At 57.5% G+C, this 57,671-nt stretch carries 51 protein-coding genes and 1 pseudogene (2 of these 52 running past the window's edge); 12 read left to right on the top strand and 40 right to left on the bottom strand.

Annotation, left to right across the window (positions count from 1 at the left end; translation table 11 throughout):
• The 5 genes from FW764_RS11565 to kdpF all read right to left on the bottom strand — a co-directional run.
• Positions 1 to 1,278, bottom strand: partial view of a DUF4118 domain-containing protein gene (locus FW764_RS11565; RefSeq protein ID WP_446434044.1) — the beginning only. 1,374 nt of this gene lie to the left of the window's left edge; only the first 1,278 of its 2,652 coding nucleotides appear in the window; the start codon lies at positions 1,276 to 1,278; its stop codon lies beyond the left edge, outside the window.
• A 76-nt stretch (positions 1,279 to 1,354) separates the two neighbouring features.
• Positions 1,355 to 1,900 (bottom strand): potassium-transporting ATPase subunit KdpC, encoded by a 546-nt coding sequence (gene kdpC / locus FW764_RS11560; RefSeq protein WP_446434043.1) that lies wholly within the window; start codon positions 1,898 to 1,900, stop codon positions 1,355 to 1,357.
• 75 nt (positions 1,901 to 1,975) lie between these two features.
• Positions 1,976 to 4,027 carry a potassium-transporting ATPase subunit KdpB gene (gene kdpB / locus FW764_RS11555; protein ID WP_446434182.1) on the bottom strand — a complete coding sequence of 684 codons (2,052 nt, stop codon included), beginning with the start codon at positions 4,025 to 4,027 and terminating at the stop codon, positions 1,976 to 1,978.
• Positions 4,028 to 4,048: 21 nt separating this feature from the next.
• Positions 4,049 to 5,743 (bottom strand): potassium-transporting ATPase subunit KdpA, encoded by a 1,695-nt coding sequence (gene kdpA / locus FW764_RS11550; RefSeq protein WP_446434042.1) that lies wholly within the window; start codon positions 5,741 to 5,743, stop codon positions 4,049 to 4,051.
• A gap of 9 nt (positions 5,744 to 5,752) precedes the next feature.
• A complete protein-coding gene (gene kdpF, locus FW764_RS11545; protein WP_003218754.1) occupies positions 5,753 to 5,842 on the bottom strand; it encodes a K(+)-transporting ATPase subunit F in 90 nt (29 codons plus the stop codon).
• Positions 5,843 to 6,253: 411 nt separating this feature from the next.
• Here kdpF and eat point away from each other — a divergent pair, with 411 nt between their 5' ends.
• Positions 6,254 to 7,618, top strand: coding sequence for an ethanolamine permease (gene eat, locus FW764_RS11540; RefSeq protein WP_446434041.1), 1,365 nt, complete (start codon positions 6,254 to 6,256; stop codon positions 7,616 to 7,618).
• Between the two features lie 110 nt (positions 7,619 to 7,728).
• Positions 7,729 to 7,896: a DUF2897 family protein gene (locus tag FW764_RS11535; protein ID WP_083359476.1), complete on the top strand. Its 168-nt coding sequence runs from the start codon at positions 7,729 to 7,731 to the stop codon at positions 7,894 to 7,896.
• Positions 7,897 to 7,904: 8 nt separating this feature from the next.
• Here the strand turns inward: FW764_RS11535 and FW764_RS11530 are convergent, their stop codons facing one another.
• Both FW764_RS11530 and FW764_RS11525 read right to left on the bottom strand, forming a co-directional pair.
• A complete protein-coding gene (locus FW764_RS11530; RefSeq protein WP_446434040.1) occupies positions 7,905 to 8,753 on the bottom strand; it encodes an urea carboxylase-associated family protein in 849 nt (282 codons plus the stop codon).
• A 21-nt stretch (positions 8,754 to 8,774) separates the two neighbouring features.
• Positions 8,775 to 9,413 (bottom strand): GntR family transcriptional regulator, encoded by a 639-nt coding sequence (locus FW764_RS11525; protein ID WP_446434039.1) that lies wholly within the window; start codon positions 9,411 to 9,413, stop codon positions 8,775 to 8,777.
• 132 nt (positions 9,414 to 9,545) lie between these two features.
• Between FW764_RS11525 and FW764_RS11520 the strand changes: the two are divergent.
• Positions 9,546 to 10,122: pseudogene (locus tag FW764_RS11520) on the top strand (TetR/AcrR family transcriptional regulator).
• Positions 10,123 to 10,149: 27 nt separating this feature from the next.
• On the opposite strand, the gene FW764_RS11515 reads toward FW764_RS11520, so the two are convergent.
• The 23 genes from FW764_RS11515 to mtnA form a co-directional block, all read right to left on the bottom strand.
• Positions 10,150 to 10,482 carry a ComEA family DNA-binding protein gene (locus tag FW764_RS11515; RefSeq protein ID WP_446434038.1) on the bottom strand — a complete coding sequence of 111 codons (333 nt, stop codon included), beginning with the start codon at positions 10,480 to 10,482 and terminating at the stop codon, positions 10,150 to 10,152.
• 111 nt (positions 10,483 to 10,593) lie between these two features.
• The gene (locus tag FW764_RS11510) at positions 10,594 to 12,588 is read right to left on the bottom strand and encodes a polysaccharide biosynthesis protein (protein ID WP_446434037.1); all 1,995 of its coding nucleotides are present in this window, start codon (positions 12,586 to 12,588) and stop codon (positions 10,594 to 10,596) included.
• Positions 12,589 to 12,682: 94 nt separating this feature from the next.
• The gene (locus tag FW764_RS11505; protein WP_446434036.1) at positions 12,683 to 13,699 is read right to left on the bottom strand and encodes an MraY family glycosyltransferase; all 1,017 of its coding nucleotides are present in this window, start codon (positions 13,697 to 13,699) and stop codon (positions 12,683 to 12,685) included.
• Entirely contained in the window at positions 13,696 to 14,655 is a 960-nt protein-coding gene (locus FW764_RS11500) for a UDP-glucose 4-epimerase family protein (protein ID WP_446434035.1), read from the bottom strand. The genes FW764_RS11505 and FW764_RS11500 overlap by 4 nt, the downstream gene beginning before the upstream one ends.
• Before the next feature lie 14 nt (positions 14,656 to 14,669).
• A complete protein-coding gene (gene wecB, locus FW764_RS11495; RefSeq protein WP_446434034.1) occupies positions 14,670 to 15,797 on the bottom strand; it encodes a non-hydrolyzing UDP-N-acetylglucosamine 2-epimerase in 1,128 nt (375 codons plus the stop codon).
• Positions 15,790 to 16,800: a polysaccharide biosynthesis protein gene (locus FW764_RS11490; RefSeq protein WP_446434033.1), complete on the bottom strand. Its 1,011-nt coding sequence runs from the start codon at positions 16,798 to 16,800 to the stop codon at positions 15,790 to 15,792. Before FW764_RS11490 ends, wecB begins: the two co-directional genes overlap by 8 nt.
• Positions 16,801 to 16,813: 13 nt before the next feature.
• Positions 16,814 to 17,671, bottom strand: coding sequence for a dTDP-4-dehydrorhamnose reductase family protein (locus FW764_RS11485; protein WP_446434032.1), 858 nt, complete (start codon positions 17,669 to 17,671; stop codon positions 16,814 to 16,816).
• 9 nt (positions 17,672 to 17,680) lie between these two features.
• Positions 17,681 to 18,916, bottom strand: a complete 1,236-nt coding sequence (locus FW764_RS11480; protein ID WP_446434031.1) for a glycosyltransferase family 4 protein — start codon at positions 18,914 to 18,916, stop codon at positions 17,681 to 17,683.
• A 1-nt stretch (position 18,917) separates the two neighbouring features.
• Entirely contained in the window at positions 18,918 to 20,129 is a 1,212-nt protein-coding gene (locus FW764_RS11475; RefSeq protein ID WP_446434030.1) for a glycosyltransferase family 4 protein, read from the bottom strand.
• Between the two features lie 17 nt (positions 20,130 to 20,146).
• Positions 20,147 to 21,277, bottom strand: a complete 1,131-nt coding sequence (locus tag FW764_RS11470) for an EpsG family protein (protein WP_446434029.1) — start codon at positions 21,275 to 21,277, stop codon at positions 20,147 to 20,149.
• Positions 21,262 to 22,542 carry an O-antigen translocase gene (locus tag FW764_RS11465; RefSeq protein ID WP_446434028.1) on the bottom strand — a complete coding sequence of 427 codons (1,281 nt, stop codon included), beginning with the start codon at positions 22,540 to 22,542 and terminating at the stop codon, positions 21,262 to 21,264. The genes FW764_RS11470 and FW764_RS11465 overlap by 16 nt, the downstream gene beginning before the upstream one ends.
• On the bottom strand, positions 22,526 to 23,671 hold the full coding sequence (gene rffA, locus FW764_RS11460) for a dTDP-4-amino-4,6-dideoxygalactose transaminase (RefSeq protein ID WP_446434027.1): 1,146 nt from the start codon (positions 23,669 to 23,671) through the stop codon (positions 22,526 to 22,528). The genes FW764_RS11465 and rffA overlap by 17 nt, the downstream gene beginning before the upstream one ends.
• 900 nt (positions 23,672 to 24,571) lie before the next feature.
• A complete protein-coding gene (locus tag FW764_RS11455) occupies positions 24,572 to 24,805 on the bottom strand; it encodes a lipopolysaccharide assembly protein LapA domain-containing protein (RefSeq protein WP_446434026.1) in 234 nt (77 codons plus the stop codon).
• A 24-nt stretch (positions 24,806 to 24,829) separates the two neighbouring features.
• Complete coding sequence (gene ihfB / locus FW764_RS11450; RefSeq protein WP_003218804.1) at positions 24,830 to 25,126, bottom strand: integration host factor subunit beta; 297 nt, start codon at positions 25,124 to 25,126, stop codon at positions 24,830 to 24,832.
• Between the two features lie 130 nt (positions 25,127 to 25,256).
• Positions 25,257 to 25,538: a hypothetical protein gene (locus FW764_RS11445; RefSeq protein WP_083359491.1), complete on the bottom strand. Its 282-nt coding sequence runs from the start codon at positions 25,536 to 25,538 to the stop codon at positions 25,257 to 25,259.
• Positions 25,539 to 25,697: 159 nt separating this feature from the next.
• A complete protein-coding gene (rpsA, locus tag FW764_RS11440; protein WP_094952931.1) occupies positions 25,698 to 27,392 on the bottom strand; it encodes a 30S ribosomal protein S1 in 1,695 nt (564 codons plus the stop codon).
• Between the two features lie 119 nt (positions 27,393 to 27,511).
• Positions 27,512 to 28,201, bottom strand: coding sequence for a (d)CMP kinase (gene cmk, locus FW764_RS11435; protein WP_003172653.1), 690 nt, complete (start codon positions 28,199 to 28,201; stop codon positions 27,512 to 27,514).
• On the bottom strand, positions 28,198 to 30,408 hold the full coding sequence (locus FW764_RS11430; protein WP_446434181.1) for a bifunctional prephenate dehydrogenase/3-phosphoshikimate 1-carboxyvinyltransferase: 2,211 nt from the start codon (positions 30,406 to 30,408) through the stop codon (positions 28,198 to 28,200). The genes cmk and FW764_RS11430 overlap by 4 nt, the downstream gene beginning before the upstream one ends.
• A 28-nt stretch (positions 30,409 to 30,436) precedes the next feature.
• The gene (gene hisC, locus FW764_RS11425; RefSeq protein ID WP_446434025.1) at positions 30,437 to 31,549 is read right to left on the bottom strand and encodes a histidinol-phosphate transaminase; all 1,113 of its coding nucleotides are present in this window, start codon (positions 31,547 to 31,549) and stop codon (positions 30,437 to 30,439) included.
• 9 nt (positions 31,550 to 31,558) lie between these two features.
• Positions 31,559 to 32,653, bottom strand: a complete 1,095-nt coding sequence (gene pheA / locus FW764_RS11420) for a prephenate dehydratase (RefSeq protein ID WP_094952927.1) — start codon at positions 32,651 to 32,653, stop codon at positions 31,559 to 31,561.
• Positions 32,653 to 33,738, bottom strand: coding sequence for a 3-phosphoserine/phosphohydroxythreonine transaminase (gene serC / locus FW764_RS11415; RefSeq protein WP_446434024.1), 1,086 nt, complete (start codon positions 33,736 to 33,738; stop codon positions 32,653 to 32,655). Before serC ends, pheA begins: the two co-directional genes overlap by 1 nt.
• A 112-nt stretch (positions 33,739 to 33,850) precedes the next feature.
• Positions 33,851 to 36,508, bottom strand: a complete 2,658-nt coding sequence (gyrA, locus tag FW764_RS11410) for a DNA gyrase subunit A (RefSeq protein WP_446434023.1) — start codon at positions 36,506 to 36,508, stop codon at positions 33,851 to 33,853.
• Positions 36,509 to 36,929: 421 nt separating this feature from the next.
• Complete coding sequence (gene mtnA / locus FW764_RS11405) at positions 36,930 to 38,000, bottom strand: S-methyl-5-thioribose-1-phosphate isomerase (RefSeq protein ID WP_446434022.1); 1,071 nt, start codon at positions 37,998 to 38,000, stop codon at positions 36,930 to 36,932.
• Positions 38,001 to 38,109: 109 nt separating this feature from the next.
• On the opposite strand from mtnA, the gene FW764_RS11400 reads away from it, so the two are divergent.
• From FW764_RS11400 to FW764_RS11385, 4 genes are all read left to right on the top strand, one after another.
• Positions 38,110 to 39,441 (top strand): TRZ/ATZ family hydrolase, encoded by a 1,332-nt coding sequence (locus tag FW764_RS11400; protein ID WP_446434021.1) that lies wholly within the window; start codon positions 38,110 to 38,112, stop codon positions 39,439 to 39,441.
• Between the two features lie 61 nt (positions 39,442 to 39,502).
• Entirely contained in the window at positions 39,503 to 40,201 is a 699-nt protein-coding gene (ubiG, locus tag FW764_RS11395; protein WP_446434020.1) for a bifunctional 2-polyprenyl-6-hydroxyphenol methylase/3-demethylubiquinol 3-O-methyltransferase UbiG, read from the top strand.
• Positions 40,202 to 40,205: 4 nt separating this feature from the next.
• Entirely contained in the window at positions 40,206 to 40,877 is a 672-nt protein-coding gene (mupP, locus tag FW764_RS11390) for an N-acetylmuramic acid 6-phosphate phosphatase MupP (RefSeq protein ID WP_446434019.1), read from the top strand.
• A gap of 189 nt (positions 40,878 to 41,066) precedes the next feature.
• Positions 41,067 to 41,807: a YciK family oxidoreductase gene (locus FW764_RS11385; protein ID WP_446434018.1), complete on the top strand. Its 741-nt coding sequence runs from the start codon at positions 41,067 to 41,069 to the stop codon at positions 41,805 to 41,807.
• A 76-nt stretch (positions 41,808 to 41,883) separates the two neighbouring features.
• Here the strand turns inward: FW764_RS11385 and FW764_RS11380 are convergent, their stop codons facing one another.
• The 6 genes from FW764_RS11380 to FW764_RS11355 are packed head-to-tail and all read right to left on the bottom strand — an operon-like array spanning position 41,884 to position 48,044.
• Positions 41,884 to 43,398, bottom strand: a complete 1,515-nt coding sequence (locus tag FW764_RS11380) for an ABC transporter substrate-binding protein (RefSeq protein WP_446434017.1) — start codon at positions 43,396 to 43,398, stop codon at positions 41,884 to 41,886.
• 32 nt (positions 43,399 to 43,430) lie between these two features.
• The gene (locus tag FW764_RS11375; RefSeq protein ID WP_446434016.1) at positions 43,431 to 44,402 is read right to left on the bottom strand and encodes an ABC transporter ATP-binding protein; all 972 of its coding nucleotides are present in this window, start codon (positions 44,400 to 44,402) and stop codon (positions 43,431 to 43,433) included.
• Positions 44,399 to 45,355, bottom strand: coding sequence for an ABC transporter ATP-binding protein (locus FW764_RS11370; protein WP_446434015.1), 957 nt, complete (start codon positions 45,353 to 45,355; stop codon positions 44,399 to 44,401). The genes FW764_RS11375 and FW764_RS11370 overlap by 4 nt, the downstream gene beginning before the upstream one ends.
• The gene (locus FW764_RS11365) at positions 45,352 to 46,209 is read right to left on the bottom strand and encodes an ABC transporter permease (protein ID WP_446434014.1); all 858 of its coding nucleotides are present in this window, start codon (positions 46,207 to 46,209) and stop codon (positions 45,352 to 45,354) included. The genes FW764_RS11370 and FW764_RS11365 overlap by 4 nt, the downstream gene beginning before the upstream one ends.
• Positions 46,206 to 47,153, bottom strand: coding sequence for an ABC transporter permease (locus tag FW764_RS11360; RefSeq protein WP_446434013.1), 948 nt, complete (start codon positions 47,151 to 47,153; stop codon positions 46,206 to 46,208). The genes FW764_RS11365 and FW764_RS11360 overlap by 4 nt, the downstream gene beginning before the upstream one ends.
• 3 nt (positions 47,154 to 47,156) lie before the next feature.
• Positions 47,157 to 48,044 (bottom strand): proline iminopeptidase-family hydrolase, encoded by an 888-nt coding sequence (locus FW764_RS11355; protein WP_446434012.1) that lies wholly within the window; start codon positions 48,042 to 48,044, stop codon positions 47,157 to 47,159.
• 183 nt (positions 48,045 to 48,227) lie between these two features.
• On the opposite strand from FW764_RS11355, the gene FW764_RS11350 reads away from it, so the two are divergent.
• Positions 48,228 to 48,992, top strand: a complete 765-nt coding sequence (locus FW764_RS11350; protein ID WP_446434011.1) for a LuxR family transcriptional regulator — start codon at positions 48,228 to 48,230, stop codon at positions 48,990 to 48,992.
• Between the two features lie 92 nt (positions 48,993 to 49,084).
• Complete coding sequence (locus FW764_RS11345; RefSeq protein WP_446434010.1) at positions 49,085 to 50,017, top strand: proline iminopeptidase-family hydrolase; 933 nt, start codon at positions 49,085 to 49,087, stop codon at positions 50,015 to 50,017.
• A 101-nt stretch (positions 50,018 to 50,118) separates the two neighbouring features.
• Here the strand turns inward: FW764_RS11345 and FW764_RS11340 are convergent, their stop codons facing one another.
• Positions 50,119 to 51,621: a nucleobase:cation symporter-2 family protein gene (locus FW764_RS11340; protein WP_446434009.1), complete on the bottom strand. Its 1,503-nt coding sequence runs from the start codon at positions 51,619 to 51,621 to the stop codon at positions 50,119 to 50,121.
• Positions 51,622 to 51,778: 157 nt separating this feature from the next.
• Here FW764_RS11340 and FW764_RS11335 point away from each other — a divergent pair, with 157 nt between their 5' ends.
• Positions 51,779 to 52,612: a nucleoside-binding protein gene (locus tag FW764_RS11335; RefSeq protein WP_446434008.1), complete on the top strand. Its 834-nt coding sequence runs from the start codon at positions 51,779 to 51,781 to the stop codon at positions 52,610 to 52,612.
• A gap of 71 nt (positions 52,613 to 52,683) precedes the next feature.
• On the opposite strand, the gene punC is transcribed toward FW764_RS11335, so the two are convergent.
• Entirely contained in the window at positions 52,684 to 53,868 is a 1,185-nt protein-coding gene (punC, locus tag FW764_RS11330; protein WP_446434007.1) for a purine nucleoside transporter PunC, read from the bottom strand.
• Positions 53,869 to 53,990: 122 nt separating this feature from the next.
• On the opposite strand from punC, the gene punR reads away from it, so the two are divergent.
• Positions 53,991 to 54,905 carry a DNA-binding transcriptional activator PunR gene (gene punR / locus FW764_RS11325; protein WP_446434006.1) on the top strand — a complete coding sequence of 305 codons (915 nt, stop codon included), beginning with the start codon at positions 53,991 to 53,993 and terminating at the stop codon, positions 54,903 to 54,905.
• A gap of 31 nt (positions 54,906 to 54,936) precedes the next feature.
• Here punR and FW764_RS11320 read toward each other — a convergent pair whose 3' ends face one another.
• Positions 54,937 to 56,106: an acetylornithine/succinylornithine family transaminase gene (locus FW764_RS11320; RefSeq protein WP_446434005.1), complete on the bottom strand. Its 1,170-nt coding sequence runs from the start codon at positions 56,104 to 56,106 to the stop codon at positions 54,937 to 54,939.
• 103 nt (positions 56,107 to 56,209) lie between these two features.
• Here FW764_RS11320 and FW764_RS11315 point away from each other — a divergent pair, with 103 nt between their 5' ends.
• The gene (locus FW764_RS11315) at positions 56,210 to 57,115 is read left to right on the top strand and encodes a LysR family transcriptional regulator (protein WP_446434004.1); all 906 of its coding nucleotides are present in this window, start codon (positions 56,210 to 56,212) and stop codon (positions 57,113 to 57,115) included.
• On the opposite strand, the gene FW764_RS11310 is transcribed toward FW764_RS11315, so the two are convergent.
• Positions 57,112 to 57,671: the 3' portion of an HAD family hydrolase gene (locus FW764_RS11310; RefSeq protein ID WP_446434003.1), read on the bottom strand. 64 nt of this gene lie beyond the right edge of the window; the window shows 560 of its 624 coding nt (coding positions 65-624); the start codon falls outside the window, past its right edge; its stop codon occupies positions 57,112 to 57,114. The genes FW764_RS11315 and FW764_RS11310 overlap by 4 nt on opposite strands.

Raw genomic sequence — 57,671 nt, 5'->3', positions numbered from 1 at the left:
CAGCAATACCGCCGCGAGAAACACCAGGGAGATATTCGGCAACGGCAATACGCTGGCCACTGCCCAGGCCAGCGCCGCCGCCACGACGGTCGCAACCACTGCCAGGCCATAGTCGAACCACACCAAGCCGCATACATCCGGCAGTCGCGGCGGCGCGGGCATGTCGTCGCTATCGAGGACGTTGATTTCCAAGCCACGGGCATTACGCAGCAAGCGCGCGGCCAGCCCACCACCAAACAGCCGACGCCGCCAGCGCATGCGCGACTGCCCTACCAGCAACAGGCTGGCGCGGCGTTCGGCGGCATGCTGGATCAGCGTCTTCGCCACCTCACCCGCCCGCAGCAGCACCACTTCGCCGCCAAGCCGCTCGGCGAGTTGCTGGGCGTTTTGCAGACGCAGTCGCGATTGCTCATCGCGCGCGCGGCCGTTATCGACATGCACCAAGCTCCAGGGCAAATGCCGACGCTGGGCCACGCGGCAGGCATGACGCACCAGGCGCTCGGCTTGCGCATCGCCATCCACGCCCACCAGCAAGCGCCCGCGTACCGCTGGCGCGGCCTGGCCGAGTTGGCGATAGCCTTGCGCCAAGTCGTCATCCACGTGGGCAGCGGCGGTCTGCATCGCCAGCTCGCGCAGGGCCGTCAGGTTGGTCTGGGTGAAAAACGCGTCGATGGCGGCGCGGGCCTGTTCCGGCACATACACCTTGCCGTCGCGCAAACGCTCGAGCAGCTCGCGCGATGGCAGATCGATCAGCAGCAGTTCGTCAGCCTCTTGCAGCACCCAGTCCGGCAAGGTTTCGCGCACTTGCACGCCGGTGATACCGCGCACTTGGTCGTTGAGGCTTTCCAGGTGCTGGACGTTGACAGTGGTGAACACGTTAATGCCAGCGGCGAGCAGTTCCTGAATGTCTTGCCAGCGTTTTTCATGTCGGCTGCCAGGGGCGTTGCTGTGGGCCAACTCGTCGACCAATACCAGCTTGGGCTTAGCAGCGAGCAAGCCGTCGAGGTCCATTTCTTCGAGCATCACACCGCGGTATTCGGTACGCACCAACGGCTGTTGCGGCAAGCCGCTGAGCAAGCCTTCGGTCTCGGCGCGGCCATGGGTTTCGACCACCCCGGCGACCAGCCGCACACCTTGGCGCAGCTGCGTGTGAGCAGCCTGAAGCATGGCGTAGGTCTTGCCCACACCCGGCGCGGCGCCGAGGAAGACTTTGAGCCGGCCACGGCCGTCCCGTGGCAGTTCGGCTAACAGGGCATCGGCGCGGCCGGAGTCGCTCATGCTTTGCGGTTCCTTCAGGTATTCAGGTCACTGAAGATCCAATGGGGGAGCGGGCTTGCTCGCTCCCACAAGGTACTCAGCGTTTTTCCAGCGCCATGTTCAGCGCCAGCACATTCACTACAGGCGGCCCCACCAGCGGGCTTTCAATGTGCTCATCCAGCAAGCGCTGCAGTGTAGACACCGGCACATTCCGTGCTGCCGCCACACGCGCCAGTTGATAGGCAATCGCCTGGGGTGGCAAGTGTGGATCAAGACCGCTGCCGGAGGTAGTCAGTGATGCCAAAGGCACGGCCCCCTGGCTTGGCACCAACTGCTTGTGGGCCTCATCAAAGATACGCGTGGCCAGCGCCGGGTTGCTTGGGGACAGGTTACTCGCGCTGCTGGAAACCGTCGCAAACGCGCCGGCCGATGGGCGCGGATGGAACCAGCTGTCGCCGGTAAATTCCTGGGCGATCAGGCTGGAGCCGCGCACGTTGCCGTCGGCATCACGCACTAGGCTGCCGTTGGCCTGGTCAGGGAAGGCGACTTGCGCGATGCCGGTCACGACCAGTGGGTAAGCGACGCCGGTGATCAGGGTCATAAGGACCAGCAGGCTCAGGGCCGGGCGGATCACGTTTTTCATCTTCAAATCCTCAATAAATCGAGAAACCCATGTGGCGAGGGAGCAAGCTCCCTCGCCACAAAAAGTGCGGGGCGGTTACACCAGGTGCAACGCAGTCAGCAGCATGTCGATCGCCTTGATGCCTACGAACGGCACCAGGATCCCGCCCAGTCCATAGATCAGCAGGTTGCGACGCAGCAACGCCGCCGCACTCGCCGCCTGTACGCGCACACCGCGCAGCGCCAGGGGAATCAGCACCACAATGATCAACGCGTTAAACACAATGGCCGAGAGAATCGCACTCTGCGGGCTCTGCAGGTGCATCACGTTGAGCACACCCAGTTGCGGGTAGATCGAGGCGAACAGCGCGGGCAGGATCGCAAAGTATTTGGCCACGTCGTTGGCGATGGAAAACGTGGTCAGCGCACCGCGCGTCACCAGCAATTCCTTGCCGATCTGTACCACGTCCAGCAGCTTGGTCGGGTCGCTGTCGAGGTCGACCATGTTCGCCGCTTCGCGAGCAGCCTGGGTGCCGTCATTCATCGCCATGCCGACGTCAGCCTGGGCCAGTGCCGGGGCGTCGTTAGCGCCGTCGCCGCACATCGCAACCAGGCGACCGTCGTTCTGTTCGTGGCGAATGCGCGCGAGTTTTTTCTCCGGAGTGGCTTCGGCCAACACGTCATCCACGCCGGCTTCAGCAGCAATCGCAGCAGCTGTCAGTGGGTTATCGCCCGTCACCATCACGGTGCGAATCCCCAGTTTGCGCAGCTCGGCGAAACGTTCGCGGATGCCAGGCTTGACCACGTCTTTGAGGTGGATCGCCCCCAGCAGTTTGCCATCGGCGCACACCAGCAACGGTGTGCCGCCGCTTTGGGCGATCTTGTCGATTTCCCGCGAGAGTGCCGGCTGCAGGTCGCGACGTTGTTGGCCGATAAACGCCAGCAGCGAGTCGACCGCGCCTTTGCGAAACACACGGCCTTGGTAGTCGACACCCGACAAGCGCGTTTCAGCACTGAAGGGCACCGAGGTCAGTTGATCCAGGCTCGGCTCTGCCTGAGGGTGCAAGCCCCGCAGGTATTCGACGATGGATTTACCTTCCGCCGTGTCATCCGCCAGCGATGCCAGCAACGCGCCTTCAGCCAGGTCACCACCGCTGACGCCAGGCGCGGCAATCACCGCGGCGCAGCGACGGTTGCCGAAGGTGATGGTGCCGGTTTTATCCAGCAGCAACACATGCACGTCCCCCGCCGCTTCCACCGCGCGACCGGACTTGGCGATCACGTTGAGGCGCACCAGGCGGTCCATACCGGCGATACCGATGGCCGACAACAGGCCGCCGATGGTGGTCGGGATCAGCGTCACCAGCAGTGCGACCAGGAACACCAACGGCAGGCTGCCATTGGCGAAGTGAGCGAACGGCTGCAGGGTGACCACCACCAGCAGGAAGATCAGGGTCAGGCCGATCAGCAGGATATCCAGCGCGACTTCGTTGGGGGTTTTCTGGCGCTTGGCACCTTCCACCAGGGCGATCATCCGGTCCAGCGTGGACTCGCCCGGGTTGACGGTGATGCGGATCAGCAGCCAGTCCGACACCAAGCGTGTGTTGCCGGTGACGGCCGAACGGTCGCCGCCAGACTCGCGGATCACCGGCGCGGATTCGCCGGTAATCGCCGCTTCGTTGACCGCCGCGATGCCTTCGATGACCTCGCCATCACCGGGGATCATTTCCCCGGCGGCGACGCGTACCACATCGCCTTTGCGCAGGCTGGTAGCCGGCACGACCTTGAAGCTGCCGTCGGCCTCTTTGCGGCGTGCGCTGAGGCCTTCGCTGCCGGCTTTAAGGCTGTCGGCGCGGGCCTTGCCGCGACCTTCAGCCAAGGCTTCAGCGAAGTTGGCGAACAGCACGGTGAACCACAGCCACACGGCGATCTGCACGGCGACAAACGTCGGTACGGTGGTGTCGGGCACGAAGCACAACACCGTGGTGAGGATCGCGGTCAGCTCGACCACCAGCATCACCGGCGAGCGTTGCAGTTGGCGCGGATCCAACTTGACGAAAGCCTGGATCAGCGCCGGGCGCCACAGGGCGGACATGGCGGTCTTTGGCGACTCCTGAGTGTTCACGGGAGCGACGTTTTTTGCAAGCATATTCATTTTCATATCCCCTTTTTAGAAGCCCATGCTCAAGTGTTCAGCAATGGGGCCTAACGCCAGCGTTGGCAGGAAAGTCAGGCCGCCCACCAGCAAAATGGTCACGGTCAACAGGGTCACGAACAGCGGGCCATGGGTCGGGAAGCTGTTCTGGCCAATCGGTGCGGTCTTTTTCATCGCCAGGCTGCCGGCCAGGGCCAGTACCGGGAGGATGTAGCCGAAGCGGCCGATCAACATGCCCAGGCCCATCATCAGGTTGTGGAACGCTGTATTGCCACCGAAGCCGCCGAACGCCGATCCATTGTTGGCACTGGCCGAGGTGTAGGCGTACAGCAACTGGCTGAACCCGTGGGGGCCAGGGTTACTGATGGCACCTGCCGGGCCCGGCAGGCTGGCAGCGATGGAACTCAGCACCAGCACACCGACCGGCATCACCAGCAAGGTCACCACCAGCAATTGCACTTCCTTAGCCTGTAGCTTCTTGCCCAGGTATTCCGGGGTACGGCCGATCATCAGGCCGGCGAGGAACACCGCGATCAACACGTTGAGCAACATGCCGTACATACCAGCGCCGACGCCGCCGAAGATCACTTCGCCAACCATCATGTTGACCAGTGCCACCATGCCACTCAGGGGGCTAAGGCTGTCCTGCATGCCGTTGACCGACCCGTTGGAAGCCGCAGTGGTGGTCACCGACCACAACACAGTGGCGGTGGTACCGAAGCGCACTTCTTTACCTTCAAGCGGCGCGGTTTGCTCCACGGCCGGGTTGTTCAGGGTCGGATTGGGCTGGTATTCAGACCACAGCGAAGTCGCACCGCCGATCAGGAACAACGCCAGCATGCACCCGAGGATGGCGCGGCTCTGACGCAGGTCCTTGACGTAATGGCCGAAGGTAAACACCAACGCCACCGGGATCAGGATGATCGAGGCCACTTCGAACAGGTTGGCCCAGGCAGTCGGGTTCTCAAACGGATGCGCCGAGTTGACGCCAAAGAAGCCGCCGCCGTTGGTGCCCAGTTGCTTGATTGCAATCTGGCTCGCAGCCGGGCCCAGTGGGATCACTTGGTCGACGCCCTGCAGGGTCACGGCGTTCACATAGTGAGCGAAGGTTTGCGGTACGCCTTGCCACACCAGGAACAGCGCAAACACCAGGCACAACGGCAGCAGGCCGTAGAGGGTAGCGCGGGTCATGTCGACCCAGAAGTTACCCAAGGTCTTGGTGGATTTACGACCGATACCGCGGCAAAGGGCGACCAGCACGGCCAGGCCGGTGGCGGCACTGACGAAGTTCTGCACGGTCAGGCCGACCATCTGGCTGAGGTAGCTCAGGGACGCCTCACCGCTGTAGTTCTGCCAGTTGGTGTTGGTCATGAAACTGACCGCAGTGTTGAAGGCCAGCGTCCATTCCTGGCCTGGCAATTTCTGCGGGTTCAGTGGGAGATGGTCCTGGAACAGCAGGATCGCGAACAGCAACACAAAACCCGCCAGGTTGAACGCCAGCAACGCCAGCATGTACTTCTGCCAGCTCTGTTCCTGATGTTCATCCACGCCCGACAAGCGATAACACGCGCGCTCGACGGGGCCGAGCACTGGCGTGAGCCAAGTGCGCTGACCTTCCATCACCTTGTAGTAGAACCGCCCCAGGAACGGTGCCGGCACCAGCACCACGGCAAAGAAGGCGATGATCAGCCAATAGTCATAACTGTGCATAGCCTGCTCCTAGTTCCGATCCGCGCGTAACAGCGCAACCAGCAGATAAATGAACAGCGCCACGGCCAATAGCAGTGACACTCCGTCCAGAACGCTCATGGAAGTCTCTCCGTTTTGCGGCGATTGCCGCGTGTGAAGCAATTGTCCGCAGAAGTGGCGTAAAGGAACGAGAGCGAGGGTATGAGTGGGGCGTAAAGACGGCGTAAAGAGTCGGTTTATGCGGGGTTTACAGGATGATTTATGGCGCCTTTGCGGGCCTCTTCGCGAGCAAGCCCGCTTCCACACTCGACCGAGTACATTCTTTGGAACACGGTCAAAATGTGGGGGCGGGCTTGCTCGCGAAAGCGCCAGGCCTGGCACAGCCGCTCCAACCTGGTGCACCTTGAGTAGATTTCAAACGCCAAACCATCTCGTCGGCGACAGTTCGGCGACTTTACGACACCGCATCGCGCAATGGCATGGCCGCTGCACAGCCTGAATCATTCCAAACCGTTCAGGGAGTGCAACACGATGAACACACAACTCAAACCCACCTTGGGCACCCTGCATTTATGGGGTATTGCCGTGGGGCTGGTAATTTCCGGCGAATACTTCGGCTGGAGCTATGGCTGGGGCGTGGCCGGCACGCTGGGCTTTCTGGTGACCTCGTTGATGGTTGCCGCCATGTACACCTGCTTTATATTCAGTTTTACCGAGCTCACTACTGCGATTCCTCACGCCGGAGGGCCGTTTGCCTACAGCCGGCGCGCGTTTGGAGAGAAAGGCGGCTTGATCGCTGGCCTCGCGACGTTGATCGAATTCGTCTTCGCACCGCCCGCTATTGCCCTGGCTATCGGGGCGTATCTGAATGTGCAGTTTCCGGCCCTGGACCCCAAACACGCGGCCGTGGGTGCCTACATCGTGTTCATGGGCCTGAATATTCTGGGCGTGAAGCTCGCGGCCACCTTCGAGCTGGTGGTGTGTGTGCTCGCCGTCGCCGAGTTGCTGGTGTTCATGGGTGTGGTGGCGCCAGCGTTCAGCTTCAGCAACTTTGCCCTGAATGGGTGGGCCGGCTCCGACACCTTTGGCGCGCCTGCCGTTGCCGGGATGTTTGCCGCGATTCCCTTTGCCATCTGGTTCTTCCTCGCTATCGAAGGCGCGGCCATGGCCGCCGAGGAAGCCAAAGACCCCAAGCGCACCATTCCAAAAGCCTACATCAGCGGCATCCTGACATTGGTGATCCTGGCCATGGGCGTGATGTTCTTCGCCGGCGGCGTGGGCGATTGGCGCACCCTGTCGAACATCAATGACCCGTTGCCGCAAGCGATGAAAACGGTGGTGGGCGACAGCTCCGGCTGGCTGCACATGTTGGTGTGGATCGGGTTGTTTGGCCTGGTGGCGAGCTTCCACGGCATCATTCTTGGCTACTCGCGCCAGTTCTTCGCCCTCGCCCGCGCCGGCTACCTGCCGTCTTTTCTCGCCAAACTGTCGCGCTTTCAGACTCCGCACCGGGCAATCATCGCCGGTGGCGTAGTCGGCGTCGCGGCCATCTACAGCGACGGCCTGATCAACCTGGGCGGCATGACGTTGACCGCAGCCATGATCACCATGGCGGTATTCGGGGCCATCGTGATGTACATCATGAGCATGCTCAGCTTGTTCAAACTGCGTAAGACCGAACCGCTGCTGGAGCGTACCTTTCGCGCCCCAGGCTACCCGATCGTGCCGGGCATCGCCTTGGCACTGGCGGTGGTGTGCCTGGTGGCCATGGCCTGGTTCAACGCGCTAATCGGGATGATTTTCCTGGGCTTTATGCTGGTGGGTTTTGTGTACTTCCAACTGACCGCGCAAGACCGGGCCGATGCACCGGCAGATGCGATGCTGACGGGCCTTTAAGGCTACTGGGGCAGAACGGGCCTACAATGAACTACTAAGATAGCCCGTTACTCAAAGCAGCAACTACCGTGGGAAACTTTCCCACGGTTTGCTGCCTCAAGGAGAACCCTATGCCGTGGTATGCCTGGTTGATTTTAGTGGTCGCGATCGGTTCGATCGTCGGTGGTTTGTTGATGCTGCGAGACAGCGCCAACAAGGTAGAACTCACCGATGAACAACGTAAGCGCGTGGCCGAACGCAACGCACAAGCGGACTCAAAAGACGCACAAGACCGCTGAACTTGCCACTACTCCCAATCCGCCTTGGCGATATGCAACCCGTGCTGGCCTTTATAGGCCGCACGTTCGGGTTGGCTCCAGCCATTGAGCAACTCGCTCTCCAACCGATAAATCTCCACACCCAGCGGGCGACACACCGTCAAAGGGTCTTGGGCGTCCGGCCCCCACATCGGCAACGACAGATCCCCGCCCGGGCACGTTGATAGTGCGCAGAGCACGTCAATCTCGGCAAAAAACTCCAGGTAGTCGCCCTTCTGTGCCGGACAGGCTTTCATGAAGTACATGTCGTCATGGTTGAGCCCAGTGCATTGGAAAATATTCAGCACGTCATGCACATCAAACTCGGTCAAGCCGTGGGGGAGCACGGCGCGTGTCAGGTTTGAATGGCAATGGTGATGAAAGTCTTCGCCAGTGAGCATACGGTTCACATACGGATCGCAACGCGTGCCCAACAAATCATGCAGCCGCCCGCCATGCTCATCGATGCCGTAGCTTGCCAGGCTGTCATCGGTGATGGTCACCAACGGCCGCAGGAACGGCAGGTTGGACCACAACCGGTCATGAGTGCTGACATGCGCGCCTTGCAACTGCCGCGTGCGGGCCGCCCACAAGCGTTCGCGCGGGTCGTTGGCGTTCCACAGATTGAAGTCGCCGACCTGCGGCCCTACCGGCGTGGTGACACGAAACACGTGCCCGGCCGGCACCTTCCATGCCCTGCCCGAGCGAATCGGCACTTCGAAGTGCTCGATCAACGTGCGTTTATCCGCCTGGTCACGAATGCGTTCGTAGAACGCCGTGTCCACCTGCAGCGCCGAACCCTTACTGACCTGGTAAGCGGCGGGATAGTCTTTGTACATGGTGAAGATCCTCGATCAGGGTTAGGTAAACAGGGCCAATGTCAGGCGTTCCGAATCATTCAGGTACACGCTCATCGCTTGGCCTGCCGCCGGTTTATCCGCTTGGGCCAATAATTCGTAAATTTCGCGATCGCGCTCCAGCCAAGGCGACTGGAAACGTTGCTCATCGGGTGCCGCGCAAAACACCAGCCGCAGTTGGGCAATGACTTGGGCGAAAAACTCATCAAACAATGGGCTGCGCATCAGCCCAACAACCTGCTGGTGGAACACCAGGCTGTGCGTCGCCACGGCGCGCCAATCGTCACGCTCCCGGGCCAGGGTGGTGGCCTCAATGGCGTTTTGCATGCGCTCGGCCTGATCAAAGGTCAACGCTGCGCTCTGGGCGATGGCCTGCAATTCAAGGGTTCGGCGCACGACGAACAGATCACGCACTTCGTCGCGCTCCAGCCGCCGCACCATCACACCTTTGTTGCGCACGTAGCGAGTGAGCCCCTCCTGCCCCAGACGATGCAGCGCCTCGCGGATCGTATTGCGCGAGGCGTTGTAGACCTTGACCAGATCAACCTCGACCAGCGCCATCCCTGGTAACAGCCGCCCAGCAATGATGTCGGCACGCAGTTCCAGGGCAATCTGATCGGCTAAAGACAAACTGAGCGTCATGACCACCTCATGATTGTTGAACAATCTCTGCTGAAGGCATAAACACTTTTCATGCCAAGATCGCCGAGGGTTGCTTGGATGTGTAAAACGGTTTACCCCGTTAAAATGCACACTGGTTCACGAGGCAGTCCTATGCGTTATTCAGCAGACCATAAGCCCAGCCCCATCAACGCATCATCAAGGAAGCCTCCGTGCGCTTTCGCCGCGCCGGCGGTGCCGCCACCGGCCTGCAGCCGCTGATGAAAGCACTGAAGCTGACGCATGGTGGGTTTTACGCTCATTTCGAATCCAAAGATGATCTGGTGGAAAAGGCCCTGCAGGCTGCGGCTACCGAACTGGATACGCATTGCGAAATGCTGTTCAGCCAGGAGCAGCCGTTGGAAGCGTTCATCGACAGTTACCTGTCTGAATGGCACCAGACCTCGCCGGATCAAGGCGGCCCACTACTGACCATCTCTCCTTAACTGGGCCACGGAGGCCAGCATAGTCCGACCACGGATGCGGCACTTGGGGCTCGGCTGAAGCAGGTCGAAGCCGCTCTAGAAAACGCAAATGCTGATGAACAAAGCCTGGTGATGATGTCGACGCTGGTTGGTGCGCGGTACTGGCCAGGAGCGCCGAGAGTGCGCAGTTGGCGACGCACATCATCGAAGTGGTACGCGCCAGTTTGAAAGCGCAGGTTTCAGAACATGAAAAAGCCGGTCATTGACCGGCCTCCTTGCAAACGTTCATATCCTCAATTGATCACCAGCCTATCGCGGTTCTTCTCCAGCAGCGCCTTGCCGATGCCCTTTACCTCCAATAACTCATCCACTGCTGTGAATGGGCCGTTGCTTTCGCGGTAGGCGATGATCGCCTTTGCCTTGGCAGCGCCGATGCCAAAGAGCTCGCGACGCAGGGTTTCGGCGTCGGCTCCATTCAGGTTGACCTTGGCGGATTGCTCGACCTTGGTCATCTGGGCGGTAATAGGGGCAGGGGCTTCGGGTTTGATAGAGGGGGCTGCGTTGGCGGCAACCGAGAACGAGGTAAGGAAAGCGAAGATAAGGGAAGAGATGTAGGTGTTTTGCATTGGTGACGCTCCATGACATCGGTAGAAGAAAAGCAGCTTTCCGAAGCTGCTTCTTCTAACGTAGGTGATGTTTGGAGGGAGTCAAAAACGCAGGGGTTACAGAGTGTGAGCTTAGGGCTCCAGACGGCGTTGCTGGAAAATGAGATCCACGATTTCGCCATCGGGCGAGTAGCCACTTACCGTATCGCGCAGCAGCTGTCGAACGCGTGAGTAATCGTCCTGATCTAAGGCCACCAGTAGCTCGCTCAGCTTGCCCTTAAGAAGATCCCAGCCCAAGTGGTCTTCGTTAGCACTCATGATCATCGGATGCTGGGTGGCAACGACGTTGTCGCCAATAAGTAACTCTTCGTAAAGCTTTTCACCGGGCCGTAGTCCTGAAAACTCTACGGTAATATCGCCATGCGGGTTTCTATCAGAACGCACACTCAAGCCCGACAAGTGAATCATTTTCTCCGCGAGTTCGACAATCTTCACTGGCTCGCCCATATCCAGCACGAATACGTCACCGCCCAGGCCCATTGAGCCGGCCTGAATCACCAACTGCGCAGCTTCCGGAATGGTCATGAAGTAACGGGTGATTTTCGGATGGGTGACAGTCACCGGACCACCCGACTTGATTTGCTTGTGAAACAGCGGAATTACCGAACCTGAGGAGCCGAGTACATTGCCGAAACGCACCATGGTGAATCGGGTCTTGTTCACTCGCGAGACGTTTGATTTGTCGCCAAACAATACGGGGGCTATCTCACGGCTAAGTGCTTGCAACGTCAGCTCGGCGAGGCGCTTCGTACTGCCCATGACATTGGTCGGACGGACCGCCTTGTCGGTAGAGATCAGCACGAAATTGGCCACCCCTGCCTGCAACGCTGCCTGCGCCGTGTTTAGTGTGCCAATCACATTATTCAACACGCCTTCAGCGATATTGTGCTCTACCATCGGCACGTGCTTGTACGCCGCAGCGTGGTAAACCGTACTAACGCGCCAGGCTTTCATGACATCAAGCAACTTGGATGGGTTACGGACAGAACCCAGGATTGGCAAAACCTTGACCGGTAGAGACTCTCGATTAATACGCTCCTCCAGTTCGCAAAGGATGCTGTAGAGATTGAACTCGCTGTGCTCGAACAACAGTAACGATGTGGGGCCTAGTGTAAGAATCTGCCGGCACAGCTCTGAACCAATTGAGCCCCCTGCCCCGGTTACCATTACGTTTTGCCCTTTGATACAGCGTTCCAGCAGTTCGTGCTGGGCAGGCACAGTGTCCCGCCCCAATAGGTCTGCAATATCGACTTCCTGGATATCGTCGACCTTCACCCTGCCACTGGCCAGGTCCATAAATCCTGGAACACTGCGTACATGCAGAGGAAACCCCTCAAGAAACCCGAGGATTTCACGGCGGCGACCGCGATTGGAGGACGGAATGGCCAGCAGGATTTCCTGGGCACCCGTCGTATCGATCATGCGTTGAATATGTTTGGGCTTATACACTTGTAGCCCGGAAATCACACGGTCGGAAATACTTGAATCATCGTCAATAAATGCAACCGGCCGCATGACGCGCCCCATTCGCAACGCCGCTACTAGTTGATTACCAGCAGCGCCCGCGCCGTAAATGGCGACACGCGGCAATCCATCTTCGCGGTTGGTAAACGGCACATGCTGCGCAGCGGAAAACCAGTCACCTAAGAAGTATTGGCGCATGCCAAGTCGCAAGCCGCCCACCATGATCAGGCTGAGCCACCAGTAGTTGAAGATAATGGAGCGCGGAACCACATTCTGATGGTTGCTGTACCAGTAAACCACCACGCCAAGGATGAGGGAGGACAAACTGACCGCCTTGATAATGGCGATCAATGCATCGTTGCCAAAGTAGCGCATCACTGCGCGGTACATGCCGAAGCGAATGAATAGCGGTATTGCAACCACTGGAGCAGCAATGAATAACCAAAAGTGAAGACGAACCGGGTTAACCAATTCATCGATGCCCAGGCGTACAACGAACGCGAGCCATAAGGCCGCCCAAACGACAAACACATCCGTACAAACCTGAATCAGCCGTTTTTTTCGTCTAGGCAGAGCGACCAAATAGGCGCGTAACTTATCCATAGCGTTTTCAGACACCTCTTAACTTCCTAATGCTTTGCCTTTGCAAAGCTATCCATGCGCCCTTCGAAGGCTTTCAGGCCAGTTACCCGCCAACTTATGACCGCTCAAGCTCGCCAGCGTGAAACTTGATGGCCAAAAGGATCAACGGCACATAAGCAAGAACCAGAGCCCAAGCTCCATCCCATCCATATAGAACAACACCCAACGCAATCGGCAATAGCCAAACGAGGTTGATGGCCGCCACTGCCAACGTCACCGGCAGATGTTTACCGCATTTGCGTGAAGCAAACTGATAGGCATGACTGCGGTGCGCTTCGTAGACCTTGTCACCCCTTAGCAGGCGGCGCACAAGCGTGAACGTTGCGTCGACCACGAATACGCCCAGCAAGATCAACCAGGCCCAAAAAAAAGAAGATTGGACCCAGGCAGCCTGAATAGAGAAACAGCCCAGGACAACGCCTAAAAATCCACTCCCGGCATCCCCCATAAAGATTTTTGCAGGGGGGAAATTCCACAGCAGAAATGCCCCCACTGCTACGGCCAACAGCAGCGGCAGCCAAATCATATCCTGATGACCACTCAGCGCATAAAGCAGGCAGCCGCCAAGGCAGACGCAGATCGCCTCTACACTGGCAATACCATCAATTCCATCCATGAAATTGTAGAGATTGAGCATCCAGACCAGATAAACAGCCGCCAGGACATTCCCAATCAGACCGAGATGCAGGTCCCAGCCAAATACGGTCAGCGGTGCAAGTCCTTTCATCCAGAACAACGCCCATGCCGCTGCCGCAAAATGGCCTGCCAGACGCCAGCGGGCAGCAATATGACCATGATCGTCCATAAAGCCCAGGACGGCCACCAACACACCTGCCCCGCCGACCGCGATTAACATGCCTGTAGATACCAGACCCAGCCACCCCAAAAAAGGGATCACCACAAGAAACGCCAAAACAATCGCGACACCACCGCCTCGCGGAGTAGGCACCGAATGCGAACTGCGTGCATTCGGGATATCGATAATGCTGCGCGAAAGCGCATAGCGTCTTAATACAGCAGTCATCAAAAATGAGATCAATGCAACAGCAAGAACGATCCACCAGTCACTCATATCTTTTCATTTTCCATGTAATCCGACGCTGTAACTTTCAGAGCCTGGTCCACTGACAGCGGCGGCGTCCAACCCAAAACAGCACGGGTTTTGGCGATATCAACCTGCAATGAGCCACACAACCGTTGAGAAAGGCTGCGCTTGCCCAGCACGTTGGCAGCTGCACGCAATAAAACAGCCGGCACAGGAAGAAGACGCGCAGGCTTGCCCAACGCTGACGCCATCTTGCGTAGCAGCCGGGTAGTCGACAAGTCTTCGCCATCGCTGACCATGAACGTCTGATTCGCTGCTGCTGGATGACGGGCGCAGAGGATGGTCAAATCAACCAGGTTATCCAAGGCCACGAGGCTGCGAGCGTTATGAATTGCGCCGAAAGGTAACGGAATACCTTTATGCAGCCAGCGCATCATGTTGAGGAAATTGGCTCTTACCCCTGGCCCATAAACGAGTACGGGTCGGATGATCACCACCTCCATACCCGTCGACAAGGCCAGCTCGCGAAGACACTGCTCTGCTTCCATCTTTGAAACGCCGTAAGGGTCTACCGGATTACCCGGCTGATCCGCAGTGAACGGCATGCCAGGGTCTGTGCCTTCGCCGTTAACCTTGATCGAACTGAGAAATACAAACCGGCGCACGCCAGCCTCTGCTGCCTGACGTGCCACGTTAAGCGTGCCCTCAACGTTGACGTGGCGGAAGGCCTGAAGGGGGTCCGCTTCCAAGTCGTTCATAACGTGCACGCGAGCCGCGCAGTGGAGTACTGCGTCCACACCGGCCAGTTCGGCCGAGAAATCCGCCGTCGAAAGGTCCTCGAATCGGACCACCTGCGCAGCCGTTGCACACGCTAAGTGGCTTCCCCTTGCTGCAACGGTGACACGAACATCAGTATGGCCAGCTAACACTTGGACCAACCGGCCGCCAACGAATCCCGAAGCCCCAGTCACGAATATGTGCACGTAAAGCTCCTTGCTTACGATTTGGACCAGACGGTGCGGTTAATGTAATCGGTGTAACTGTGCACAATACGCACGACTTTCTTGGATACGGCACCACCAAGATAATCACCGACCACCGCTAGCACCCGCTCGCCACGCACGTGTTGGGTGGTGACCACACGGACGGCATCAAGAACGCGCTCGGCCTTCAGTCCGCACATGATCAGCGTGCCTTCGTCCATACCCTCTGGGCGCTCATGCGCATTCCTGATGGTAGCTGCGGGCAGGTTCAACAGTGAGGCCTCTTCAGTGATAGTCCCGCTGTCGGACACCACGCAAAATGCCTCCATCTGCAACTTGATGTAGTCGAGCAGGCCAAACGGTTTGACGAAGCGGATCAAAGGATGATCCAACGACTCGCCTAGCGCTTCGAGACGCTTACGGGTGCGCGGGTGAGTCGACACGATTACCGGGTATTGGTATTTGTCCGCCAATGCCTTCAAAGACCCGAGTAAGTCTCTAAGATTGTCGGGCGTATCGACGTTTTCCTCGCGGTGCGCGCTGACGACAAAATACGCTCCCGCTGCAAGCCCTTCTCGAGCGAGAACATCCGACGCTTCAATCTTAGGCATGTAATGAGCCAAGACTTCCGCCATATGAGAACCTGTCTTGATAATGGTCTCTGGACGAACACCTTCATCAAGCAGATAACGACGCGCATGCTCGGTCAGAACCATATTGATATCGCTCAAATGGTCCAGTACTTTGCGATTAAGCTCTTCAGGCACGCGCTGATCAAAGCAGCGATTTCCTGCTTCCATATGGAAAACCGGGATTTTTCGGCGCTTTGCGGAAATGACCGCCAGACACGTATTCGTATCACCGTAAAGCAGTAGAGCGTCCGGTTTTTCTAATTCAAAAAGCTCATCGGATTTGGCAATGACTTGTGCAATAGTCTGCGCTGCAGTATCACCGACGGCCCCTAAAAAATGGTCCGGCTTGCGAATGTCCAGGTCGTCAAAAAAGACCTGATTAAGCTCATAGTCATAATTCTGCCCAGAGTGAACCAGAACATGGTGAGTTTGTTTATCAAGTTCTGCGATCACGCGGCTCATTTTAATCAGCTCAGGGCGAGTGCCGACCAGGGTCATGACCTTAAGCATTGAGCTGCTCCTGAATAAATTCCAGTTTCAATAGCAGTGCTTTGACACCCTCGACATCCAGACGCTCGGTATTATGGGACGTGTAGTCATCCAGCTCGGAAATGTGCGTTTCGCCTTCGACGAAATACTTTTCATAGTTCAGATCACGGTTATCCGCCGGAATACGATAGTAGCGCCCCATGTCCTCTGACTTGGCCATCTCTTCGCGAGAAATCAGCGACTCGTAAAGTTTCTCGCCATGACGTGTACCGATCACCTTAATGGCATTCAAGCGATTGAAGAGTTCTTTCAGCGCCTGAGCCAAATCTGCCACAGTAGAAGCTGGCGCTTTTTGCACGAAAATATCACCCTGCTGGGCAAACTCGAATGCATGAAGCACTAAGTCTACCGAGTCTTCCAGCGACATCAGGAAACGGGTCATGTTGGGGTCGGTCACCGTCAGTTCGCCCCCCTGCTTCAATTGATTGACGAACAGCGGGATGACCGAACCGCGCGAAGCCATCACATTACCGTAGCGGGTAGAGCAAATAACCGGGCCGCCTTGCGGGATCATCCGAGATTTGGCCACCACCAGCTTTTCTGCCATTGCCTTGGAAATACCCATGGCATTGATTGGGTAGACCGCTTTGTCAGTACTCAAAACCACAACACGTTCGACATTGTTGGCAATGGCCGCATTAAGAACGTTTTCTGTCCCCAGGACATTGGTTTTAACCGCTTCCATCGGGTAAAACTCACAGGACGGGACCTGCTTGAGTGCGGCGGCGTGAAAGATATAATTCACGCCAACCATCGCTTGGGAAATGCTCGCGTAGTCACGCACATCACCAATATAAAATTTGACTTTGTCATTGCCGAGCGCGATGCGCATATCTTCCTGTTTTTTCTCGTCGCGGCTAAACACGCGAATTTCTTTCACGTGTGTGTCGAGAAAACGTTTCAGCACGGTATTACCAAAAGAACCGGTGCCGCCCGTGATCATCAATATTTTGTTATCAAACATAAAAGCTCCTAAACTATTTCTGTGCACGCATGAACTGAATCAGGTCCGGCCATGACGGTGGAGTGTAACCCACGGCCTCCCGAAAGCGCGTCGAATCAAGCGAACGATCAATCACAAACTTATCATCAGGAATAATATCAATTTCTTTGTTATAGACCTTAGCGATTTCAGTCAGCAACGTGAACTTATCAATAGGGTCAGCAGAGAGGTGATACAGACCGAACACGCTTTCGTTAGGCAGCACATACTCAACAATGATGCGCGCCAGTTCTGCAGTGGGTACGCCGGAAAAAATGGCATTGGTGAATCCCTTTACCGCCCCTTCCTGGGATAGAAACCAGTCAACCAAAGACGCATTGCTCGCTAACTCATGGCCAATGATCGAGGTGCGCAACGTTATCGCGTGAGGCTGGTCACTCAACTCACCTATAAATTTTGACTTCCCGTACAGGTCTTCTGCATCAGAAATATCCGACTCCAAGTACATGCCCTTCGAACCGGAAAACACACAGTCGGTACTGATATGTATCAGTCGTGCTTGGGTAAGCATGCACAGTTTGGACAAACGATGTGGCAACATCGAATTGAGCGGCAACGTTGATAATGGGTCATTTGCTTGTGCCAACTGCTTAATCAAGCCGACGCAATTGATCACCACGTCCGGACGATTGTCTTCAAATACCGAGACCAACGTTTCGTAATCTAGAACATCAACATTTGAATAAAAGCAGCCCTTGTGCTTACTTTCAAAATACTCTTCCCCACGGGGGCCACGCATAGTGCCGAAAACACTATGTGAAGTGTGATTGGAAATATACTTGAACACAGCACTTCCAAGCATTCCTGTCACGCCCAGCACTAATATTTTCATGGTTTATCTCTAAGGGTTGCCAATACGTTCTTTAATGATCTGTACCAATCGACAGCATTGCGTCTTCATTTCGTAATTGTCACAGAAAAAGCTGAATGACGCCGCTCCGTAAGCGGCTCTTTTTTCCGGCGTAGCCTCGTAGAGCGCCTCGATATTCCGTGCGAGCGCTGCCGCGTCCTCTGCCGGAGAACATAACCCAGCACCCGCCAACGCCACGATCCTCGCTCCCTCTCCATCCAGAGCAGCCAATATAGGCTTGCCTGCTGCCATATACGCCTGGATCTTACTGGGGATGGTCAACGCGAAGATTTCCTCGCGTTTGAGTGTCACCAGTAGCGCCTCACTCTCTGAAAATAATTCAGCCATTACTGACGATGGCAGTCGCCCAACGAGTTCAAGATTGTGCAGGCCGTGTTCATGCTTTTGCTCATGCATCCAATCCAAACGACTGCCACTGCCCACTACGACGATCTTGCAATCCAAGTGAACCAGTGCTTTTGCGGCATCGACTATGGTTTCCAAGGACTGCGCGAACCCTAGGTTACCGGCAAAAACCACGCAAAAGTTAGACTGCAATAACTGACTGATCTCCACCGGCAGGCGGTCGGAAGGATTGATCTGGGGGGCCGGGGCACGGTAAGAGTTGGGGTAGTAAACGACCTTGTCTTTCGCCACATACCTGGAGGCGGAGGCGATGAATGCTTCAGATTGAACCAGCACAGTGTCGGCCTTGGCGTAGATTAAACGCACCAAAACGCCGACTGCCTTCAACAGCAGCGAATTGCTAATGAACCCCGTTGCTTTAAGTGTCTCCGGCCACAAATCCTGAACCCACACCATCAAATGAGCCTTGCTGGAACGTTTCAACACGATAGCGGGAATTGCTGCCGTGATCGGTGAGACCGCAAAGACAATGATCGCGTCGAACTGTTTACCAGCGTTCTGCTTCGGAAAGTATCTGATCCCATTTTTCACAAATGAGAGATAGTTGAGAAGCAGGTTCCTGGCACCACCAGACTTACGTGGCCTCAACGGAACCCGGTGGATTTTTACGCGGTCCTTGTACACCTGCTCATTGCAAGCAGCCTGATCATAATTTTCATAGGTTTCGCCGTCCGGGTAGTTAGGTTGCCCGGTAAAGACTTCGACGGTGTGCCCAAGACACGCCAACTCCTCAACAATGTCATTGATAATAAAGCTCTCAGGATAAAAATACTGAGTGACAATCGCAATCTTCAAAGACATATCATCCCACGCTATCAAATCGAGATTTAAGCGCTTTGGGCCCTTGAACAATCACAGATTTGAAAAATGACAACATAGCCACCCAACGATTCATTGAACCATCAAAAACAGGTGCGCGGTTAGACAACTCAACAAACCTTTTTGAGGTTTCGACAATATCAAACATTTTAGCTTTTTGTCGATGTTTAACAGACACTTCATAGTATTGTTCGGGAGTCATATCGTGCAGCATCTCGAGGGTCTCCAAGATCCCCATTCTCACCGTCGTCGCCGATTCTTCGTTGTAGGAATAGCCTGAAATCTCCGAAAACAGCCCACAGGTCAGTGGTAACTCTATGGATTCAATGCCTACCACCGAAGGCACACCGGCGGCAGCGGCTTCGATGATAGTCGTACCCGAGCCAACGAAACAAAACGCTCCATCAAAAAGGCCGGGCAACTCGGCATACTCCACCTCGCCCATGAAGTGCACGTACTCACTCACGCCACACGCCTGCGCCAACGAGACCAGCGACGCGTGTTCCGGACCGTCACCATAAATAAAATATTCAAAATTGGCACGCTTACGAAGTCCACTCAGCTGAGTAATGACATGTTTATTATAAACTTTAAAATCAACTAGACGCCCCACGGACACAATACGCAGAGACGATTGAAGTGGCCGCCGAGCGCTATAGCTCTCGAAAGAAATACCCAGCGGCAATACGTCCAGCGTGTTGACATCAACATGAGAAAATACAGCTGCCATTTCGGCTGTACGCTCATTGGGAAACAATGTCAACTTTACATTCCGATCATACAACTCAAGCATCTTTTTTCTGAAGTATATGTTTCGGCCACGCCACCAACTGATCTCCATAGAGTGATAGACGCCAATACTTAGAAATGTAAACTTCAGCCTAGCCTTATTTAGGAAAACATAGGCCAACGTCAACACATCTACCACATGAACAATGTCGTATAGCTGCGGATCTTTTTTTGCGGGTAACAGCGCATTAATCCAACTGGACGCGGCAAAAAAAGGCACATGCTCTACGACATTGACTTTGGCGTAACGAGACAGCTCGTTGAACAGACCTGCATCATATTTACTCGACAATAATGTAACGGTTACGCTACACCCCGCTTGGCTGAGGTATTTAGCCAGCCTGACCACGTAGGTCTCAACCCCACCAATGGCCAAGCCTCCCATGACAAACAAAATATTTTTCATGCACTGCCCCCAGTAAATTATGGAAAATTAAAAAACACTTCGGAACCGCCTGTCCACCCTGAGTGAACACTCAAATTCAGGTACAGTGTGCCGAGCGCATAAACAGAGACGATTAAAACCCCAAGCTTTTTACCTAACAGATGCACGGCGAGCATCGGTATCAGGACATATTCAAACATCGATATGCTCGCATAGCTGCGGCCGGCGAGAATTGCAAAATCGCCCAGTACAATTCGCAAAAATGTCGCGCAGTAAAAAACGCAGAAAACCAGCTTAAAGGTTGGATAGCGTGCTTCCAACTTCTCCGCACACACCAGTCCTACGATAATTAAAGTCATATTTTTGATATTAACGACATTGAAAATCGGCAGGACATAACCATACTTTTCCGTCGTAAGATAAGAGTCAATCTTTTCACCAATAAAGCTAATAAAATCCAACTGGCGCAACAGCAGCTTTGAATCGACAGACGACGCCATCAGCAGAAGTACAATACTGAGTAACCAGTAAAAATTTCGCGAGGGCTTCAATAAATACAAAACAAGGGGAATCACAAACAATATCGACGATACGTGCACCATCATTGCCAGCGCAAGATAAACTGCCAACATCGCGTATTCTTTTCTGTGGAGATACGTCGCCGCCCAAAACACCAAGCCGGACGCAACGCCCAAACGTATGGCGTTCAACTCTTTCGCTAGAAAAAAATGAGTAAAATAAACCAACACACCCAAGGCAAAGTAAGGAGAAAAGTAACGAATACTCTTAAAATTGAGACTTACCGCAAAAAGTGAGCAGACCCCGAATAAAACAACAGAATTTCGAGCCACTACCGCTAGCATCGAAAGAAGAATATAAAACCCGAATTCGATATTAAACGCTGTATAACTGTAGTCACAGAAAAGGTTATGACACTCCAGAACGTGGGGTACTTCTTGTATCATTCTCAGGTAGGCAAGATCATCATTGCCCACCCCTGCCATTCTGAATGTCGCCAGTACGATTAGCGCGCCCCCCATCAGGGCGCTAACCGCTACCTGAGGAAGCGTGTGTTCGCTGAGGGTGTCCCACGCGGCAACGATTACTAAAAAACCGAATACCAGGTAAAGCGGCAGGGTGAATTCCATGCCCATCAGTTGCGTGCCCAATAGATAAATCCGGCAGTGGACACTATAAAAAACGCTATATATGCCAACATGTAAGAATACATAACACCGTGCACACCACCCACTTCACGGCCGACAGAAAATGTCAACCCAACAAAAAGCAGCGCCTGTAACACTTCAGAGAAGATATACAACTTCGTCGCGGCTTTCGCCACCACAACAAAACCTACAACATAAGAAGCGACCTTAAAAAAATCACCGACTAATTGATAAATTATATAGCTCTCCAACTCATGAAACTCGGAAGACAATAACATCGGAATAAAAAAACTCCGACCAATATAAAGAACGCTGGCCCCTGCCAAAAATAACGCCATCACCAACAACATAAATTTAATGACTTGCGCCTTGATTACCGCTTTGTCTTGGGTGGAGGACACCATCGGCATGTAATAAGATGCCAAAAACACACTGAAAAAACCGATATACGCGCTCGATAACTTGATACTTCCTTGCCAGATGCCCGCTTCGGCATAACCGACCTGTGCTATCAGCGATTCCCTGATAATAATTTCGACCACGGGAAACATCAGGGCACTGACGAGCAACATCAGTCCAAACTTGGAGAAGTTCTTACCCAACCCCACATCCAACTTTCGCCACTTGAGCATTCTGAACAGAGGCGTCCCTTTAAGGTAAATCAAAGAGATAAGAGCAGGCATGGTGAATATAGACAACATTGCTATCGCAGCACCGGGCAGGCCAAATGCAGCGATCAGCCACCAGATCACGGGAAGCACAACAATGTTAGCCACGACTTGAACGATTGAGTTGACCTTGAGTTTACCAAGGCCATTGAAGAACCCTGAAAACAGGGTATTGAATGCAAAAACAAACTGAGCAAAAGCCAGCAGCACGATAACCCAGGAACGCTCCGGCTGACCGAACACAAAATTTGATATATTGGCCGAAAATACAACCATCAAGACGAATGACACAAGACAGAAACTGAATGCGTAACACACCGACGTCGAAAATAACCTGTGCAACTTAAATCGGTTATTTTTAAATTCCGCAACGTATTTAATTATACCGTGGCTTATCCCCCCTCCCGCGAGGAGGACAGCGATAGACACCAGGCTCATGAAATGCCCTAGCTGGCCGAGACCGTCAACTCCCAGGTACAGAGCGATTAATTTAAGTATGCAAAAGCCAACGAGAATTTTTGACGTTTGAGCGGCGCTTGTAAAAAAAGCGCCTACTAGCATGCTACGATTTGAGCCCTTCAATTTACGAGCCCGCGGCATCCACGGCTCCTATTACAGAGTTGATGACATGCAGCACCTCAGTCTCCGTCATGCCATACCACACAGGTAAGCGAATAAGGCGCTCACTTTCCTTGGTGGTAAAACGATCTTCGCCTGCAAACCGGCCTAACAACACACCGGCCGGTGCGCTGTGAAGTGGGACGTAATGAAATACCGCCCCCACACCCGACGCGTTTAGATACCTAAGCACTGATTTACGTGCATCGATATCCTTTACCTTAATATAAAACATATGCGCATTAGCAATACAATCATCCGGCACCGTGGGAATTTCAAGCAACCCTGCCGCCACCAATCCTGCAAACGCCACGTTGTAGCGCTGCCAAATGCCTAGCCTAATATCGTTAATCTGTTTTGCTCGTTCCAACTGACCAAACAAGTAAGCAGCCTGTAACTCACCCGGCAAATAACTACTGCCAATATCTACCCATGTATATTTGTCAATCATCCCTCTAAAAAACTGACTGCGATTGGTACCTTTTTCTCTGATAATTTCTGCACGACCAATGAAGCGCTTATCATTGATTAACAATAATCCGCCCTCGCCACCACTCGTGTAGTTTTTTGTTTCATGAAAACTATAAGCTGCCAAATGCCCGATCGTACCCAGCCAACGCCCTTTATAAGTCGACATCATGCCCTGAGCAGCATCTTCCACGACAAACAAACCATGGCGCTGTGCAATGTCCATGATCACGTCCATTTCACAGGCGACACCTGCATAATGAACGGGAACGATTGCTTTGGTCTTTACAGTGATCGCTGCCTCGATAAGTGTTTCATCGATATTCATAGTATCCGGGCGAATATCGACAAAAACGATCTTCGCGCCTCGCAATACAAATGCGTTCGCGGTACTGACAAAGGTAAAGCTGGGCATAATAACTTCATCGCCCGGCTGTATATCTATCAAAATAGCAGCCATTTCAAGTGCTTGGGTGCACGACGGTGTCAGCAGAGCCTTTTCACATGAAAATGTTTCTTCAAACCATTGTTGGCAACTAATGGTGAAATCACCGTCACCCGACATCTTAGCGCTGCGCATTGCGCGCATAACATATTGATCTTCATTACCCGTATAGGGTGGTTTGTTAAATGGAATCTTCATCAAGCTCACCGTAAAATTCTTTTTCTAGCTTAGTAAATCGTTCTATTCTTGACGCGTTTTGCAGGTACTCCAGTGTAAGCCCCCCTAGTGACGGCCTGCCGCGCCCCAATTGTACAGCCCTCAGCCGATACTCCCCCGGAAACCAATCACCTCTCCGGCACCGACGATGACATGCGGAGGTCTTTTATACGCGCAGTGAGCATTAAAATTGACTGTACAAATTTTCCCTTGGTTTACGCGCTGACCGCAACACACCCGCGGATACATTTCTAGGCAATTTCTGACCTTAACCGAACGTGACGGGGCGAAGGCGCAACCGCCCCCCCCTCTGAATCCTAAGCATTACAGACTTATCACATCCAATCACTCAAAGGCGACAGTGAATTGTTAAAAGCTTTATACGGCTGCTGCGCCACTAACTTTTGAATAGCAGGTTTTGTTTAGATATTTGCTTAAAGGCAAAATCTGCGAAATAGAATTAACCGCAACCAAATGAGTTTCTGTCTTGACGCTTGCCGGAACACGCAGATTTGGAGAATTACATACAGAGGCGAGAATGTTTGCTTTAGCAAGTGAACGCTCACCGCTCGCTCATCTACCAAGTATCGAAACGCAAAGGACGGCTGTCATTAATGCGCGGAATCTTACCCTATATCCCACACACTTTGAACCTTGACACGTCTATTTTATAGCGAACAGCCTAAGGCATTCCACCTTGGAATTATCTGATTTTTTTTGCAAAAAAAGCGGATAGTGCGCTATCGGCTAACCCGAACACCCGAGGCGGGGCTTTACGCGCAGGTGGCAGAGCACCAGAATAAAGCGCGCGCCACTCAAGGTGAGGCTGGAGGACTAGCAGCCCATAACAGCAGTTGCGAGGACAGGAAGGCTATCCGCGCACTATCGATACTTGCTTGACCGACGACTACCGGTGACCAGCAAGCCCATTAGCGGCCCTACCATTAATCCGACAATCAGCGCAGCGACAACGTACACCGCCACTGGCAGCTGCATCGTTGTCCACCCCAGGAACGAAAGAGATACGCCCTGTTGGTTTTCCAAAACAAAGGCCAAAACCACCAGCGCGACAGCCAGCACGACCAACACCACAAAAACGCGTTTAGTCCCACGCATAACTTACTCCTACCCCAAAACCACTCAGACGCCTTCTTCCTCGTCTTCGTTCACTCGATCCCTTAATTCCTTACCCGGCTTGAAATGCGGCACAAACTTACCGTCAAGGCTGACGGATTGCCCGGTTTTCGGGTTACGGCCTACACGCGGTGCGCGGTAGTGCAAGGAAAAGCTACCAAAGCCCCGGATCTCGATTCGATCCCCAGTGGCCAGGCATTGGGACATTTGCTCAAGCATGGTCTTGATAGCCAACTCTACATCCTTGGATGAAAGCAGCCCTTGATGGGTGACAATTCGTTCGATCAACTCCGACTTCGTCATATTTTTCCCTTCTTTTTCAAGCAGCTAGGAAAAGCGCTCCGAAGGTTTTAGCACGACTCGGCGATTTTGAATAGCCCACGACTTAACTTATCTGCGGGTTAATTTACCCCCCGTAATAAAGACCTAACCCTCAATTACAGATCACCAGCATCGTGCGGGTCACCGCACCGGCCGGGTTCCAGCCAAACAAATAGTCACCCTCTTCATCCTTGGCGTCACTGGAGCGCGTTACAACCTTATAGCCCTGCCCCTTGCATTCACGAGCAGCGCGCTTCTCGCACTTATCCCAATTGGAGCCAAGCCCCGAGCAGTCAATCTCGATGCCGCTGACGCCGTGCCTGGCGTGAGTCTTGGCACTGGTGGAGCAACCAGCAAGCAGCATCATTGAGAAAACGACAATAAACCTGTTCATTCAAATCCTTATTGAAACAACAATACTCAATAGCATGTATGAAAACTATATTCGGTTCTGACACCCCACTGTAAGCCTTGGTTCGAGGTTGTTGATTCAACAAATTTCAGGCACAAAAAAGGGCGACCGACGTCGCCCTTTTTTATGGTCTGACAGAACTTAGTTCTGTTTTTCCATCTGTGCACGCAGCAGGTCACCCAGAGTGGTAGGACCAGCAGAAGGCTCAGACGAAGCTGGCTTGTCGCGCAGGCTCTGAATGGCTTCTTTCTCTTCGATCTCGTCTTTCGACTTGATGGAGAGCTGGATTACGCGGCTCTTGCGGTCAACGCTGATGATCTTGGCTTCTACTTCCTGGCCTTCTTTCAGAACATTACGCGCGTCTTCAACGCGGTCACGGCTGATTTCGGAGGCTTTCAGAGTTGCTTCGATATCGTCGGCCAGAGTGATGATGGCGCCTTTGGCGTCAACTTCTTTCACGATGCCTTTAACGATGGCGCCTTTGTCGTTCTCTTGAACGTACTCGGAGAACGGATCGCTTTCCAGTTGCTTGATACCCAGGGAGATGCGCTCGCGCTCTGGGTCAACCGACAGGATAACGGTGTCCAGCTCGTCGCCCTTCTTGAAACGACGAACAGCTTCTTCGCCAACTTCGTTCCAGGAGATGTCGGACAGGTGAACCAGGCCGTCGATGCCGCCGTCCAGACCAATGAAGATACCGAAATCGGTGATTGACTTGATGGTGCCGGAGATTTTATCGCCCTTGTTGAACTGACCAGAGAAATCTTCCCATGGGTTAGATTTGCACTGCTTGATGCCCAGGGAGATACGACGACGCTCTTCGTCGATGTCCAGAACCATAACTTCCACTTCGTCGCCGACTTGTACGACTTTCGAAGGGTGGATGTTTTTGTTGGTCCAGTCCATTTCGGAAACGTGTACCAGGCCTTCCACGCCTTCTTCCAGCTCTGCGAAGCAGCCGTAGTCGGTCAGGTTGGTAACACGCGCGGTTACGCGAGTGCTTTCTGGGTAACGAGCTTTGATAGCAACCCATGGATCTTCGCCCAGCTGCTTCAAGCCCAGGGAAACGCGGTTACGCTCACGATCGTACTTCAGAACCTTGACATCGATCTCGTCGCCAACGTTGACGATTTCGGAAGGATGCTTGATACGCTTCCAAGCCATATCGGTAATGTGCAGCAGGCCATCGACGCCACCCAGATCGACGAATGCGCCGTAATCGGTGAGGTTCTTGACGATACCTTTGACTTGTTGGCCTTCCTGCAGGGATTCCAGCAGAGCTTCACGCTCGGCGGAGTTCTCTGCTTCCAGCACGCTACGACGGGAAACGACAACGTTGTTGCGCTTCTGGTCGAGCTTGATGACCTTGAATTCGAGTTCTTTGCCTTCCAGGTGCGTGGTGTCGCGCACTGGACGAACGTCGACCAAAGAACCTGGCAGGAACGCACGGATGCCGTTAACGTCGACAGTGAAGCCGCCTTTAACCTTACCGTTGATAACGCCCTTGACCACTTCTTCAGCTGCGAAGGCTGCTTCGAGAACAATCCAGCATTCAGCGCGCTTGGCTTTTTCACGGGACAGCTTGGTTTCACCGAAACCGTCTTCAACCGAGTCCAGAGCAACGTGAACTTCGTCACCGACATTGATAGTCAGGTCGCCAGCATCGTTGTAGAACTGTTCCAGCGGGATCAGAGCTTCAGACTTCAGACCAGCGTGAACGGTTACCCAACGAGCTTGGTAATCGATATCAACGATAACACCGGTGATGATGGAGCCAGCCTGAAGGTTCAGGGTTTTTAGGCTTTCTTCAAAGAGTTCCGCAAAGCTTTCGCTCATTTTAATTCCTGTTGATAAGGGCGAAGAATACGCCCATCTCCACACCCCAGACGGTGTGGGTTAGTTTCAATTAGAAGAAGCACCGCAGGACTATGACTGGTCCCCTGCAGCCTTCTTGGTCACCCGGCTATATCGCGAATGGCGATTTCACTCAAGATGCGTTCCAGCACCTGCTCGATGGACAGCTCCGTGGAATCCAACTGTATGGCGTCAGCCGCCGGTTTGAGCGGGGCTACCGCACGCTGGGTATCACGCTCATCGCGTGCACGGATCTCATCTAGCAGACTCGACAGACTAACACCATCGACTTTGCCCTTCAACTGTAAGTAACGGCGGCGAGCCCGCTCCTCGGCGCTGGCGGTCAGGAAAATCTTCAGTGGTGCCTCAGGAAACACGACGGTGCCCATGTCACGGCCATCAGCCACCAGGCCCGGCGGCTCCTGAAACGCCCGCTGACGCTGCAGTAGCGCGTCACGCACGGCCGGCAGCGCGGCAACCTGGGAAGCCCAGGAGCCCACTTGTTCGTTACGCAGATCATCAGTCACATCATCCCCTTCCAGGATGATGCGCTGCGGATGACCTTCCGTCGCGCCGACGAACTGCACATCGAGATGTGCCGCCAGCAACTTCAGGGACTCTTCGTTGGTCAGGTCGACGCCATGGTTGCGTGCCGCAAATGCCAGCAAACGGTACAGCGCGCCGGAATCCAGCAGGCACCAGCCGAGGCGCTTGGCCAGGATGCCGGCGATTGTGCCTTTGCCCGAGCCGCTTGGCCCGTCGATGGTAATCACCGGTGCTTTGATATTCACAATTGAGCCTCTTGGGCAACACGGATGCCGATGTGGGCACACAGTGTAAGAAAATTCGGAAAAGATGTAGCAACATTGGCGCAATCACGGATGCGAATCGGCGCCGCCGCACGCAGGGAAGCCACGCTGAAAGCCATGGCGATCCGGTGATCGCCATGCGCATGCACTTCGCCACCCCCTATAGGGCCACCGTCAATGATAATCCCATCAGGTGTCGGTTCACACTTCACCCCCAGCGCCAGCAGACCATCGGCCATGACCTGAATACGGTCAGACTCTTTAACCCGCAGCTCTCCAGCGCCGCGCAATACGGTACGCCCTTCGGCACAGGCCGCCGCCACGAACAATACGGGGAATTCGTCGATAGCCAATGGCACCAGCGCTTCGGGAATCTCTATGCCTTTCAACGCAGCGGCACGCACGCGCAAATCAGCAACCGGCTCGCCACCCACTTCACGCGGGTTTTCCAGTGTGATATCTGCGCCCATCAGCCGCAGGATATCAATCACCCCGGTACGAGTCGGATTGACGCCTACATGCTCCAGCAACAGCTCGGAGCCCTCGGCAATCGAAGCCGCCACCAGGAAGAACGCCGACGAAGAAATATCCCCAGGCACCTCTATATGTGCGGCAATCAAAGCATGGCCTGACTCGACCGACGCCGTCGCCCCCGCCACCTCGACCGGATAGCCAAACCCGCACAGCATGCGCTCGGTATGGTCACGGGTCGGCGCCGGCTCGGTCACCGAGGTTTTACCCTCGGCATACAACCCGGCCAGTAGCAGACAGGATTTGACCTGCGCGCTAGCCATCGGCATCGAATAGGCCATGCCTTTCAATGCCTGCCCGCCACGAATAGTCAGCGGCGGACGCCCTTCGGGCCCGGTTTCGATCACTGCCCCCATTTCCCTTAGCGGCTTGGCCACGCGGCTCATCGGGCGTTTCGAGAGTGAGACATCACCCGTCAACACACTGTCAAAGCGTTGCGCCGCCAGCAAACCGGACAAGAGGCGCATCGACGTACCAGAGTTACCCAAGTAGATAGGGCCAGGCGCTGGCTTCAGGCCGTGCAAGCCTACGCCGTGAATGGTGACGCGCCCATGGTGTGGCCCCTCAATCACGACGCCCATGTCGCGAAAGGCCTGCAAAGTCGCCAGGGCATCTTCACCTTCGAGGAAACCTTCGATCTCGGTCACGCCTTCAGCCAACGAACCCAACATCACCGAACGATGGGAAATCGACTTATCGCCCGGCACCCGAATCTGCCCGCTCAGGCGGCCACCCGGGTTGGCGAGGAAGGTCAGCTCATCGGCGCTCACGGCGGCTTCCATGTAGGCCCGGCGCGCCAGGATCTTGCTGAAATGCTCACGCGCCACGCGCGCGCGGGTGAACACGCCCAATAGTTGATGGCCATCCCCGGCATCCACCGCGTCGCGCAGAGCGTCGAGGTCACTGCGGAAGGTGTCCAGGGTGCGCAACACCGCCTCACGATTGGCAAGGAAGATGTCGTGCCACATCACCGGGTCGCTGCCAGCAATTCGAGTGAAATCGCGAAAGCCACCGGCGGCATAACGGAAGATGTCGAGATTTTCGTTACGCTTGGCCAGGGAATCCACCAAACCAAACGCCAGCAGATGCGGCAAATGACTGGTCGCCGCCAGCACTTCGTCGTGGCGCTCGACCTGCATATGCTCGACATCCGCGCCCAGCTCGCGCCATAGCCGATCAACCACGGCCAAGGCCGCCGGATCGGTTTGCTCAAGCGGCGTCAGAATCACCTTATGGCGACGGAACAGCTGCGCATTGGACGCCTCCACACCGCTCTGCTCGGAACCGGCAATCGGGTGACCCGGCACAAACCGCGCCGGCATGCCGCCAAACGCCAATCGTGCCGCGCGTACCACATTGCCTTTGGCACTGCCGACGTCTGTCAGGATCGCCTGACCCAAATCCATCCCAGCCAACAAGGCCAGCAGCTTCTCCATCGCCAGAATCGGCACGGCGAGCTGGATCACATCTGCGCCCTGGCACGCGAGCCCCAGGTCTGCTTCACAGCGATCCACCACGCCCAACTCAACCGCCAACTTGCACGATTGCGGGTCCAGATCCACACCGACCACTTCGCCGCACAACCCGCTCTCACGCAGGCCTTTGGCAAAGGAGCCGCCAATCAACCCCAGACCGACCACCACCAGGCGACCGATCATAGGCACAGCAGGTTGCAATGCAGTGAAATCAACCACGAGCCAGAACCTTGGCCAACGCCTCCAGGAAGCGACTGTTTTCAGCTGGCAAACCAATGGTGATACGCAGGTGATTCGGCATGCCATAGTTGGCCACCGGGCGCACAATCACACCTTCACGGAGCAGGCCCTGAAAGACCGGCGCGGCCACTTGACCGAGATCGACGCAAATGAAATTGCCTTTGGATGGAATCCAGCCCAGGCCCAACTCACGCAAACCTTCCTGCAGTTGCAGCATGCCGCTTTCGTTGATGCGACGACCTTCTTCCAGGTACTCGGCATCCTTCACTGCTGCACAGGCTGCCGCGAGGGCGAGACTGTTAACGTTGAACGGTTGGCGCACGCGGTTCAGCACATCGGCCACCACCGCCGTGGACAAGCCGTAGCCAACGCGCAGTGAGGCCAGGCCATAGGCCTTGGAGAAGGTGCGCGACACCAACAGGTTCGGATAAGCCGCCAGGAAGTCCAAGCCGTCCGGCAGGTCGCTGCCTGCGGCGTACTCGATATAGGCTTCGTCCAGCACTACCAGCACGTGTTCCGGCACATCCTGCAAGAAGTCGTTCAGCGCCTGAGCGTCAAACCAGGTGCCGGTCGGGTTGTTCGGGTTGGCGATAAACACCACACGCGTCTGGGCGTCGATGGCCGCCAACATGGCCGGCAGGTCATGCCCCCAATCCTTGGCCGGAATAATCCGGGCATCGGCACCGACAGCCTGCGTCACGATCGGATAGACAGCAAACGCGTGCTCGCTGAACACCGCGTTCAGGCCAGGCGCCAGATAGGCGCGGCCGACCAGCTCAAGAATGTCGTTGGAACCATTACCCAGTGTCACCTGGTTCAGCTCGACCCGGCAGTGTTCCGCCAGCAGAGACTTAAGGGCAAAACCGTTACCGTCCGGGTAGCGGGTCAGCTCGGCCAACTCTTCACGAATCGCCTCCAATACCTTGGGACTTGGGCCCAGCGGGTTTTCGTTACTGGCCAGCTTTACGATCTTCGACGGATCCAGGTTCAACTCACGCGCCAGCTCGTCCACAGGCTTGCCTGGAACGTAAGGCGACAGTTGTTGCACGCCCGGCTGAGCCAGGGCGAGAAAGTTGCCACTCATGTTAAAGCCTCACAAAACCGCTTTCGGGTAAGAGCCCAGCACCTTGAGTGCTACGGCTTCCTGACTGATTTTCTCCAGTACACCTTTAACCAGTGGGTCGCGGTGGTGGCCGATAAAGTCGATAAAGAACACATATGTCCATTTACCGCTGCGCGAAGGGCGCGTCTCGATTCGCGTCAGGTCAATCCCGTTGTCGTGAAACGGCACCAGCAGCTCATGCAGCGCGCCGGGCTTGTTGCTCATGGAGACGATGATCGAGGTTTTGTCGTCGCCGGTCGGTGGCACTTCCTGGCTGCCGATCATCAAGAAGCGCGTGGAGTTGTCCGGGCGGTCCTCGATTTTCTCGGCCAGACGCGTCAGGCCGTACAGGCCAGCGGCCATGTCACCGGCAATCGCCGCCGAATTCCACTCACCCTTGACCCGCTTGGCCGCCTCCGCGTTGCTGGAAACCGCCACACGCTCCACGTTCGGGTAATGCGCGTCCAGCCACTTGCGGCACTGGGCCAGAGACTGGGCGTGGGAGTAGATACGACTGATACTGTCGGTCTTGGTGTTCTCGCCCACCAACAAGTGGTGGTGAATACGCAGCTCGACTTCACCGCAGATCACCATGTCGTGCTCAAGGAAGCTGTCCAGCGTGTGGTTGACCGCACCTTCCGTGGAGTTTTCCACCGGCACTACACCAAAGTTCACCGCACCCGCCGCGACTTCACGGAACACTTCGTCGATCGCGGCCATCGGCTTGCTGATCACGGCGTGGCCGAAGTGCTTCATGGCTGCTGCTTGGGTGAAGGTACCTTCAGGGCCGAGGTACGCGACCTTCAGCGGCTGTTCCAGTGCCAGGCACGAAGACATGATTTCACGGAACAACCGCGCCATCTCTTCGTTGCCCAACGGGCCTTGGTTGCGCTCCATCACGCGCTTGAGCACTTGGGCCTCGCGCTCAGGCCGGTAGAACACCGGCACTTCGCCTTCAGCCAGGGAGGCCATTTTCACCCGTGCCACTTCCTGGGCGCACCGCGCACGCTCACTGATCAGTTCCAGGACTTTCTCGTCCAGGCTGTCAATACGTACACGCAGGGCCTTGAGTTCTTGCTCAGACATTAGCCGTGTTCCTTTTCGAACGCTGCCATGTAGGCCACCAGCGCCTTGACGGCGTTGATATCGACAGCGTTGTAGATGGAGGCGCGCATGCCGCCGACCGAACGGTGGCCCTTGAGGTTCAGCAGACCACGTTCCTCGGCGCCGACCAGGAATGGCTTGTCCAGACGATCATCAGCCAGACGGAACGGCACGTTCATCCACGAACGATCGGTCGGGTTGATCGGGTTGCTGTACAGGCCGCTGGCGTCGATGAAGTCGTACAGCGTGCGCTTCTTCTCTTCGTTGAGTTTGCCCATGGCGGCAACACCGCCCTGCTCTTTGAGCCACTCGAATACCAGGCCCGACAGGTACCAGGCGAAGGCTGGCGGGGTGTTGTACATCGAGCCATTATCGGCCGCAACCTTGTAGTTAAGCATGGTGGGGCAGAGCGAACGCGCACGACCCAGCAGGTCTTCGCGAATAATGTTGACCAGGATGCCGCTCGGGCCGATGTTCTTCTGCGCACCTGCGTAGATCATGCCGTACTGGGACACATCGATCGGACGCGAGAGGATGTCCGAAGACATGTCGCACACCAGCGGCACGTCACCCACTTGCGGTACCCAGTCGAATTCCAGGCCGCCGATGGTTTCATTCGCTACGTAGTGAACGTAGGCCGCATCCTTCGACAGTTTCCATTCGTTCTGACCGGGAATGGCGAAGTAGTCGTAAGGCTTGGCGGTGCCGGCCACATTGACGTGACCATAGCGCGAAGCCTCTTCAATCGCCTTCTGCCCCCAGATACCAGTGTCGATATAGTCGGCGGTGCCGTCTTCCGGCAGCAGGTTCAGCGGCAGCTGGGCGAACTGCTGGCTCGCGCCGCCCTGCAGGAACAGCACTTTGTAATTAGATGGGATGTCCAGCAAGTCGCGCAGATCCTGCTCGGCCTTGGTGGCAATGGACACATACTCATCGCTGCGATGGCTCATTTCCATCACGGAGAGGCCTTTTCCATGCCAGTCGAGGAGTTCACCCTGCGCGCGCTGCAGGACTGCTTCAGGAAGCGCCGCGGGACCGGCACAGAAGTTATAGGCTCTCTTGCTCACATCCAATCTCACTCTGATCTGGTGGGGTGGTGCAATAAATCGGTAGTTTCAATACTTTCATACGGGACAAACAACAAGGGGGCGAATCTTCATCCGCCCCCTGTGTGTCCGCTTATTCCTGCGGTTCTTCTTCGTCCGCAGCAGCATCGAGGGTAGGCTCGTCGACGCCGTCATCGCCAGTGGCGATGACCTCGCCATCAAACACTTCGCCCTCTTCGAGCTCTTCGCCTTCGACTTCGGACGGTTCCTGCACACGCTCCAGGCCGACCAGTTTTTCGTCCTTGGCCAGCTTGATCAGGGTCACGCCCTGGGTGTTACGGCCCAGGCTCGAGACTTCATCCACACGGGTACGCACCAGGGTGCCCTGGTCGGAAATCAGCATGATTTCCTCGCCATCGAGCACCTGAACCGCGCCGACCAGGCGGCCGTTGCGATCGTTGCTGACCATGGCGATAACGCCTTGGCCGCCACGCTTGTACTCCGGGAACTCGCTGATGGCAGTACGTTTGCCATAGCCGCGCTCGGAAGCGGTGAGGATCTGGCTGCCTTCTTCCGGGATCAGCATCGAAATCAGCTTCTGCCCTTCCGGCAGACGCATGCCGCGCACACCGCGGGCGGTACGACCCATGGCGCGAACGTCGGATTCCTTGAAGCGCGTCACTTTGCCGCCGTCGGAGAACAGCATGACTTCACGCTCGCCATCGGTGATGGCAGCGGAGATCAGTACGTCGCCTTCATCCAGCTCCAGGGCGATCAGGCCCACGCTGCGCTGACGGCTGAAGGATTCCAGCGGGGTCTTCTTCACGGTGCCTTTGGCGGTTGCCATGAAGATGAAGTGGCCTTCGGTGTACTCTTCGACCGGCAACATGGTGGTGATGTATTCATCACTGTCCAACGGCAGCAGGTTAACCAACGGGCGGCCACGGGCGGCACGCGAGGCTTCCGGGATTTCGTAGGTTTTCAGCCAGTACACTTTGCCTTTGCTGGAGAACAGCAGCAGCGTGGTGTGGCTGTTGGCAACCAGCAGGTGAGCAATGTAGTCCTCATCCTTCACGCCAGTAGCCGATTTACCCTTGCCACCACGACGCTGGGCCTGGTACGCAGCCAATGGCTGGGTCTTGGCATAGCCACCGTGGGAGATGGTCACCACGCGCTCTTCTTCCGGGATCATGTCACCCAGGGTCAGGTCGAGACGGGCATCGAGGATTTCAGTGCGACGCACGTCGCCGTATTCGGCGCGGATCACTTCCAGTTCTTCGCGGATCACTTCCATCAGGCGCACGGCGCTGCTGAGGATGCGGATCAACTCGCCGATCTGGTTGAGGATCTCCTGGTACTCGGCCAGCAGCTTCTCATGCTCCAGACCAGTCAAGCGGTGCAGGCGCAGCTCCAGGATAGCCTGGGCCTGTTCCGGCGACAGGAAGTACTTGCCGTCACGCAGACCATATTGCGGGTCCAGGGTCTCCGGGCGGCACGAATCAGCACCGGCACGTTCAACCATTGCCACAACGGCGCTGGATTCCCACGGCATCTTGATCAGCGCTTCTTTAGCTTCCGACGGCGTCGGCGAAGCCTTGATCAAGGCGATGACCGGGTCGATGTTCGACAGTGCAACCGCCTGGCCTTCCAGGATATGACCACGCTCACGCGCCTTACGCAGTTCGAACACGGTACGGCGGGTGACCACTTCGCGGCGGTGACGCACGAAGGCTTCCAGCAGATCCTTGAGGTTCAAGATGCGTGGGCGGCCGTCAATCAGCGCAACCACGTTGATACCAAACACACTTTGCAGTTGGGTCTGGGCGTAGAGATTGTTGAGGATCACCTCAGGCACTTCGCCACGACGCAGCTCGATCACCACGCGCATGCCGTCTTTATCGGACTCGTCACGCAGCTCGGTGATGCCTTCCAGCTTCTTCTCTTTAACCAGCTCGGCGATCTTCTCGATCAGACGCGCCTTGTTCAACTGGTATGGGAGTTCGGTGATGACGATCTGCTGGCGGCCACCGACCTTGTCGATGTCTTCGATCATCGAGCGGGCGCGCATGTAAATACGGCCGCGACCGGTGCGGTAGGCTTCGATGATGCCGGCGCGACCGTTGATGATCGCGGCGGTCGGAAAGTCCGGGCCGGGGATGTATTGCATCAGCTCATCGACAGTCAACTCAGGGTTGTCGATGAGCGCCAGGCAGCCGTCGATGACTTCACCGAGGTTGTGCGGCGGGATGTTGGTGGCCATGCCCACGGCGATACCGCTGGAGCCGTTGACCAGCAGGTTGGGAATACGGGTTGGCATGACTGCCGGGATCATTTCGGTGCCGTCGTAGTTCGGCACCCAGTCCACGGTTTCTTTATGCAAGTCAGCCAGCAGCTCGTGCGCCAGCTTGGTCATGCGAACTTCGGTGTATCGCATGGCCGCGGCGTTATCGCCGTCGACCGAACCGAAGTTACCCTGACCGTCTACCAGCAGGTAGCGCAGGGAAAACGGCTGCGCCATCCGGACGATGGTGTCGTACACCGCAGTGTCGCCGTGAGGGTGATACTTACCGATCACGTCACCGACAACACGGGCAGATTTCTTGTACGGCTTGTTCCAGTCGTTACCCAGCTCGCTCATCGCGAACAGCACACGCCGGTGCACGGGCTTCAAGCCATCGCGCGCATCAGGCAGTGCCCGTCCGACAATTACGCTCATCGCGTAGTCGAGGTAGGACTGTTTCAGCTCGTCTTCGATATTGACCGGGAGGATTTCTTTGGCCAGTTCGCCCATGAGAAGCCTGATTCCTTTTTCGGGTGAAACCTCGTCACATCCTATGGGACGAACGAAGCTCGCCGCTGCCGGCAGAGTGCCTGACAACGACTTACGACAAATCAACGAGTTATGACACGGATCTGCACGTTATAGGCAGCCTCTTGAGGCAGCCCTGGAAACCGCCGGATGTTATCACAATCGCCGCCACGCACCTATCCCCCAGATGCGCATGGAGCATAGTAAGTTGACGGATGACAGGCTTGAGGGGGACGAGAGGGGCTCAGAGATGGGTAGGTACTATTTTTTGAGTGAAAATCCGAGGGCTTTGTTGACTTTAGAGGCCAATCGGGAGCAAGCCCCTTCCAGATTTTGAATGTATTCATAATTCAAGTGTGGGAGGAGCTTGCTCCCGATAGCCATCCGACAGCCGCCGAACCTCTCAGTGCAGCCGCTTACGGCACATCAACTTGGCCAGCTTGGCGGTGTCCGGACGCTCGACGATGCCTTTTTCAGTCACGATCACATCAATCAGATCAGCCGGGGTTACGTCGAACACAGGATTCAACGCGACTACGTCCAACCGCTGCCCCATGACATCCAGCAACTCACCAGGATCACGCTCCTCAAGGGTGACATCCTCACCGGTGACCATCATCAAATCGAGTGTCGAGCTTGGCGCCACCACCATAAAGCGTACGCCATGGTGCATGGCGCACACGGCCAACTGATACGTGCCGATCGTGCTGATCACATCACCGTTGGCGGCGATGCAGTCGGCGCCGACGATCACCCAGGTCACGCCTTTGGTCTTGAGGATATGCGCACCGGCCGAGTCAGCATTCACCGTGACCGCAATCCCCTCGCCCGCCAACTCCCAAGCCGTCAGCCGCGAACCTTGCAGCCAGGGGCGGGTCTCGTTGACGTAGACATGCTCGACCAACCCTTCCAGGAAAGCGGCACGAACCACCCCCAGGGCCGTGCCGACACCACCTGTGGCCAGTGCGCCGGCGTTGCCGTGGGTCAGCAGCGCCTGGGCGTTGCCTTGGTGCTTGAGAATCCGCTCAAGGCCTAATTGGGCCATGACGACATTCGCCTCCCGATCACTTTCATGGATCGCGATGGCTTCAGCTTCCAGCACCACCAGCGGGTCGGCGTGTTTCTTGACGCGGTCAAGGCGGTCACGCATGCGTTTCAAGGCCCAGAACAGATTTGACGCCGTCGGACGGGTATCGGCCAACAATGCGTAGTCTTCTTCCCAAGACGCCTGCCAGTCGCCGCCTTCGGCGATGCGTTCACGCGCGGCGAGTACCAGGCCATACGCGGCGCTGATGCCTATAGCCGGCGCGCCACGCACCGCCATCGTACGAATAGCGTCGGCCACTTCGGCCGCCGTTGTGCAGCGAACCCAAACTTCCCGGAAAGGCAAGGCACGCTGATCGAGCAGGTGCAGTGCGCCATCACGCCAATCGATGGCCTTCACTTTCTCTGCCGCTAACAGTCGGTCGCGCATCCCTTACCCCGCACTCATGAACAAAAGCCGCCGATTATAGCGATCCGCCAGCCAGGACGCTCGGGTATACTTCGCCCTTCTTTTATAGCTGCCTGGGAAGAAGCCTGCGATGACCTCCACTGCTGCCCCGCTCGACTTATTGTTGCTGCCGACCTGGCTGGTACCTGTCGAACCCGCCGGCGTGGTGCTCAAAGAGCACGGCCTGGGCATCCGTGACGGGCGCATTGCGTTTATCGGGCCACGGGCCGCGGCCTTGAAGCTTGCCGCCGCAGAGGTGCGCGAGCTGCCGGGGATGCTGCTCAGCCCTGGCCTGATCAATGCCCACGGGCATGCGGCAATGAGCCTGTTTCGCGGCCTGGCCGATGACCTGCCACTGATGACCTGGCTGGAAAAACACATCTGGCCCGCCGAGGCCAAGTGGGTCGATGAGGCCTTCGTGCGTGATGGCACCGACCTGGCCATCGCCGAACAGCTCAAGGGCGGGATCAGTTGCTTCTCCGACATGTACTTCTACCCTAAGGTCGCCAGCGACTGCGTGCACAACAGTGGCATGCGCGCGCAAATCGCGATTCCGATCCTCGACTTCCCAATTCCCGGTGCCAGCACACCCGATGAGGCGATTCGCCAGGGCGTTGAGCTGTTCGCCGATCTCAAGCACCACCCACGTATCAAGATTACCTTCGGCCCGCATGCGCCCTATACCGTGTGCGATGAAAACCTGGAGAAAATCCGCATCATCGCCGAAGAGCTGGACGCCTCCATCCACATGCACGTGCATGAAAGCGCCTTTGAAGTACAGCAAGCCGTCGAGCAGACCGGCGAACGCCCGTTGGCGCGCCTGGGTCGCCTCGGCATGCTAGGCCCGCGCTTCCAGGCCGTTCATATGACCCAAATCAGCGAAGACGACCTGGCTTTGCTGGTAGAAAGCAACACCAGCGTCATTCATTGCCCGGAATCGAACCTGAAACTGGCCAGCGGCTTTTGCCCGGTGGAGCGCCTGTGGCAGGCTGGCGTCAATGTGGCGATCGGCACCGACGGCGCCGCCAGCAACAATGACCTCGACCTGCTGGGCGAAACCCGTACCGCTGCGATGCTGGCCAAGGCCGTAGCCGGTTCGGCCACTGCCCTGGATGCCCACCGCGCCCTGCGCATGGCCACGCTCAACGGCGCCCGCGCCATGGGCCTGGAAGGCGAGATTGGCTCGCTGGAGGTTGGCAAAGCTGCCGATATCGTGGCCTTTGATCTTTCAGGGCTGGCGCAACAACCGATCTACGATCCGGTCTCACAGCTTATATATGCCACCGGACGCGATTGTGTGAAACACCTTTGGGTCGCTGGCAAGCAGTTGCTCGACGACCGGCAATTGACCCGCATGGACGAACAACAGCTAACCGCCACGGCCATTGCCTGGGGCCAACGCATCAGCGGGCACAGCGAATAACGCAGGTTTGAACCTACGCTTCAAACCTGCAAACCGTTTTATCAGATTTAGAGGATTCACCATGAGCAATGTCGACCACGCCGAAATCGCCAAATTCGAAGCCTTGGCCCACCGTTGGTGGGACCGCGAAAGCGAGTTCAAGCCGCTGCACGACATCAACCCGCTGCGGGTCAACTGGATTGACGAACGCGTCAACCTGGCTGGCAAGAAGGTGCTGGACGTCGGTTGTGGCGGTGGCATCCTCAGTGAAGCAATGGCCCAGCGTGGCGCCACCGTGATGGGCATCGACATGGGCGAAGCGCCGCTGGCCGTTGCCCAACTGCACCAGCTGGAGTCCGGCGTGAGCGTGGAATACCGCCAGATCACCGCCGAAGCCCTGGCTGAAGAAATGCCTGAGCAGTTCGACGTGGTCACCTGCCTCGAGATGCTCGAGCACGTGCCGGACCCATCCTCGGTAATTCGCGCCTGTTTGCGCATGGTCAAGCCGGGCGGCCAGGTGTTTTTCTCCACCATCAACCGCAACCCCAAGGCTTACCTGTTCGCGATCATCGGCGCCGAATACATCATGAAGCTACTGCCGCGCGGCACCCACGACTTCAAGAAATTTATCCGCCCAAGCGAGCTGGGTGCCTGGAGCCGTCAGGCCGGGCTGACCGTCAAAGACATCATCGGCCTGACCTACAACCCGCTGACCAAGCATTACAAGCTGGCCAGCGACGTTGACGTCAACTACATGATCCAGACCCTGCGCGAGGAGTAAGCCTGTGAAGTTGCGAGCGGTTCTCTTCGATATGGACGGTACCTTACTGGACACCGCGCCGGACTTCATCGCGATCTGCCAAGCGATGCGCGCCGACCGCGGCCTGGCGCCGATCAATCCGCAGCACATCCGCGATGAAATATCCGGTGGCGCGCGGGCGATGGTTGCAGTGACCTTCTCGATGGACCCGCAATCCCCAGGATTTGAAGAACTGCGCCTGGAGTTCCTGGAGCGCTACCTCAAGGGCTGCGCGATCCACAGCAAACTCTTCGACGGTATGGAAGAGCTGCTGCAGGACATCGAGAAATCCAAGCTGGTGTGGGGCGTGGTCACCAACAAACCGCTGCGCTTTGCCGAGCCGATCATGCAGCAACTGGGCCTGGCCGAGCGTTCGGCGCTGCTGATCTGCCCAGACCACGTGAAGAACAGCAAGCCGGACCCTGAACCGTTGATCCTGGCGTGCAAGATGCTCGACCTCGACCCGGCCAGCGTGTTGTTCGTGGGCGATGACCTGCGCGACATTGAATCCGGCCGTGATGCCGGCACCCGCACCGCAGCGGTCACATTTGGCTACATCCACCCGGACGACAACCCACGCAACTGGGGCGCCGATGTGGTGGTGGATCACCCGTTGGAACTGCGCAAGGTGCTGGATAATGCACTGTGCAGTTGCTGATTGCTCACGGATCCTACTGACCTATGAAGACCCGATGTGGAAGGGGGCTTGCTCCCGATAGCGGTAGGTCAGTGATTGATACAGTGCCTGACACTCTGCAATCGGGAGCAAGCCCCCTCCCACATTAGGATTTGTGTACTGTTCTTGGTTCAGTGTTTGTAAACCTACTGAACTCTGTCGAGGCTATTTATGTTTGATTACTGCGCACGTCCAGAACTGCTCAAAGGCCGCGTGATCCTAGTGACCGGCGCCGGTCGCGGGATTGGCGCGGCGGCGGCGAAAACCTATGCCGCCCATGGCGCGACCGTGCTGTTGCTGGGCAAGACCGAAGCCAACCTGGCCCAGGTGTATGACGAGATCGAAGCGGCGGGCCAGCCGCAGCCGGTGGTGATTCCGTTCAACCTGGAGACCGCCCTGCCCCATCAATACGATGAACTGGCCGCGATGATTGAAAAAGAATTCGGCCGCCTCGACGGACTGTTGCACAACGCCTCGATCATCGGCCCACGCACGCCGATCGAGCAGTTGTCCGGGGAGAATTTCATACGGGTGATGCACGTCAACGTCAACGCGATGTTCATGCTGACCAGCACCTTGCTGCCGCTGCTCAAGCTGTCGCAGGATGCGTCGGTGGTGTTCACCTCCAGCAGCGTCGGGCGTAAAGGCCGGGCATACTGGGGCGCGTATGGCGTGTCGAAATTCGCCACCGAAGGCCTGATGCAAACCCTGGCCGATGAACTTGAGGACGTGGCGGCGGTACGCGCCAACAGCATCAACCCGGGCGGCACCCGTACCAGCATGCGCGCCCAGGCGTACCCAGGCGAAAACCCGATGGAAAGGCCAGCGCCGGAAGAAATCATGCCGGTGTACTTGTACTTGATGGGGCCGGACAGTACCGGGATCAATGGACAGGCGTTCGACGCGCAGTAACCGCTGACACAACCGCAACAAAATGTGGGAGGGGGCTTGCCCCCTCCCACATTTGTATTGCGGTGTTCTCTGGAACTTAGTTTTTCACCACGTCCTCGAGGGTGAAACGGCCCAATGGGTTCTGCAGGAAGTTGCTGACATTCTTGCGTGAGATATTGATGTACGGGCTGTAGTACAGGTCGATCCAGTTCACATCCTGTTTCGCCAGCTTCTGCAGGTCGACGTACATCTGCTCACGCTTGACCGGGTCGGCCTCGATCCGCGCAGCCGCCACCAACGCCTTAACCTTGTCGTTCTTGTAACGGGTCATGTAGTTCTGGTTGGTGTCGTGGCCCAGTACGAAGGTGGTCTTCTGGTCCGGGTCGAGGATGTCGTTGGTCCAGTACATCACCGAAATATCGTACTCACCGTCCACCAGCATCTGCCAGCTTTGGGTCGGGTCGACTTTCTGCAGGTTGGCCGTCACGCCGACCTTGGCCAACTGGTCCTTGATGATCACCGCGATCTGCTCGTCGGCTTCGTTGCCAGCGTTGACCACGTAGTTCAGTTTCAGGTCCTTGGCCCCAGCCTCCTCCAGCAGTTTCTTGGCGGCGGCCGGGTCATACGGACGTTGCAGGTTGTTGGCGTAGTGATACAGCGAGCCTTTTGGGATGTAGGAATAGGCCACTGTGCCTTGTCCGTAAGTGGCGGTTTTGACCAGCGATTGCTTGTCGATGGCCATATCCAGCGCTTCGCGCACTTCCTGCTTGGCCAGCAGACCGTGAGCATGATTGATCAGCAGGTGATCTTCACGGGTGGACGGGTCGGAGTGGATTACCACGTTCTTGTCTTTCTTCAACTCTTCGACGCGGGAAAACGGCACAAAGATCGCCGTGTCGAGTTCATTGTTCTGCACCATGCGCATGCGCGTGTTGTCGTCGGTGACCGACACCCACTCCACGCCATCCAGGCTCACGTTCTTAGCCTGCCAGAAGTTCGGGTTCTTCTTCAAAATCACGCGGTCGCCTTTGCGCCACTCCTCCACGGTAAACGCCCCGGAAGTCACCGGGTTTTCCGAGTACGCATCTTCGCCCATCTTGGTCACGGCCTTTTCCGACAGAATCGACACTGTCGGCGACGCCAGTTGCGAGAGGAAGGCTACCGCTGGGGTTTTCAAGGTTACCACCAGGGTCTTAGGATCGCTGGCCTTGGCCGTGTTGATCAGGCTGAACGGGTCACTCCACAACGACGCCTTGTTATCGCGGATGCGCAACAGGCTGAACGCCGCGTCCTCAGCGGTGATCGGCGAGCCATCGGAGAATTTCGCCTCACGCAGCTTGAAGGTGTAGGTCAGGCCATCTTTGGAAATCTCCCAGCTTTCTGCCAGGCCCGGCTCCATCTTGGTGCCGAGGTTATCCACGCGCACCAAGGTGTCGTAGACGTTAGCGAATACCCAGGTGTCGCGGTTTTGCGCGCTTTTGATCGGGTCAAACGTGGTGCTGTCTTCACGGCAACCGATGGTCAAGACACCAGCAGCCTGTGCCAGCCCGGCAGTGAGAGACCACGCGGTCAATGTAGCGGCGGCGAGCAACTTCAAGTGGCGCGATTGCATATCACAACTCCTTGTTAATGAATGGCAGAGGGTTAAAGCAAAGGTTCTTCAAGCACGCAACTGTATCGATGCTCGTGCAGGAAATGCGTCGGCGGCAACACCACGGAACACATCGTCCGGGCATATCGGCAACGTGGGTGAAAGGCGCAGCCCGCAGGCAAACTTAACGGGCTCGCAGGCTCACCCGGCAAAGGTTCTGCAGGCAACGGCCGATACGGATCAATCTCGGGAATCGCTTCGATCAACGCTGCCGTGTAGGGATGACGCGGCGAAGTAAACACCGCTTCCACCGGACCTTCCTCGACGATCTTGCCCAGGTACATCACCGCCACGCGGTCGCACAGGCGCCGCACGATGGCCAAGTCGTGAGCGATAAACAGGATCGCCAGGTTCATGCGCTGTTGCAGCTCCAGCAACAGGTTGATGATCTGGCCTTGGATCGACACATCCAGCGCTGCCACGCATTCATCGGCGATGATCAAGCGCGGCTCCACCGCCAGCGCCCGCGCAATGCCGACGCGCTGGCACTGGCCGCCACTTAAGGAGCCGGGTTTGCGGCTGGCCAATTCGGGGCGCAGGCCGACCAGGTCGAGCAGTTCATTCACACGAGCCGGTATCTGTTGCGGCGCAACTTTGCGCTGCACGCGCAACACTTCGGCAAGAGTTTCGCCAATGGTATGGCGCGGGTTCAGCGCGGCATACGGGTCCTGGAAAATCATCGCGGTTTCGTAGCGCAAGCGGGCGATGTCGATGGCACTACCGTGGGCCATATCGATGCCGTCAAACAACACCTGGCCCGCACTGATCGGGTTGAGGTGCAGTATCGCCCTGCCCAGCGTGCTCTTGCCGCTGCCGGACTCACCGACCAAGCCGAGGGTTTCGCCAGCGGCAAGGTTCAGCGAAACACCGTTGACCGCCCTCACCCACTGCTTGTTCAGGCCGAATAAACCCGTGCCGGAGGCGGCAAACCGCACCTCCAGGTCCTTGATCTGCAACAGGCTCATGGGCGATCTCCCAAAGGATAGTGACACGCCACCCGCGCGCCTTCCGGCAGCAGCTCAGTGCACAACGCGCCGACCTGCGGGCAGCGCGGGTTGAAGCGGCAACCGGCGGGCAATGCATCCAGCAACGGCGGCTGCCCAGGAATCGTGCGCAGCAAGGCATGGCCGCTGCTGTGCGCCGGCTGGCAATCGATCAGGCCGGCGGTGTACGGGTGCTGCGGATGGGCCAGCAGGTCATATTTGCTGCCGTGTTCGCACAGGCGCCCGGCGTACATCACCGCAATCGAATCACAGGTCTGCGCCACCACACCAAGGTCGTGGGTGATCATGATGATCGACAAGCCACGCTGGTCGCGCAGGTCCAGCAGCAGACGCAGGATTTGCGCCTGCACCGTCACATCAAGGGCGGTGGTCGGCTCGTCGGCAATCAGCACTTTAGGGTTGCAGCCCAGGGCCACGGCGATCATCGCGCGCTGACGCATACCGCCGGAAAATTCGTGCGGGTAGTTGTCGATTCGCGCCTTTGGATCGGGAATGCCCACTTGGCGCAGCACCTCGATGGCGTGCAGGCGCGCGTCTTTTTTTGACCCGCCCTGATGCAGACGAACGCCCTCGGCGATCTGCTCGCCGATGCGCATCAACGGGTCGAGGTGACTGCTGGGGTTCTGGAAGATCATGCCCAACTGCCCGCCGCGCACGGCGCGCATGCCGGCATCGTCCAGCGTCAAAAGATCCTGCCCGGCCAGGCGCACAGCAGCGCCTTGCACGCGCAAGGTGGGCGACGGCAGGAGGCGCATCAGCCCGCGACAGGCCAGGGTCTTGCCCGAGCCGCTCTCGCCCACCAGGCCGAGGATTTCACCTTCGGCCAAGTCGAATGACACGCGGTCGACCAAGGTCACATCGCGCCCGGCGTTGTTGGCAATCACGCTGAGGTCCTGCACTTGAAGCACGCTCATGCGCGATCACCCAACACTTGCGCCACGCCATCGGCCAACAAGCTGAAGCCCATGGCCAGTGTCACGATGGCCAGGCCCGGGAAGGTGCAAATCCACCAGGCCGTGGTGATAAACGCCTGCCCTTCGGCGACCATCGTGCCCCACTCAGCCGTCGGCGGTTGCACGCCCAGGCCCAGGTAGCTCACGGCCGCGCCGTTGAGCAGCACCAGCACCGCGTCAGACATTGAAAACACAATCGAACCGAACATGGCGTTAGGCAGCAGATGCCGGAACAGAATGCGCCCATGGCCAAAGCCCAGGCTCTTGGCGGCCAGGGCAAACTCGCTTTCCTTGAGTACCAGAATCTGCGAGCGGATCAACCGTGCATACGAGACCCAGCCCACCAGTGCCATGGCGATATAAAAGCTCTTCAAGCCAGGGCCGAGGATCGCCATGATCGCTAGCATCAGCACTAGAAACGGGAACGCCAGGATCACGTCGATCACGCGCATGCAGAAGCTGTCGAAGCGCCCGCCGATGTAACCGGAAACCGCGCCGACGAAGGTGCCGATCATGAACGGGAATATCACCCCGACGATGGCCAGTTGCAGGTCTATCCGTGCGCCCCAGATCACGCGTGACAGAATGTCCCGGCCGTAGTTGTCCGTGCCAAACGGGTGGGCCAGGCTCGGCGCGAGCAAACTGATGTCCGTGTTTTGCGCAATCGGATCAAACGGTGCGAGCCACGGCGCGAACAGCGCCAGGGCAAACCACAGCAACAGAATCAACAGGCCCCACGCTGCGGTCAGCCGACCATTGCGAAAACCGAAACGCAGGCGCAGACGCCACGGGGCAATCAGTGGGCGACTGTTCATTGCATTTTCACCCGTGGGTCGAGGGCCACCGTCACCACGTCGGCGACAAAGTTGACCACCACCGTCGCACACGCCAGCACCATGGCCACGCCCTGCACCACCATGTAGTCACGGGTGAAGATGCCGCGCACCAGCAATTGGCCGATACCGGGAATGGCGAACAGGCTCTCGATCACCACCGTGCCGCTGATCAGCCAGCCGATATTCACCGCCAACAGGTTCACCGCCGGCACCAGCGAATTGGGCAGCACATGCCGTCGGAACACAGCCGCCTCGGACAGCCCGCGCGCTCGGGCGGCGGTGACGTGGTCGGCCTGTAACTCCATCAGCATGCTCGCCCTCAAGTTGCGCACTAACACCGCCGACAGTGCCAGGGCGATGGTCAGACACGGCAGCAGCATATGGTGGGCCTTGTCCAGCCAGGTGCGCCCGTAGCCGGACACCGGGAACAGGCCCCACTTCACACTCAGCAACAGAATCAACATCAAGCCCAGCCAGAATGCCGGCATGCCTAGGCCGACGGTGGTGAACACGCGGATCAGATTGTCCGCCCAGCCGCCTTTAGCGCGCGCCGCCCATGTCGCCAGCGGGATCGCAATCAACAGCCCCAGCAAGACACCTCCAAGCACCAGCACCAGAGTCGGCTCGATGCGGGTGACGATCAGTTTCAAGGCATCGACTTTGTACAGCAGTGATTGGCCGAGATCGCCCTTCAGCAGGTTTTTGAGAAAGTAGAAATATTGCAGCCACAAGGGCTGATCCAGGCCATATTGGGCGCGAATCTTCAGCAGAGCATCCGGCGTACTGCGCGAGCCGAGCAAGGCCCGCGCCGGGTCGCCGGGAATCGAGCGCACCAGCACGAAGGTGATCAGGCTGATGCCAAACAACACCGGCAGCAATTGCAGCGGCCGGGACAGCACAAAACGGTAACGCGCCAGGTTCATCCGTCAGCCCCGGTGACGCGCGAGGAAGTCCAGCAGCACCGGGAAGTAAGCCTGGGGTTCCTCATAAAAGGGCATGTGGCTGCTGTTGGGGAACACGTGCAATTGAGCATGTTTGGCGGCCAGCTTCATGCGCAGCGCGCAGGCGGGCGTAAGTTCATCGTGCTGGCCGGTGGTGATCAGGATCGGCATTTTGAAGTCGGCCATCTCAGGAATGCGGTTCCAGTCCTTGAGGTTGCCAATGTAGAGAAATTCGTTGGGGCCTTGCATGGTTTCGTACGGGCCCATGTTCCAGTCGCCGAGGGAGCGTTTGACCGGCTCGGGCCACTCGTCCAGGCGACAGACGTGACGGTAATTGAGCAAGGTGATCGCGGCCTGGTACTGCGGGTGATCCAAGGTGCCCATGGCTTCATGGCGCTGCATCATGGCCACGGTTTCGCTGCCGAGGGCGCCGCGCAGGCGTTCGAGCTCCTGGGTCAGGTGCGGAATGTCGCCGACGGTGTTTTCCAGGATCAAGCTTTTCAGTGCGTCCGGGTAATGAATGGCGTACTCGATGCCTAACCAGCCGCCCCAGGAATGCCCCAGCAAGTGCACCCGGCCCAGACCAAGGGTTTGGCGCACGGTCTCGACTTCTTCGACATAACGGCCGATTTCCCACAACGAAACGTCGGTGGGCCTGGCTGATGCACCGGTGCCAAGCTGGTCGAATGCAACCACTCGCAGGTGATGCTCTTTGAGCCAGCCATGGGCGTCGCGCAAGTAGTCACACGGCAGGCCCGGGCCGCCATTGAGGCACAAGAGCACCTCATCGCCGTCGCCAAAGCTGTAAACCACGAGATTATGGCCGTCGACTTGCACGTTGTACTGCTGATCGGGGGCAATTTCACGCCACATGCATACATTCCTTGTGTTGTATCGGCCTGGCGGGTGGTAGCTGTTTATCAAGCCAACACTACCGAGGATGCCGTGCGCCCATAACCTAGTATTTCTTATAGGTTTGGTCTGGCAGTCCTTCGCCGGGGCGTGGCATTCTACTTGCCGCAAGTCGAGATTCAAATGAATTCGGGAGCAGAACGGATGCTGGCCAAGCTAACTGCCTTCAATAACCGTCTCATGCCAGGCGGGAGCCTGGATGAACAGATGGACAATACGTTTATTCTTGCCCAGCAGTTGGGCTTCGATGCGCTGGTGTACGACTACACCCCGGTGCCTATCGATCAGGACGGTTCGCTGATCACGCCCTCGGTGCTGGAGCTGCGCAATACCCCGCCCGACTGGCACGCGTTATGGTGCAGCGAAGGGTTTTACCAGATCGACCCGGTGCAACACTTGGCCCTGAGCACGGTGTCGCCGTTCGTGTGGTCCTATGAGGCGAAAGCCGATACCGCGCTGCAAAAAATCATCGACCCTTGCCATGCGCCCGTGTCCTCTTACCTGCATGAACGCCAACTGACCTGCGGCGTCAGCGTGCCCATTCATCTGCCGCGCGGCGGCTTCGCGTCGCTAACCGGGCTACGCACCGGCAAGGCCAACACGGTAGTGAAGGATGCGCAGCAGACTCTGGCGGATTTCAGCCTGATTACCCATGCCCTGCAGGAAGCGGCCTACCCGCTGTTCAGCAAGGAACTACGCACTTACCCGCATATTCACCTGACTAAACGCGAGCGTGAATGCCTGAAATGGGCCGCCGACGGCCTGACCGCTGCCGAGATCGCCACGCAATTGAGCCGCTCATTGGCGGTGGTCACCCTGCACCTGGCGTCGGCGATGCACAAGTTGGGGGCCAAGAACCGCGTGCAGGCGGTGGTACGCGCTACCCATTACCGTTTGCTGGAAGATTGAGCCGTCCGCAAAACCTAGCTGTTTTGCTAGTTACTTAAACCTCGCGTGCCGATTATCGTACCCCTGATCCTTTTTTCAGAGCAGGGTACGAAATGGAATTCATCGATAAAGTCCGCGAAGGCTATGCGGCATTCGGCGCCTACCAGACCTGGTACCGCGTTACCGGCGACCTGACCACCGGCCGTACTCCGTTGGTGATCATTCACGGCGGTCCCGGCTGCACCCACGACTATGTCGACGCCTTCAAAGACGTGGCGGCCAGCGGCCACGCGGTGATTCACTACGACCAGTTGGGCAATGGCCGCTCCACGCATTTACCGGAAAAAGACGCATCTTTCTGGACTATCGACCTGTTCCTCGCGGAGCTGGACAACCTGCTGGACCACCTGCAAATCAGCGATAACTACGCGATTCTCGGGCAATCCTGGGGCGGTATGCTCGGCAGCGAGCATGCGATCCTGCAACCGAAGGGCTTGCGCGCGTTTATCCCGGCCAACTCGCCCACGTGCATGCGCACCTGGGTCAGCGAAGCCAACCGCCTGCGCAAACTACTGCCTGACGGCGTGCATGAAACCTTGCTCAAACACGAACAGGCCGGCACCTACCAAGACCCGGAATACCTCGCCGCCTCGCGGATTTTTTATGACCAGCATGTGTGCCGCGTGATCCCGTGGCCGGAAGAAGTGGCGCGCACCTTCGCCGCAGTCGACGCAGACCCGACGGTGTACCACGCCATGAGCGGCCCCACTGAATTCCACGTGATCGGCAGCTTGAAGGACTGGAGTGTGATTGGCCGCCTGTCGGCAATCAATGTGCCGACCCTGGTGATCTCCGGTCGGCATGACGAAGCCACGCCGCGGGTGGTCAAGCCATTCCTGGATGAGATCGCGAAGGTGCGCTGGGCGCTGTTTGAAGACTCCAGCCACATGCCCCACGTGGAAGAGCGCCAGGCGTGCATGGGGACCGTGGTGAAGTTTTTGGATGAGGCGTGTTCAGTGCCACACAAAGTGCTGAAGGCTGGCTGAGTTCTAAGGGTGGGAGGAGGCTTACTCCCGATGACAGTGTGTCAGTCACCAAAAGTGTCACTGAACCACCGTCGTCGGGAGCAAGCCCCCCTCTCACATTTTTAGACGTCGGTGGTCTCAGGTTTTACGGACTTCCTTGCCACCTCCGCCACCACCGGAATTTCCTTCCCTTCAGCGTCAAACAACCTGCCGCCCTTGAAGTAATCCCCATCGCGCAATGCCGCCACATCGTGGAAGCACAAACTGCGCTCAGTCCCGGCCACGAACACCGACTGCTGGTCGGAGTTACCTGCGGTGAAGTGGTTGAACGCCAGGTTCAGCACTATCGCCATGACCGCCGACGAGCTGATGCCCGAGTGGAAAATGGTCGCGAACCAGGTGGGGAAGTGGTCGTAAAAGGTCGGCGCCGCGATGGGGATCATGCCAAAACCAATGCTCGTAGCGACAATGATCAGGTTCATGTTGTTGCGATAATCCACCTTCGACAGCGTACGAATACCACTGGCCGCCACGGTGCCGAACAGCACAATCCCAGCCCCGCCCAGCACGGAGGTCGGTACAGCGGCAATCACCCGCCCCATGAAGGGCAGCAGACCTAGCACCACCAGGAACACCCCGCCAGTGGCCACTACAAACCGACTTTTCACCCCGGTCACGGCCACCAGGCCGACGTTCTGGGCAAATGCGCTTTGGGTGAATGAACCAAAAATCGGCGCGAACATGCTCGACAGCATGTCGGCCCGCAAGCCATTGCCCAGACGTTTGGAGTCGACTTTGGTGTCGATGATTTCGCCCACTGCCAGGATGTCAGCCGAGGTTTCCACCAAGGTCACCATGACCACGATGCACATGGAAATGATCGCCGCCACATGGAAGGTCGGCACGCCGAAATGGAAAGGTGCAGGGAAACCGAACATCGGCCCCTGGGCAACGCCGGAGAAGTCGGCCATGCCGAGGAACACCGCGATCACAGTGCCGATCACCATCGCCAGCAGAATCGACAACCGCGAAATCGTCGCACTGCCAATTTTGCTCAGCAGCAACACCAGCACCAGGGTCAATGCCGCCAGGCCGATGTTGGCCATGCTGCCGAAATCCGCCGCGCGGCTGTTGCCGCCCATGGCCCAGCGCGCCGCTACCGGCATCAAGGTCAAGCCGATGGTGGTGATCACAATGCCGGTGACCAGCGGCGGGAAAAACTGGGTAATCCGCGAGAACACCGGCGTGATCAACAGGCCGATCAACGAGGCGGCCATCACCGCCCCAAGAATCGCCGGCATACCGCCGGCGCCATCACTGCCGACAATCGCCACCATGGTTGCCACACCGGCAAACGACACGCCCTGCACCAGCGGCAACTGACAGCCAAAAAACGGCAAACCGAGGGTCTGCAACAGCGTGGCCAAGCCACCGGCAAACAGCGACGCGGCGATCAACAGGCCGATATCCGCAGGCGACAACCCGGCCGCCTGGCCGACGATCAACGGCACGGCAACAATGCCGCCGTACATGGTGAGCACATGCTGCAGGCCGTAAGCCATGTTGGCTGCGACGCCGAGATTCTCATCTTCTGGCCGCTGCGGTGACGCCTTCGGGGTAGTCATGGTGAGGGGTTCTCTGTTTTTGTTGTGCGATCACTGTATGCAATGTTTGGACTGTATGTCCATAGAGTTGTATACAATCATTCGAACAAGATACCCTCCATTGGCGTTACAAAAACAATCCGGCCGTCATGAGCCAGAACGCAAAGGACCTAGAGCAATGAAGAAGGCATTACAGGGTGCAACCGTTGCACTGACCCTCCTCGGCGGCGGGGAGGCTGTCGCGGTGGAGTGGATGAACAACAGCGTGGGGTTTCGCTACGGCCAACACTTTACCAACCCGAATAACCCCGACGACTTCAGCAAGCGCATCTACAGCTTCACCCATGCCAGCGGCTACCAATACGGCAGCAATTACCTGAACCTGGATGTGTTCCTTTCCGACAGCCGCGACCCGCGCAAGGGCACCGATCACGGCGCCAGTGAGGTCTACGCGGTGTACCGGCATCAGTTGTACGCTTCACGGGTATTTGATGTGCCGCTCGGCACCGGGCTGATCAAAGATTACGCCCTGACCCTGGGCTTTGACGCCAACCGCAACAACAACCTCGCCTCAGCCAAAAAACGCGCACTGATGATTGGCCCGACGTTGAAGTTCAACACCGTCGGCGTACTGGATTTGAGCCTGATGTACTACAAAGAAAGGAACCACACCGGCATCCCCGGCGCGCAAGAGTCGAACCACACCTTCGACGGCACCTACATGCTCAACCTGACCTGGATGCGCCCGTTTGACATCGCCAACCACGCGGCGAAGTTCCAGGGGTTCATCAATTATGTCGGCGACAAAGGCGAGGATTATCACGGTCGTGACACCGCGCCGGAAGGCCTGATGCGCACCGCGCTGATGGTGGCGGTGCGACCGGGTAAAAGCGTCAAGCCGAACCTATATCTCGGAGTGGGTTACGAGTACTGGCATAACAAATTCGGCGTGGACGGTGGGCGGGGTACTCGGACCTCAACGCCTACGCTGAACATGGAAGTCACGTTTTAATAACTGAAGAAACCGACTCCAAATGTGGGAGCGGGCAAGCCCGCTCCCACATTTTTCATCACATTTGAGCTTTAAGCGTTTGCGAGTTCCGAATTGTCCGTCTTCGGGCGCGCCAGCCAGTACCCCAACACCGCCAACGGCGCCGTCGCCAGCATCACAATCACGGTAATCAGCAGCGGCTGATCAATCATCGACGACACCAGCAGACTGCTGAGAAAACACAGCCCCAGTTGCAAGGTGTTCTGCAGCGCCGCCGCCTTACCGGAGTTTTCCGCAAAGGGCATCAGCGCATTTGCCACTACGATGGGGTAACTGGCACCGTTGACCAGCGCCATCAGGCAGAACGGGATCAACAAGGTCGTGAGAGTCGGCACGGTCAACGTCGCGACCAGATACAACGCCACCATGCTGATGCAATAAGCCACCAGCAACCAAGGCAACAGCAATTTGCCCTGGTAATGCTGCAAGGCGCTGCGGCAGCTGTAGCCACCGATCAGAAAGGCCAAGGTCGGCAGCACATAGCTCAAGCCGATGTCATTCGGGCTGTAGCCCATACCACCGAGGATGAAGGGCGAAGCCGTCAGCCAGGCGAAGAAACTGGCCGAGCACGCGGCAAAGATCATCACGTTGCCAGTGAACACGCGAGAGGTCAGCAACTGCCCATAACCGAGGCGCGAAGGTTCGCCCTGCTCTGCGCGACGCTTCGGCATTTTGCGCAGCAACAACGTCGGCAGCAGCAACAGCAACGACACGCCCAGCAACACCGCGAAGATTGCCTGCCAGCCGAAGTGATTCAACACCATGGCCCCCAACAGGGGCGCCAAAGCCGGTGACAGCGACATCAGCGGCATGATGCTGGCGAACACACGGTGCGCCTTATCAGCCGGGTAACGGTCGATGACCAGCGCCTGCCAACTCACCGCTGCGGAACACACCCCAATCGCCTGGATAAAACGCAACGCCAACAATTGCGGCGCGGTTTCGACCCAGAACATGCCCGCGCACCCCAGCACAAACAGGCTCAGGCCCGTCAGCAGGACCGGCTTGCGCCCCAGGCGGTCGGACAACGGCCCCCACAACAGCTGCCCCACCGCAAACCCGGCGAGGAAAATACTCAAGCTGGCGCCCACGGCACCGGGGCTGATGTGCAGTTGTTCGCCCATGGCGCCGAACGCCGGCAAGTACATGTCCATGGCGAGATAACCGAGCATGCTCAGCCCCGCCAGATACCAAGTGAAACCAAAAGAATTTTTCATTGAAGCCTTGCTGAACCTGCCATCAAACAATTTGCTGACTGGCGCCCATTATGAAGCTGACAGTTTGTGTGTGAAGCGATAATAATTGGATACTCTTATCAATTTTTTTGAAGGCAGCTGCCATGTGGTCCGAATACTCACTGGATGTCGTCGATGCCGTGGCGCGCCATGGCAGCTTCAGCGCCGCCGCCCAGGAGCTGCACCGCGTGCCCTCCGCCATCAGCTACACGGTGCGCCAACTTGAGGAATGGCTGGCGGTGCCGCTGTTTGTACGCCGCCATCGCGACGTGGAACTGACCCCCGCCGGGCGCCTGTTTATCGACGAAGCCCGTGGTGTGATGAAAACAATGCTCGGCACCCGGCGTTTGTGCCAGCAGGTGGCGAATGGCTGGAGCGGCCAACTGAAAGTGGCCGTGGACTCCATCGTCAAACCCCAGCGCTGTCGGCAACTGGTGCTGGACTTCTACCGGCAGTTTCCCGAGGTGGAATTGCTGCTCGAATACGAGGTGTACAACGGCGTATGGGACGCCCTGGCCGATGAGCGTACCGACATCGTGATCGGCGCCACCAGTGCGGTGCCAGTGGCCAGCCACTTCACGTTTCGCGACATGGGCCTACTGAACTGGCTGTGCGTGGTCAGCGCCAGGCATCCGTTGGCGGCGCTGGACGGTTTGCTCAGTGACGACCAACTGCGCCCCTTCGCCTCGCTGTGCATGACCGACACCTCGCGCAACCTGCCCAAGCGCGACACCTGGACCCTGGATAACCAACGCCGGCTGGTGGTGCCCAACTGGTCCTCGGCAATTGACTGCCTGCGCGTCGGCCTATGCGTCGGCATGGCCCCGGCGCACCAAGTGTTGCCGTGGATCGAACGCGGCGAGTTGGTAGCGCTGCAATTGAGCCGGCCGTTCCCGGCCAGCCCGTCGTGCGTGGCCTGGGCGCAGAATAAACTGTCGCCGGCGATGAGTTGGTTGTTGGAGTACCTGGGCGATACCGAAACCATGAATCAGGAATGGCTGAATGGCCCAGATCGCTGAACATCACGCCGCCCACATTTTTGACCCGGTTTCAATCCACTAGACGGGTGATGGCCCGCACGATCATCTCCACCTCTTGGGCAGCCAGCGTCAGCGGTGGCAGCAGGCGAATGATCTTGCCGCGCGTCACGTTAATCAGTAGGCCATGCTCGTGCGCCGCACGCTGGGCCAGGTCACGATAAGGGCGGGCCAGTTCGATGCCGATCATCAAGCCCTGCCCACGAATCGCCAGCACCTGCGGGTGCTCACTCAACTCCACCCGCAACCGCGCCAGTAAATGCGCGCCCTGTTGCGCAGCATTCTGCAACAAGCCCTGCTCTTCAATAATGGCCAGCACCGTGCAGCCCACGCGGCAGGCCAACGGGTTGCCGCCGAAGGTACTGCCGTGGCTGCCGGGGGTGAACAATTGAGCCACTTCAGCACGGGCCAGGCAAGCGCCGATGGGCACGCCGTTGCCGAGACCTTTGGCCAGGGTCATCACATCCGGCACGATGCCTTCATGCTGGAACGCAAACCAGGCGCCAGTGCGGCCAATACCGGTCTGGATCTCATCGAGCATCATCAGCCAACCGCGGCGCGTGCAATGCTCGCGCAGGGATTTCAGGTAGCCGGGCGGCGCTGGCAGCACGCCACTTTCGCCCTGAATCGGTTCCAGCAGCACCGCCGCAATGCGCGAGCCGAACTGTTGCGTGATGGCTTCCAGCGCCGCCAGATCGCCAAACCCCACCTTGAGAAAGTCCCCCGGCAAGCGCTGGAACCCCAGGCGCACCGAAGGTCCATCACTGGCGGCCATGGTGCCCAGCGTACGCCCGTGAAAAGCGTTTTCCATCACCACCACCAGGGGTTCTTCAATGCCTTTTTTCCAGCCATGCAGCCGTGCCAGTTTCAGCGCCGTCTCGTTGGCTTCGGCGCCGGAGTTGTTGAAGAACGCGCGGTCCAGTCCGGACAACTGCGTCAGGCGCTCGGCCAGCCGTTGCTGCCAGTCGATGCTGTAGAGGTTGGACGTGTGCAATAGCAGGCCCGCCTGCTCACTGATCGCCGCCACCAGCCGCGGGTGCGAATGCCCGACATTGGTCACCGCCACACCGGCCACCGCGTCGAGATATTCACGCCCCTGCTGGTCCCACAGGCGCGTGCCCAGGCCACGGGTGAAGCTCAGAGCCAAGGGTTGATACGTGGTCATCAGGCAGGCGGCGGTCATGGTGGCAAGCTCCAGTGCATCGTTGGGATAGGTGCAGTATCGTTAGCCACCCAAGCTGGATAAACTGCGCATTCCTGTAATGACTTTAAATCAGGGCTTGATAATGGACCTGTTCCAGGCGATGTCGGTGTACGTGAAAGTCGTGGAGACCGGCAGCATGACGGCCGCCGCGCAAGAGTGCGGAATGTCGACCACCATGGTCGGCAATCACCTGCGCGCGCTGGAACAACGCTTGGGCGTCAGCCTGCTCAAGCGCACCACGCGCAAACAGAGCCTCACCGAGTTTGGCGGGCAGTACTACCAGCGCTGCTTGCAGGTGCTGGGGCTGGTGGCCGACTCCGAGTTACTGGCGGAGCAGATCCACAGTGAAACCCCTAAAGGCAGCCTGCGTATCACCGCACCACCGGTGTTCGGCACCGAACGCCTCGCACCGGCCCTGAGCGAGTTTTCCCAGCGCTACCCGCTGATCGACCTGTACGTGATGCTAAGCAATGAGCGGATGGACTTGGTCGACAGCGGCTTCGACGTGGCGATCCGCCTCGGTGAACTGGAACCTTCCAGCCTGATCGCCCGGCCACTGCAGGCCTACACCCTCACCCTTTGCGCATCACCTGACTACCTGGCGCGACGCGGCACGCCTTCGAAACCCGCAGACCTGCGGCAACACGACTGCCTGGCATTCGCCTACCCTGCGACCGACAACTGGCGCGACACCGACAAGCTCTGGCGCATGACCGGCGAGGAAGGCGAGGTAGAAGTTCCGGTGTCCGGCCCACTGACCATCAATAGTTCGCAAGGCTTGCGCCAGGCGGCGGTGAACGGCATGGGCATCATCATGCTGGCCGATGCTCTGGTGCAGCCGGACCTGGAGAGCGGCAAGCTGGTGGCCTTGCTGACCACCTATCAACTGTCCAGCCGCCCCATGCACTTGCTCTACGGCCAGGACCGTTATCGCCTGCCAAAGCTGCGCGCCTTTGTGGATTTCGCCATGGAAAAGTGGGCGCGCTAGAAGCCCACGCCCAGCTCACGCAAGCGTGCAGCGGTATGCTCGGCCGAAACGTGGTGAATACCCTGCCACCCTAGGGCGACCGCCGCCTCGATATTGCCGGCCACATCGTCGATAAACACCACTTCACTGGCCTGGATATCCGGCAGATGGGCGCGCACCTGGCTGAGGCTCGCGTGATAGATCGCGGCATCCGGCTTGATCAGCTTCAGCTCACCTGACACCACGATGTCGCGCAAATACGCCAGGAACGGATAGTTGGCCCGCGCATAAGGGAAGGTCTCAGCCGACCAATTGGTCAGCCCGAACAACGGCATATTGGCTTGATGCAGGCCTTCGAGAATGGCCACGCCTTCCGGCAATGAGCCGCGCAACATCTCATGCCAGCGGTCGTAATAGGCCTGGATGAGAGGTTCATGTTGCGGGTATTGCTCGATCAGGTGACGAGTGCCTTCGGCCAGGCTGCGGCCGGCGTCCTGCTCGGTGTTCCAGGCTTGAGTACAGATGGTGTCGAGAAAGTGCTGCCGCTCGCGATCGTCGGCAATTAGCTTGCGGTACA

This window comes from Pseudomonas sp. 1152_12 (assembly GCF_052850675.1).
Note: the sequence above shows the minus strand (reverse complement) of the source record. Positions and strands in the feature narration are given on the sequence as shown.

Excerpts from the sequence above, each read along its gene's own strand:
- rffA (WP_446434027.1), bottom strand. The coding sequence starts at position 23,671 with ATGAAGATTCCATTTAACAAACCACCCTATACGGGTAATGAAGATCAA.
- FW764_RS11490 (WP_446434033.1), bottom strand. The coding sequence starts at position 16,800 with ATGTTTGATAACAAAATATTGATGATCACGGGCGGCACCGGTTCTTTT.
- FW764_RS11510 (WP_446434037.1), bottom strand. The coding sequence starts at position 12,588 with ATGGATAAGTTACGCGCCTATTTGGTCGCTCTGCCTAGACGAAAAAAA.
- FW764_RS11315 (WP_446434004.1), top strand. The coding sequence starts at position 56,210 with ATGGACCTGTTCCAGGCGATGTCGGTGTACGTGAAAGTCGTGGAGACC.
- kdpB (WP_446434182.1), bottom strand. The coding sequence starts at position 4,027 with ATGCTTGCAAAAAACGTCGCTCCCGTGAACACTCAGGAGTCGCCAAAG.
- FW764_RS11445 (WP_083359491.1), bottom strand. The coding sequence starts at position 25,538 with ATGAACAGGTTTATTGTCGTTTTCTCAATGATGCTGCTTGCTGGTTGC.
- punR (WP_446434006.1), top strand. The coding sequence starts at position 53,991 with ATGTGGTCCGAATACTCACTGGATGTCGTCGATGCCGTGGCGCGCCAT.
- eat (WP_446434041.1), top strand. The coding sequence starts at position 6,254 with ATGAACACACAACTCAAACCCACCTTGGGCACCCTGCATTTATGGGGT.
- pheA (WP_094952927.1), bottom strand. The coding sequence starts at position 32,653 with ATGTCTGAGCAAGAACTCAAGGCCCTGCGTGTACGTATTGACAGCCTG.
- FW764_RS11350 (WP_446434011.1), top strand. The coding sequence starts at position 48,228 with ATGCTGGCCAAGCTAACTGCCTTCAATAACCGTCTCATGCCAGGCGGG.
- FW764_RS11360 (WP_446434013.1), bottom strand. The coding sequence starts at position 47,153 with ATGAACCTGGCGCGTTACCGTTTTGTGCTGTCCCGGCCGCTGCAATTG.
- FW764_RS11485 (WP_446434032.1), bottom strand. The coding sequence starts at position 17,671 with ATGAAAATATTAGTGCTGGGCGTGACAGGAATGCTTGGAAGTGCTGTG.
- ihfB (WP_003218804.1), bottom strand. The coding sequence starts at position 25,126 with ATGACGAAGTCGGAGTTGATCGAACGAATTGTCACCCATCAAGGGCTG.
- kdpF (WP_003218754.1), bottom strand. The coding sequence starts at position 5,842 with ATGAGCGTTCTGGACGGAGTGTCACTGCTATTGGCCGTGGCGCTGTTC.
- FW764_RS11370 (WP_446434015.1), bottom strand. The coding sequence starts at position 45,355 with ATGAGCGTGCTTCAAGTGCAGGACCTCAGCGTGATTGCCAACAACGCC.
- wecB (WP_446434034.1), bottom strand. The coding sequence starts at position 15,797 with ATGCTTAAGGTCATGACCCTGGTCGGCACTCGCCCTGAGCTGATTAAA.
- punC (WP_446434007.1), bottom strand. The coding sequence starts at position 53,868 with ATGAAAAATTCTTTTGGTTTCACTTGGTATCTGGCGGGGCTGAGCATG.
- FW764_RS11340 (WP_446434009.1), bottom strand. The coding sequence starts at position 51,621 with ATGACTACCCCGAAGGCGTCACCGCAGCGGCCAGAAGATGAGAATCTC.
- FW764_RS11505 (WP_446434036.1), bottom strand. The coding sequence starts at position 13,699 with ATGAGTGACTGGTGGATCGTTCTTGCTGTTGCATTGATCTCATTTTTG.
- FW764_RS11515 (WP_446434038.1), bottom strand. The coding sequence starts at position 10,482 with ATGCAAAACACCTACATCTCTTCCCTTATCTTCGCTTTCCTTACCTCG.
- FW764_RS11365 (WP_446434014.1), bottom strand. The coding sequence starts at position 46,209 with ATGAACAGTCGCCCACTGATTGCCCCGTGGCGTCTGCGCCTGCGTTTC.
- FW764_RS11380 (WP_446434017.1), bottom strand. The coding sequence starts at position 43,398 with ATGCAATCGCGCCACTTGAAGTTGCTCGCCGCCGCTACATTGACCGCG.
- FW764_RS11430 (WP_446434181.1), bottom strand. The coding sequence starts at position 30,408 with ATGATCGGTCGCCTGGTGGTGGTCGGTCTGGGGTTGATTGGCGGCTCC.
- FW764_RS11375 (WP_446434016.1), bottom strand. The coding sequence starts at position 44,402 with ATGAGCCTGTTGCAGATCAAGGACCTGGAGGTGCGGTTTGCCGCCTCC.
- FW764_RS11455 (WP_446434026.1), bottom strand. The coding sequence starts at position 24,805 with ATGCGTGGGACTAAACGCGTTTTTGTGGTGTTGGTCGTGCTGGCTGTC.
- FW764_RS11320 (WP_446434005.1), bottom strand. The coding sequence starts at position 56,106 with ATGACCGCCGCCTGCCTGATGACCACGTATCAACCCTTGGCTCTGAGC.
- gyrA (WP_446434023.1), bottom strand. The coding sequence starts at position 36,508 with ATGGGCGAACTGGCCAAAGAAATCCTCCCGGTCAATATCGAAGACGAG.
- FW764_RS11465 (WP_446434028.1), bottom strand. The coding sequence starts at position 22,542 with ATGCCGCGGGCTCGTAAATTGAAGGGCTCAAATCGTAGCATGCTAGTA.
- FW764_RS11525 (WP_446434039.1), bottom strand. The coding sequence starts at position 9,413 with ATGACGCTCAGTTTGTCTTTAGCCGATCAGATTGCCCTGGAACTGCGT.
- FW764_RS11480 (WP_446434031.1), bottom strand. The coding sequence starts at position 18,916 with ATGTCTTTGAAGATTGCGATTGTCACTCAGTATTTTTATCCTGAGAGC.
- FW764_RS11535 (WP_083359476.1), top strand. The coding sequence starts at position 7,729 with ATGCCGTGGTATGCCTGGTTGATTTTAGTGGTCGCGATCGGTTCGATC.
- FW764_RS11400 (WP_446434021.1), top strand. The coding sequence starts at position 38,110 with ATGACCTCCACTGCTGCCCCGCTCGACTTATTGTTGCTGCCGACCTGG.
- kdpA (WP_446434042.1), bottom strand. The coding sequence starts at position 5,743 with ATGCACAGTTATGACTATTGGCTGATCATCGCCTTCTTTGCCGTGGTG.
- kdpC (WP_446434043.1), bottom strand. The coding sequence starts at position 1,900 with ATGAAAAACGTGATCCGCCCGGCCCTGAGCCTGCTGGTCCTTATGACC.
- FW764_RS11475 (WP_446434030.1), bottom strand. The coding sequence starts at position 20,129 with ATGAAAAATATTTTGTTTGTCATGGGAGGCTTGGCCATTGGTGGGGTT.
- FW764_RS11385 (WP_446434018.1), top strand. The coding sequence starts at position 41,067 with ATGTTTGATTACTGCGCACGTCCAGAACTGCTCAAAGGCCGCGTGATC.
- FW764_RS11335 (WP_446434008.1), top strand. The coding sequence starts at position 51,779 with ATGAAGAAGGCATTACAGGGTGCAACCGTTGCACTGACCCTCCTCGGC.
- ubiG (WP_446434020.1), top strand. The coding sequence starts at position 39,503 with ATGAGCAATGTCGACCACGCCGAAATCGCCAAATTCGAAGCCTTGGCC.
- rpsA (WP_094952931.1), bottom strand. The coding sequence starts at position 27,392 with ATGAGCGAAAGCTTTGCGGAACTCTTTGAAGAAAGCCTAAAAACCCTG.
- FW764_RS11345 (WP_446434010.1), top strand. The coding sequence starts at position 49,085 with ATGGAATTCATCGATAAAGTCCGCGAAGGCTATGCGGCATTCGGCGCC.
- FW764_RS11355 (WP_446434012.1), bottom strand. The coding sequence starts at position 48,044 with ATGTGGCGTGAAATTGCCCCCGATCAGCAGTACAACGTGCAAGTCGAC.
- FW764_RS11530 (WP_446434040.1), bottom strand. The coding sequence starts at position 8,753 with ATGTACAAAGACTATCCCGCCGCTTACCAGGTCAGTAAGGGTTCGGCG.
- mtnA (WP_446434022.1), bottom strand. The coding sequence starts at position 38,000 with ATGCGCGACCGACTGTTAGCGGCAGAGAAAGTGAAGGCCATCGATTGG.
- hisC (WP_446434025.1), bottom strand. The coding sequence starts at position 31,549 with ATGAGTGGCAACTTTCTCGCCCTGGCTCAGCCGGGCGTGCAACAACTG.